The following is a 49,784-nucleotide window of genomic DNA, read 5'->3' as shown; positions in this document are numbered from 1 at the left end:
TTTTCTATTAATAGGTATTCAGCATATATATACAATAGAATACCTCCTTTATATGAAATTCTTATACTAAAAGCTTATTCAATAAATATAATATTTATGTCTATTATATATAATCATCAAGTAAAAATTTGTCATTATTTAATAATAAAAAAAACGTATCTCAGCATCGAGAAACGTTTTTTGACATTTATTTCATAAAAAATTATTTATTTTTTTTCCTTAAAAAAGGCGGAATATCTAAATCATCCAATTGGAAATCTTTAGCTGCAGCACTTTCTTCTTCAATATTAAACTCAAAAGTTTGATCTGTTCTTCTTCTCCTTTCGATATCAAATCCTGTCGCTATTACTGTTATTTTTATCTCATCTTTTAATGTTTCATCTACCCCTGCACCAAAGATAATATTAGCATCTTGATCAACAGCTTGTCTTATTAAATCAGCTGCTTCATTGACTTCAAATAGTCCTAGGTCTTCTCCTCCAGTAATATTTAACAATACAGCTTTAGCTCCATCAATGGAAGTTTCTAATAATGGACTCTTGATGGCTTGCTTTGCAGCTTCTACGGATCGGTTTTCACCAGAAGCCTTTCCAATTCCCATATGGGCTATACCACGGTTATACATTATGGTTTTTACATCAGCGAAATCCAGATTTATTAAATTGGGAACAGCAATTAAATCTGAAATGCCTTGTATTCCCTGCTTAAGTACTTCATCCGCCATTAAAAAAGCTTGTACCATAGTAGTTTTCTTTTCAGCTACTTGAAGTAATCGATCATTTGGTATAGTTACTAAAGTGTCTACTTTTGTTTTTAATTCCTCTATGCCTTTTTCAGCATGAATTAACCTTCTTCTTCCTTCAAATGTAAAAGGTTTCGTAACAACTCCCACAGTAAGTATCCCTAGTTCTTTTGCTACTTCAGCAATTATAGGTGTAGCTCCTGTACCTGTACCACCACCCATGCCTGCTGTAATGAAAATCATGTCTGCACCTTTTAAAGCTTCAGTAATTTCATTTCGATTTTCTTCAGCTGCCTTCATGCCTATCTCGGGATTAGCACCAGCACCTAATCCTCTGGTCAGTTTTTCCCCTATCTGTAATTTATGCTCTGCTCTTGATGAATAAAGGGCTTGTCTATCAGTATTGACTGCAATAAAATCAATTCCTCTAACCCCACAATCGATCATTCTATTTACAGCATTATTTCCTCCACCACCCACACCAACCACTTTTATCTTTGCAAACTCTTCAACATCTACATCAAAATCAAACATAGATTTAACCCCCTTATCAATTAGTTAAAAACCTTTCATTAATCTTGAATATTAATATGCTTCAATTCCTAGAATCTTTAATAATAAATAGCACCAGCGTAAATACTACAGTTTAGATATCATCCTTGGTTTTTAAATCTCTTTTTAATCAAAATACGTCTAATACTTGCAAAGTTTTCAAATAACCTCCCTCCAAATGTGAAGATTGCAGCATAATATAGTGGGACACCAAGTCTATCTCCAATATAAGCTAAAAAGGCTGCTAGGATTGCATTACCAAAAAAACCAGACATAAAAATACCTAAATCAAATTTCCTCTCCAAATTTGCTCTGATTCCTCCAAAAACGGAATCCAAGCAGGCTAAAATGGCCACTGAAATATATAAAGAATATTGAACATTATAAGTATATGGTAATATAAGGCCTATTGCTATTCCAATCAATATACCTATTGAAGCAAAAAACATATTAATCACCTTCTTTTGATGGTTTTGCATATTTAAAATTAAATCTTCCATTATATTTTGGAATTATTATATTATCTTCTATAGTAGTTTCTATATATATTTGATCTATAGTCTTTAAGGCATAACCGTAGGTGTTAGGAGCATTTATGGCTGCATTTAATAATTTTGGTTCACCAATAGCTTTTATATAAAATGGTGTTCCTACACTTCTTCCATTTATCCTTATTATAGGGCCGCCACATTTTATTTCAGATATAGATAATACTCTCTGATTATTAATACTTATTGCTTCAGCTCCAGCACTTCTTAAATCGTTTATTATCCTTAGAACATCTGCATCATGAATTAAATCTAAGTCATATTCCTGACCAAAAGCTTCTTCTGACATATTATCTTGCATTTTGATTGCTATTCCTGGACCTTGAACATCTTCAAAGCCTGCAGCTAATTTATTTTTATTCAATTCAGAGTGCAAAATATCTATAATATTTTCATCACCGCTAGCTATGCTTTCAAGCATATTAATTTGATTGTTTTTACTATCTATCATTATTTTAAGTTCCTCAATTTCTTTATTCACTGCATTTATCTCATTTTTAGTAGCTTGTATTGAATTCAACGTAACTGGTGCAAAAATGGGTATATTCTGCTTGAACTGGATTGCTATAAAAATACCCAATAATAGAGAAAAAGCAAAAACTACTAAATTAGGTTTATTTATTCTTTTCATATAAATCCCCCAAATTTTAATTGGACTCTCCTTCTACAGGTTGTGAATAGACAAATTCTATTAGTTTTCTATATTTTGGTATTTTTATATTCTTTTCTTTAGCTAAAAGTACATTATAATCATAGTATTTCAATGTCCAAACAATTCCTCTCTTAATTGATAAGGCTGATTCTAAAGTTTCTGGATTTCCAATGGCCTTAATTACGATTGGCGAATTAATTGAAACTCCATTTATCTCTATATGATCTCCTGCTCTTTCTATCTCAGTAAAGGCAGTATATCTTTGATCATTAATCGAAATGGCCTCCGCTTCAGCCGCATTTAAAACACTAATAGTCTGAAGTATCAAATCTAAATCATCTACAATGCTATATTCTATTCCAAATTGCACGTCAGCAGGTGGCTCTTGGATTTCTAAAACTATTCCAGGACCTTCTAAGTCAACATAGCCTGCCAATATTCTATACTTCTCCAAATCTTTATATAGATTTTCAGCATAGACGTTATTATCCACTTCACCTTTTTCATATTGTTTTATCTTGTTTTCAGCTTCATTCAAAGCATTTAAAGCTGTGTCTCTTTCTTCTTGGGCTTTCTTTAAATCTATAGCCAATTGTTGAGCTCTCTGGGTTGGTAAAACCCCTTCCCCAACAGTATTACTAACGGTTTTAAATTGTATAGCTAAAATAATGCCTAAAAATAAGGAAACTAATGTAATAGCTATTTGACCATTTTTCTTTTTCATACAATTCCCCCTACCTATCATCTGTGACTACTATTGGATTATTACCTTTGTTTAGTAATATTTGTTTAACCCTTATATCTTTTTTTCCTATATCATCTAGTATATTATTTAGGAAGCTCAATTTATATTTTACATTATCTAAAGGTCCAAAAGCAACCTTAATACCATCTTTTAATTCAATCATTGTATTATTATTATCGGTAAAATTTACATATTTCATTAATAATAAAAGATTTGATTTTTCACAATAAGTGATAAACTCTTTAATACTATCCCTTTCTAATAAATTAAATATATTATTCCCTACCTCCAAATCAGTAAATTCCAAACCAAATATTTGAGGTAAATTAACTTCTTCAATCTTATCTGCTATGGTCAATATATATCCTTCATCATCTATAAAAACGTAAGAGCCTATATAAGATATTATTGCAATTTCTTGTCTTTCATCTATCTCAATAATTATATCCTTTGGAAACCTTCTTTTTATCTTAGCTTCTTTAATATAAGGTAATCTTTCCAAGCTTTCTTTGCCTCTTTTTCTGCTTATTTTAAAAATATTTTCTCCCTTATTACACATAGAAGCCTGTACAACTTGCTCATAACTCATCTTATTGATTCCAACAACCTTTATGCTTCTTATATTAAAAAAATCAGTTTTAAAAACAAATAAGTAAAGCAGTATTATTATTAAAACAAATAAAAGTAATTTTAGTATTCTCTTTCTCTTCTCGATTCTTCTTTTAGAATTTTTCTTATTTTTCATTTGTTAACCCACCTATTCGCTTGTCCTAAACATAGGTAGCAGCTAAAGCTGCTGTTAATCAATCTTTCTAATATCAGCGCCTAATTGTTTCAATTCCATGTGGAAATTTTCATACCCTCTTTCAATATGATACATATTTTCCACCTCAGTAACCCCTCTTGCTGCTAAACCTGCTAAAACAAGGCATGCTCCTCCCCTTAAATCCTTTGCAGTAGTCTTTGCTCCTGTCAATTCTTTTACGCCCTTAATTATTGCTACTTTACCAAATATTTTAATATTTGAACCCATTCTAATTAACTCTTCAGCATGTTTAAATCTATTTTCAAATACTGTCTCTGATATGATACTTGTACCATTTGCAATACTTAATAAGGCCATCATTTGTGCCTGCATATCAGTAGGAAATCCAGGGTAAGGTAATGTTTGAATCATTTCAATTGAATTAATTTTTTTTGGTCCTATTACTTTTAAAGAATTATTATCGCTATATATTAAACTACCTGCTTCTTTTAATTTTGCAATAATGGCTTGTAAATGATCGATAATAATATTTTTTACAACTACTTCACCTTCAGTTATTGCAGAAGCTATCATAAAAGTTCCCGCTACTATTCTATCTGGTATAGTATTATGGGTTACATTAGTAAATTTTTCTACTCCATCAATAATAATTACACTTGTACCAGCACCATTTATCTTTGCTCCAGCCTTGTTTAAAAAGTTTTGCAAATCAATTATCTCAGGTTCCCTTGCAGCATTACGAATTATAGTAGTTCCTTTAGCTTTCACAGCTGCTAACATAATGTTTTCCGTGGCACCAACACTTGGATAATCAAGCTGTATCTCGTTTCCTTTTAGTCCTTTAGTCCTACAATGTATAAACCCATGAGATTCTTCTATCTCTGCACCTAATTCTTTTAATGCTTTAAGATGCATATCAATTGGTCTAGGCCCAATTTCACAGCCGCCTGGATAAGAAATCACAACTTCCCCAGTTCTAGATAACATAGCTCCCATAAATATTATTGATGATCGCATTTCTCTTACTAATTCCTCAGGAATTTTAATATTATTTAAGGGTTTTGAATCCACCCAAATCATTTTATCCATTTTTTTTACACTACAACCAAGGGATAATAGTATTTTCTTCATAATTTCCACATCTCTAAGATCAGGAACATTGAAAATTGTACTTTCATTAGCTCCTATAACAGTAGCGGCTAAAATAGGTAAGATTGCATTCTTTGCCCCAGAAATGCTAATTTCTCCAGTTAATCTATTGCCCCCAGTTACAATTATTTTCCCCATTATCGCACCTCCAAATATGACTAAATAGACGTATATGAACATATTATGCATATTAATTGGAAGTGTGACAAAGTAATTATCTAGTTAATTCGTCTATAATATTGACAATTTTTTCTGTTGCATCTATCCTACCTAAAGATTGGCTTTTTTTACTCATTTCCCTAAGTTTAGCCCTGTCCATAACAATATTATGAATAGCTTCATTTAGACCTTCTCCAGTCAAATCCTTTTCTAAAATTAAATGAGCAGCACCATTTTCACTAAAAGCTTTTGCATTATATTCTTGATGATTTTCAGCAGTATAACCTTTTGGTATCAATATGCTTGGTACACCAATAGCAGAAATTTCTGCTAAAGTAATAGCTCCAGCACTAGTAATAACTAAATCTGCTACATTATATCCCTTAAGAATGTCATAAAAATATGGTAAAACTCTTATATTCTGTTTGATGTCTAATTTTTCCATTTTTAACCTATTTGTAAATTCTTCATAAAACCTTTTTCCTGTTACATGGATAATTTGCAAATTATCATTAAATATATTTTTTTTAATCACATAAAACATGGCTTCGTTTAATTTTTTCTGACCACCACTACCACCAAAAGAAAGTATAAAAGGTACATTAGGATGGATATTTAAATCCTTATAAGCTTGTTTTTTATCAATATCCATTATGCTTTTTCGTATTGGATTACCTGTAATAATTGTTTTATCTGGATATTTGAAATACTTCTTTGATTCCTTGAAAGTTATAAGAACCTTGTCTACATATCTAGCAAGAATTTTATTGGTAATACCCGGAAAAGCATTTTGCTCATGGATTACTGTAGGAATTTTTTTTCTACTAGCCATGTACACCACAGGCCCACATACATAGCCTCCAGTTCCTATTACTACATCTGGATTAAACTCTTTAATAATCTTATTCGCATCCATTAGACCCAGAAACAATTCTTTGACAGCTTTAAATGAATTTAGATTGATTTTTCTAGGCATCCACATAACTCTAATGGTTTTAAAATTAAAACCCTCTTTTGGAATTAATTCACTTTCAAGTCCTTTTTCAGTTCCAACATATAAAATTTCTGCTTCCTTATGTCTATTTTTTATCTCCCAAGCTATTGCCAAAGCTGGATAAATATGTCCTCCGGTTCCTCCTCCAGTTATAAGATATTTCATGATTTCAACTCCTATCCAATTTTACATATCTTGATATATTTAATAGAATACCTACCGATGACATATATAGAATCAATGATGTTCCTCCATAACTAACAAAAGGTAGTGGAATTCCAGTTGTTGGTATGGACGATGTTACAACTGCAATATGGATTAAAGATTGAATTGTAATTAATGCAACTATACCTGTAGCTAATAAACATCCAAATAAATCATTTACATTTAAAGCTATCCTAATCCCTCTCCAAATGAGTACCATAAATAATAAGATTACAGTTAATGCACCTAAAAATCCTAATTCCTCCCCAATAATTGCAAATATAAAATCATTATGTGGTTCTGGAATATAGAAAAACTTCTGTCTACTTTTACCCAAGCCTAATCCAAATAATCCACCAGACCCTAAGGCATATAGAGACTGAACTGCTTGCCATCCAGTATCTATTTTGTCTGCAAAAGGGTCTAAAAAAGCTGTTAATCTTTTCATTCTATATTCATTTTCATCACTGAAAATTGCCATCACTAATCCAGCAGAAGCTCCTATTATCATTAATAACAAATGACTAATTTTCATTCCAGCTACAAAGAAAATACTCATTAAAGTCATGGCTAAAGTTACTGTTGTACCTAAATCCTTTTGTAAATATATCATCCCACAGGATAAACCAATAATTAGTACAGTAGGGATAGTAGATTTTTTAAAATCCTTTATTATATCCTTCCTTTTAGATAAAAAAGCTGCTAAAAAGATAATAGCTCCCAACTTTATTACATCTGAAGGCATAAAGGTTGTAAAACCTAAATTAACCCATCTTCTTGCTCCTTTTTTAACAATTCCTAAGGGAGTAAATATTAAAAGACCACTTAGCAATGAAACAATATATATTAGCCAAGACATCCTTTTAATGATTCTATAATCAAAATTCATAAAGAAAAGCATTGCAATTAATCCTAAAATAGATGCAAATATTTGTTTCTTTAAAAAATGGTATCCATCATTAAAAGATTTTATGCCTTCTGGCCAAGATGAACTAAAAACCATTATTATTCCTATAAATACTAGGAGTAATGTTGCTAAAAGTAGAGTGAAGTCACAAGCTCTTTTTTTAACCTTTTTAGCCATTTTAGTCCTCCCTTAAGTTATATACACAATTTTTAAAATCATTTCCTCTCACTTCAAAACTACTATACATATCCCAAGATGCACAAGCAGGTGATAATAATATGTTATCTCCACTTTCTGCTAATTCATAGCTTTTTATAACTGCATCTTTCATACTATTTACTATATATATATTATTGAATCCATATTTTATTGCAGTATTCATTATTTTTTCTTTAGTTTCTCCTAATAATACAATGGATTTTACTTTATCCTTAAAGGATAGAATAAAATCATCATATTCACTTCCCTTATCATGACCTCCCGCTATTAATATAATGGGAGATTCAACAGCCTCTACTGCTTTTATACTTGCTTCAGGATTAGTCCCTTTAGAATCATTATAAAATTTAATCCCATTAATAGTATCTACATACTCAATTCTATGTTCAACACCAGGAAAAGTTTTAAGTATTTCATTCATTAATCTAATATCTAGTCCCATAATCCAACCTATAACAACGCTAGCGAGAACATTTTCCAAATTATGCTTTCCTAACATCTTTATTTCATTAACTCTTATGACCTTTTCTATTTCATTACCATCATCTATTACTACATACCCATCCTCTATATATATTCCCTTTGAAAGTTTACTCTCAACACTAAACCATATAATATTGGATTTGATTTCTTTTTCCATACTCTTTAGCAATTTATCATCATAATTTAGAACAGTATATTCATTTTTTGATTGATTAGCAAATATTTTTTTCTTTGCTTCAATGTAATTATCTAGAGTACCATGCCAATTCAAATGATCTGGTGTAATATTTAAAATTAAACTTATTTTAGGGTTGAACTTTATCGTATTTGCCAATTGGAAACTACTTGCTTCAATAACAAATATATCTTCTTTAGAAGAATTAACAATATCCCATAGAATTCCAACACCAATATTTCCTGATACATGTGTAGAAAATCCAGCTTTTTTGAAATATTCTCCAACCAAAGTAGTTGTAGTAGTTTTCCCATTTGTTCCAGTAATAGTAATAAAATTGCTATCGGGACTAATCCTATATGCTAATTCCAAATCCGTAATCACTTCTATATCTTTTTTATCAGCTTCTTTAATAATATCCAAATTTGCTGGTATTCCTGGGCTTTTAACTATCAAATCTATGCCCTTTAAAGGAACATCATTAGTTCCTAAAAATAAATCTATATCTAAATGCTCTATTTGTGAAAGATTATCTATTAAATCCTTTTCATCTTTTAGATCACTAATAGATACTTTTGCTCCCAATTTATTCAAAGCTTTAACAGTTGATACTCCACTAATACCTAGACCTAATATTAGTACATTTTTATTCTTTAAGTTCATGATTACACCTTGCTTTCTATTAGTTTAAACTTGCCACACCTATTAAACATAGCATGACAGTAATACTCCAAAATACAATTACTACTTTAGTTTCTTTCCACCCTTTTTGTTCAAAATGATGATGAAGAGGGCTCATCAAAAATACTCTTTTCCTTGTAAGCTTAAAAGAGACAACTTGAATAATTACAGATAAAGCTTCAGCAAAATATATACCCCCCACTATTGGAATCATCAAAGGTAAATTTAATAATATTGCAATAGCAGAAACAGCTCCACCTAAAGCCATTGAACCAGTATCTCCCATGAATATCTTTGCTGGATAAGCATTATATATTAAAAATCCAAGACATGCTCCAGTTAGAGCAGCTGAAAAAATTGAGATGCTATCCATCCCCCAATTTAAAGCAACTAATCCAAAGAAAGATAAAACTATTAAAGTAACTCCTGAAGCTAATCCATCTAATCCATCTGTTAAATTCACACTATTTACTGTACCAACAACTACAAAAGCAATGAAAGGTACATATAACATCCCTAAATCTAAATATCTATTACTAAAAAAGGGAATAATAACCTTGGTTCCTAACATAGATGTATTCGATTGATAAAGAGCTAATAAAGTAGCAAAGAATATTTGCCCAATTAATTTTTGATAAGCCTTCAATCCTAAAGACCTTCTATTTCTAATTTTCATATAATCATCAATAAATCCAATAAGACCAAAACCGATGGTGGATATTAGTAAAACATACATATCACTATTTAGTAGTCCTGAACTTATTGTAGTAATAAGTAATGCAATTATTATTATTATGCCCCCCATAGTTGGAGTACCAGATTTAGATAGATGGGTTTTAGGTCCATCATCTCTTACATTTTGACCAATATTGAGTTTTTTTAATATTGGAATTATTATAGGTCCTAAAAAAGCAGTTATTATAAATGATATAATAACAACTCTAATAATATCTAAGTATTCAACCATTTGTTTTCTCCTCTCTCGTATCTATTGCTATTATTTTTTCGAATTATTAAGTATATCTAATACTATTTGTTTTTCATCAAAAGGGATGATTTTATCCTTAATTATAGTATAGGTTTCATGTCCCTTTCCAGCCAATAATATTATATCTTTTGGTTTTGCATTTAATAAGGCGAATTCTATTGCTTCTCTTCTATCAGTAATAGTTACATATTTCCCATTTGCCTTTTCAACTCCTACTATTATATCTTTAATAATTTCATCTGGATTTTCAAACCTTGGATTATCTGAAGTTACTATACATAGATCTGCATGTTTTGCCACGGTCTCTCCCATAGTAGGCCTTTTGGTTTTATCCCTATTTCCTCCTGCTCCAAAAATAACAATTTTTCTACCCTCAGCAAATTGGTCTATAGTAGTCAAAACCTTCTCTAACCCATCAGGTGTATGAGCATAATCAATTATTACGCTGTAATCCCTATCTATTGGTACTACTTCAAACCGTCCTTTAATACCACTAATGGATTCTATTCCTGTTTTAATGGAATCCAAATCCATATTATATATAACACCACAAGAGGCTGCTGCCAATGCATTGTATACATTAAATCCACCTAATAATTTCAAATTAATGGGAATAGAACCTATTGGAGTATTTAAAATAAAATCTACTCCCTTAGTATTACAAATTACATCTGTAGCATATATATCCCATTTCTTATCAATACCATATGTAATAGTTGGTGTAGAATTATTAATATCATTTAACATTCTCCTTCCAAAAGGGTCATCCCCGTTAATTATATTATATTTTTTTGTTCTATTAAATAGTTTAAGTTTACTACTATAATAATTTTCCATAGTTAAATGATAATCCAAGTGATCTTCAGTAAGATTGGTAAATATACCCACTTGAAAATCCATATATTCTACTCTTTTTAAATCTAAAGAATGGGAAGATACTTCCATAACACAATATTCTGTATTAGCCTCTACCATTTTTCTTAAATGTTCTTGTATAGTCAAAGATTCAGGAGTAGTATTTTTAATATCTACAACTTTATTATCTATTATTGAACCTAGAGTACCAATTAACCCTGTTTTTTTATGCTTTGCATCAAAAATACTCTTTATAAAATATGTAGTTGAAGTTTTCCCGTTAGTACCAGTAACCCCTATTAAATTCAATTCCTTTGATGGTTCCATAAAATATCTAGATGAAATTTTAGCTAAAGCTTCAATTGTATCATCAACTTTAATTAATGTAATATTGTATTTGTTTATTTGAACATCCTTTTCAACTATAATACACGTGGCCCCTTTTTCAACAGCTTCATTTACATAATTATGACCATCTACAGTAAATCCTTCTATAGCAATAAACATATCATTACTGGTAATTTTCCTAGAATCATGTTCAATACCTCGAATATTAATATCCATGGTACCACTAATAACCTCATACTTACAACCTTTCACTAAAGATAATAGTTTCAACTCTCCCCCTGCTTTCATTCATTTTAATATAATGAATTAAAAGGCAACTATAAAAGTCGCCCCTTAATAATATACTCTTTAGTAAATGATAATTCAACTTTTATATAATATTTAATTTTCCCCTTTATCATCTTCATCTAAATATAAATCTATTATAGAACCTTTGGTCACTTCAGTACCTGGCAATGGGAATTGGTCAATTATCATGGAGTTTTCTATGATATTCAAGGATTCAGTTGTATATTTAAACCCCAATTCAGATAATTTTTTGCCAGCTTCTTCTATTGTCATATTTCGCACATCAGGCACTTCTATGGTGTATTCAAATAGTTCTTTTTCTTCTTCAGTAAATTCTGGTTTAATTTCAAGATAAGATAGAGTTTCCTCAATTATCTTACCTGCTACAGGAGCAGCAACACTACCACCATAATAGATACCTTCAGGTTCATCTACAATAACCAATACAGCTATCTTTGGATTTGTAGCTGGTGCCACTGCTACAAATGAACCAATATACTTTCCAGGTGCATATCTTCCATCTATTATCTTTTGAGCGGTCCCAGTTTTCCCAGCCACCTTATATCCTGGTACATAAGCATTGGAACCAGTCCCTTTTGAAACAACACCTTCCATTAAATCCAACATGGTATCTGAAGTTGCCTTGGATATAACCTGTCGTCTAACTTCTGGTTTGTTTTCTATAATAACATTGCCTTCATTATCAATTAACTGTGATACAAGCCTTGGCTTCATTAGATTACCACCATTAGCAATTGCTGATACTGCATTAATTAGTTGTATCGGGGTTACAGCTACTCCATGACCATAAGACATAGTAGCCACATTAATTTCTCTTATTACATCCGTATTAATTGGTATTATTCCTCCTTGCTCACCAGTTAACTCAATACCAGTTTTTTCCCCAAATCCAAAGGCTTTAATATATTTATAAAGTTTTTCTTTTCCTAATCTTCTCCCTAAATCAACAAAAACCACATTACATGAATTTTCAATACCTTCCCTTAAAGTTTGAGCTCCATGAGGATTATACCATCTAGCGCATTTTAAAACTTCACCAGGTATATCTCTTACAAACCCATTACAGTAAAAATTACTATTGACATTTACTATGTTTTCTTCAAGAGCAGCAGCAGCTACTATTGTTTTAAAGGTAGAACCAGGTTCATAAGCATCATTAATTGCAAAATTACGCCACATATCATACCACTCTTTTTTCAATTCCTCATCAGATAAATTTTCCCATACTTTCTTTTCTTCTTCATCTAAAGGTTCCCTAGGATTATTTGGATTATATTGTGGTAAAGTTGTCATTGCAAGTATATCTCCATTATTTGGTTCCATAACTAATATTGAAACGTTTTTGGCTTTATTTGTTATTAAAGATTCCATGGCAGCCTTCTCAACAAAATGCTGTATAGTTTCATCAATAGTTAATACTACATTTAATCCATCTTCCGCATCATAAATCCTTTCCCCATCATAGGGCATCTGTCTACCCTTTGCATCTTCTGTTTTAACCCATCTTCCAGGGGTTCCAGATAGATATTTATCATAGGTCTTTTCAATTCCATATAACCCATAATTGTCTATATCAGTAAAACCAATAATATAACTTGCAAAATCTTCATAAGGATAATATCTTTTATTATCATCAACAACTTCAATTCCTGACAATCCTAAGTTCCTTAATGTTTTAGCTTCTTCTTTGGTTATCCATTGCTTTATCTTTTCCACATTTGATTTTTTTATAATTTTTTCATAAACTACCTTTTCCTCCATGCCTAGTACTTCTGCCACCTGCTTTGCTGTCTCTTCTGGATTTGTTATATCAGCAGGGCTAGCCCATACAGTATAGGAACTAACAGAAATAGCTAATTTTTTCCCATTTCTATCGTATATAATACCCCTTTTAGATTTTATTTCTATGCCCTTTGTCCATTGTTCTAAGGCTCCTTTTTTCAATTCTTCCCCTGTTGCAATTTGAATATACCCTAGTCTTACAATAAGTGAAAAAATCACTACTATAACTACAATAAATATAAATATCAATCTTTTTTTTGAAGAATTACTAGGTACTGCCAAAGCTAACCCCCCTAAAATAAACTCAGTACCAAATTCATAATACTTTTAAATTTTCTCGCTATGGAAAATTCCTCTGTTATATTTAGTTTGTCTGCATAAGATAGTTCATCTATATCTAGATAAACTACCTGTTCTTCTGATGGATAATCCATACCTAGCTTTACCATTGCGTCTTCTTGAATTTTAGAAGAGCTTTTTATAGTTTCTAATTCTGCAACTAGAATTTCCTTCTCTTTTTCTAATTCAATTTTTTGCTTCTCCAATTCTGTAATCTCCAATCTAAGCTTTGTAATATTGGCATATCTATATAGTATAAGCAAAGATAATAATAATCCAATCATTGCAATTCCCATAATAGCCAATCTATACAAAGCTTTATTCTTTTTCTTTCTTGTTACAACTCTTCTTCTAGTTTTTTTCTTTTCTATGTCAATTTCTTCAGGATAATAATAATCAAATTCTTTCTTAGCTACTAACAATTTATTCCTACCCCCTTTGTTTTAGAACTTAAACCCGTTCAGCTATTCTTAACTTTGAGCTTCTAGCTCTGGGATTCTTCCCCACTTCTTCTAAACTTGGTGTTATTGGTTTCCTTGTAATTATATTAATCTCTTTTTCCTTATCACAGACACATATTGGAAACTCAGGTGGACATATGCAATCTCTGTTTAATTCTTTAAATTTCTCTTTTACAATTCTGTCTTCTAGGGAGTGAAAAGTAATTATACATAACCTTCCTCCTTTGTTAAGCAATCTACACATTGTAGGTATGCTCCTTTCCAATACATCTAACTCTCTGTTTACCTCTATCCTAATAGCTTGAAAGGTTCTCTTAGCAGGGTGGTGACCTTCCATTCTAACCTTTTTAGGTATAGCTTTTTTGATAACATCCACTAAATCCAAAGTGGTATCAATTGATTTCAATTTTCTCTCATTTACTATAAACTCTGCAATGCGTTTTGCCCATCTTTCCTCCCCATAATCCCAAATAACCTTTTCTAATTCTATCTGAGAGTATTTGTTTACTACATTCCATGCTGTAAATTCTTTACTCTTATCCATTCTCATATCTAAAGGAGCATCTTTATGATAGGAGAAACCTCTTTCTTCCTGGTCTAATTGATGAGAAGACACCCCTATATCCAATAAAATTCCATCAACTTTTTCAACTTTCAAATCAGATAATATTTTCTGTATATTAACATAGTTATCATGAACTAATATTGTCTTATCCAAATAATTCTTTAACACTTCTTTTGCTTTTTTTATTGCATTTAAGTCCTGATCAATACCTATTAATTTGCCTGTTGTCAACTTTTTAACTATTTCTAAAGAATGACCAGCACCACCTAAGGTTCCATCTACATAAATTCCATCTTTTTTTATATTTAATCCATCTATTGCTTCTTTTAGCAATACAGGTGTGTGTTCAAATACCAAACCATTCACTCCTCAATATTAAATTCCTAATTCCGCCATTTTTTCAGCGATACTATCATAACTTAAACTATCATCATCATTGTAAGCAATCCATTCTTCTTTGCTCCATATCTCAATTCGGGCAGCCACACCAATAATTACAGCATCTTTCTCTAGTTTTGCATGTTCCCTTAAGTTGCTAGGTATAAGTACCCTTCCTTGTTTATCCAATATACATTCGGTAGCCCCCGCAAAGAAAAATCTTACAAAAGCTCTAGCATCCCTATTTGTAAGTGGTAAAGATCTTAATCTTTTTTCAAGTACCTGCCACTCTTCATTGGGATAAACAAATAGACAGTTATCAAGGCCTTTGGTCATTATAAAATTTGACCCTAGGTCATCTCTAAATTTTGAAGGCATTATTACCCTTCCTTTATTATCAATAATATGTTGGTATTCACCTATAAACATACCGCTCATCCTTTACTGTCCCTTTTGTTATCTTTTACCCCACTTCCTACCACTTTACCCCACATATTATTAATTCTATACCATTTCATTAATTCCTTCTTTAATTTTAAAATATTTTCTTTTTTTTAGTAGTCCTATAGTCCTATTTTTACATTTTACTTCTTTTTGTATTATTATTTGACAATTTTTCGATAACTAAGCAAAAAAAAGAAAAAAAATAGAGGTTTCCCTCTATTTTTATATGAAATGGTTTTTCCTCCTTTTTATGAAAAAATAAATTGTTAAAAATACCGATGCAATACTAATTAACTGGGCTATCCTTATAGGTCCTAGCATTAAACTATCCGTTCTAAGCCCTTCAACAAAATACCTTATAATAGAATATAACATCAGATAAAGTAAAAATACCTCTCCTGAAACTTTAGCCTTATTTCGCCTATACCACAAGAGAAATATAAAAATTAAAAAATTTCCTATGGATTCGTATAAAAATGTAGGATGTACTTTTATTCCATCTACAATTATTCCCCAAGGCAAATCTGTAGGTGTACCATAAGCTTCTTGATTTATATAATTACCCCATCTTCCTATTGCCTGCCCAAGAATTAAACTGGGAGCACATGCGTCAGCTATCTTCCAAAAATCCACTTTCCTTTTTCTAGTAAATATTACTGCAACAATAATAGCTGATATTATTGCTCCATGGATAGCTAAACCTCCACCTCTAAAATGGAATATTTCTACCATATTATTCCTATAATAATCCCAGCTAAAAATCACATAATGCACTCTAGCTCCTATTAATGCTATTGGTATAGCATATAATAAAAGGTCTATCATTGTATCTTCTTCAATCCCTAATCTTTTGGCTTCTTTTAATGCTAAAATAGTGCCTATGACCACTCCAATGGATATCAAAATACCATACCACATAACCTCTATACCAAATACTTTAAATGCTACAGGATTCATCTTTAGTCACCTTCCCTATACTTCTTAATATAGTTAGTATAGCATAAAATTTCTTATTTACCTATAGCAGCCAAATATTAATATACTGAAAAATATAATATTTAATGAGGGACTATTGTATAAATAAAACCCGTTTAGATAACGGGTTATTGTTTATTCTTTTTTTAATTTTTCTATGACCCTATTTATTTCTTTTACATGTTCATCGTAGGAATTGCCATCTATTAAAGATAATATAATATTTTCTATTTGATCAAATATTTTTTTATTGTCTGTTATTAGTACTTGTCTTATCATAGTATCATTTTCCAATACTGTATCAATAATCATTTCCTTGACATCATCAGTCAATTTAGAACCTTCTGCCATTACTAATCCTATAGCCACTACATCATTAAATATAATAGATGTAGCATTATCTATTCCATATAAATTTACCACTAAGTCAGAAATATTTTCAGAGCGTACTAAAATATCGTGATTCTTGCCACCCACATCTAATGCTATTTCCTCTTCTTCATTTTCTTCCCTTGATATATCATCTTTGGTACAGCCATTTATAATGCCACCTATTATTAATACAATAATTAATAATAGTATAACTTTCCTTTTCATATATTTTACCCTCCTCCTATTATATAGTTTTTCAATAATATAAAAATTTATTACAAAATAGAATAATTGATTAATATTTAATCGGTTATCCTATTAATATTATCTCCTTAGTGTTGAATTGAGCATTTATATAATATATAATAATTCTTGTGCAAAGTTTTAGGATTATGAAAGGAAGATATTAATGAAATTAGGAATAGTTGGACTACCAAATGTAGGGAAAAGCACTTTATTTAATGCGTTAACTGCCGCTAAAGCAGAAGCACAAAATTATCCATTTTGTACTATAGAACCTAACGTGGGAATAGTATCTGTTCCAGATAAAAGGCTTGATATGTTAGCTGATTTAGTAAACCCAGAAAAAATAGTACCTGCTACTATAGAATTCTTTGATATAGCTGGACTAGTAAAAGGTGCCAGTAAAGGTGAAGGGTTAGGAAATAAATTTTTATCCCATATTAGAGAAGTAGAAGCAATAGTTCATGTAGTTAGATGTTTCGAAGATGAAAATGTAACCCATGTAGAAGGGAAAATTAGTCCCATTGATGATATTGAAATCATTAACTTAGAACTAATGCTCTCCGATTTAGAAATTGTCAGCAATAGATTTCACAAAGTTGAAAAAATAGTTAAAGGTGACAAATCTTATTTTAAAGAGTTTGAGTTATTAAAAACTATAAAAGATTCTATTGAGAGAGAAAAACCTTTAAGGAGTATTGATTTTACTGAAGAAGAGATAAATTTATTGAAAAGCTTTGGATTGTTATCTTTAAAACCTGTATTATATGTTTGCAATATATCTGAAGAAGACTTGGTTAAAGGTGAAGATAATAAATATGTAAAATCCGTTAAAGAATATGCCTCAAAAGAAAACTCTGAAGTAATTGTAGTTTCAGCAAAAATTGAATCAGAAATATCCCAATTAAACATAGAAGAAAAAAAGGAGTTTTTAGCTGAATTAGGATTAGAAGAATCTGGACTAGATAAGCTAATAAATGCAAGTTATGACCTTTTAGGTCTTATGAGTTTTTTAACCTCTGGTCCTAAGGAAGTAAGAGCTTGGACCATTAAAAAGAACACCAAAGCTCCTCAAGCAGCGGGAAAGATACACACAGATATAGAACGTGGTTTTATTCGAGCAGAAGTTATTAACTATAAAGACCTTTTAGAATGTGGTGGAGCTACCCAAGCAAAAGAAAAGGGACTTGTAAGATCAGAAGGAAAAGATTATATAATACAAGATGGAGATGTAGTACTGTTTAGATTTAATGTATAAACCAAGGAGAGATAATATCCTCCTTGGTTTATCTATTTACAGACCTAGCCATCCTCCTATAAGTATGCCTTTTACCCTTAATTGCAATGGAATATATCATAATATTTTCAGGGGTAGCCATCCCTGGCGACATGCCTGCATCACCTATATGATGAATATCAGTACCTGTCATCTTACTATTTAGGGCAATATTTCTAATAGTCCACTGATCTGCTCCTTCCTGAGAGGTACCTATTGATGTTATAGTCAATTTACCTAAGGAGTGGACATAATCTACTAATTCTTTGACATAATCAACTGTCATTCCCGGTACAGTCCCAGGTGCAGGTATTAGAATTATATCGCTACCTGCTTGGATGAATTCCTTTATCAACTCTTTGCTAATAATATTGGCACCTGATTCCTTTATACTTCCTGAACCATGCATTTTCCCTGATGCAATTATTATTTGGTCTCCGAGAGTATATTTTATCTTACCTATGGCTTTAATAATTTGATTGTTAGAAACTCCTGTCTTAGGATTTCCAGTCAATAATATCATGTCTGCCCCTTGACTTACTAGCTTTTTTACATTTTCAACTGTTGCCAATCTACCCTTTGGCAAAAAAATTCTATCTTGGACTTCTTCATCTAAATCTACTGGTTCTAAATTGACTCCTACCATTCGACCTGTCAATCTTTTTACATTTTCGATAAGCTTAGATGAATCTTTATATGGTATTCCTTCTATTTTGGGATTGTCTATATCATACATATTTAATAAAAGTATATCAGCTCCAAAAGCTGAAGCCAACTCTATATTGCTTACATCCCAGAGAAGTGGCGGAGCTACAGATATAATTTCACTAACAACAGTTCTTCCCTCACCAGCCTTTATACTCAGCAATTTTTCTTTTTTGTTCATGTTTTTGATATCTGATGTATCTAAATCCAATATTCTTTTTACCATCTCTTTCCTCCCTTTGTTCATACTAATGGAATATGGTGACTAAAGACTAGCCACCATATTCTGTTATATCCTTATTATTTTTTGTTTAAAATGTTTAAATTGTTCTTTATCTCATCAGCAATTATTTCAGCTCTTGTGCCAACTATTACTTGAACATTATTAGCGGTAGGTTTTAGTAATCCTGATACACCTAGTTTTTTCAATTCTTCTTCATTAATTAGAGAACTATCATTTACAACTAATCTAAGTCTAGTAATACATGCACTAACTTCTCTAATATTGTCTACTCCACCTAGGGCGTCTATATATGCTACTGCTACACCACTCATTCCTCTTTCCTCTATTAACTCATCTAGGCCTTCCCCTTCTTCATCTACCCTACCTGGAGTGGGTAAATCTAATTTCTTTATTGCAAATACAAATATTAAATAATATATTATTCCAAAAGCCAATCCTACTGGAATTAGTAACCACCCATTAGTCGCTAATTTCATATATAAGAAATAGTCTATGGCACCTGCAGAAAAACTGAATCCGTGTTTTATATTTAGCATGTATGAAACTGCTAAAGCTACTCCTGATAGCAGAGCATGAATAATATATAAGGATGGTGCTAAAAACATGAATAAGAATTCTATAGGTTCAGTAATCCCTGTAAGAAAAGATGTAAATCCTACAGAAAACAAGGCTCCACTTATCTGTTTTCTATTCTCAGGTTTGGCTGTCTTATACATAGCCAAGGCAGCTCCAACTAACCCAAACATCATTATTGGATAAAAACCTGCCATGAATACTCCTGCATTAGGGTCTCCTGCTAAAAATCTACCATAATCTCCTGTTGCACCTCCATATTCGCCAAATATAAACCAGACAAGATTGTTAATAACATGATGTAATCCCACTGGAATTAAAAGCCTATTTAAAAACCCAAAAGCAAATACTCCAATGGCTCCTGCTCCTATCATCCAATTTGCAGCTGCATCAATTCCACTTTGAATAGGTGGCCAAATATATCCAAACATAAGGGCTAAAATTATAGATACAAAACCCGTTACAATAGGAACAAATCTTCTGCCTCCAAAGAAACCTAACCAATCCGGTAGTTTAATATCATAATACTTATTGTATAAGTTCCCTGCTACTACACCTGCAATAATACCTCCAAGTACTCCCATATTTATGGTATCATTAATAACTGCTGCTCCAGCAGTAAGAACAAAATAACCTACTACCCCCGCTAGTCCTGAAGCTCCCGAATTATCAAAAGATAAACCAACTGCCACACCTATGGCAAAGATAATAGGAAGGTTCCCCAGTATAGCTCCTCCCGCTTCTGCGATAAAAGGAACGTTGAAAACATCATCTGCTCCTAACCTTAAAAGTAAACCTGCGATAGGTAATACAGCTACTGGTAGCATCAAGGCTCTTCCAAGCTTTTGTAATTTTCCAAAGAAACCTCTCATTAAAAATACCTCCTTTTGTTTAAACTAATAATTATAATAAATACTCTACTCTCCTTTCTATTAATAATAAAGGCATAAACCTTATATGTAGTTGACAATATACATTATAGGTTTATGCCTAAATTCCAATACAATCATTACTTTCTAAATATCTTTCTACATTTATATTTCTATTGTTTACACATATAGAATATTACTAAATATTAGGTATTTACTATAGTTTATAATTAATTATGATAGTTGGATCTAATACTCTAAACGTAAAGGATTCTGTGATGAAAAATCTTACTTTCTTATTATCATTATATTGATAACCAATAGATAAATCTTCTCCTATAGTTAACTCTAAATCTTCATGGTCGTAAGGGACTAATAGTGCTCCATCTACAACATGGCTGTAGATAATTTTGTGTCCAAGAAGATTTTCTATCCTTCTTTCTAATGGGTAACCAGTCTCCTTAGAGATAATTCTCCTATAAGCTTCTTCTCCTACTATTAGAGTGAAAGGTCCTTCTTGATAAACTTCCTTAAGTCTTATCAATCCTTTTGTAATTGAATCCATAATGGAATTAGGGTCATTACCAAAATTTAAAGCATCTCCCTCAGCTGACTTAACCAACCCCTTTATATGTGCATTCTCCAGCCCGTTATATACTGCATTTTCTTCAAAGAGTGCAATTTTTTTAGCAGCTTCTTCTAAAGGCTCATAGTCTATATCCTTTGCTCCTCGGGAGATATTATCTAATTCCCATCTATCCATTTCAAATTCAATCCTTGCCTCTGTTAATGGCAACACATTGTAAAGGCCATAACAAAGTTCATCATCTTCTTTTATTTCTCCTAACCTTCCATCGGTTATTACATTAAAGTCACGACCTTTAGGTCCTTCAACTTTAACTACCTTTCTTGCAGAAAGATAGTTTTTGAAAACTTCCATGAGCCTTTCTTCTATTTCTTCCCAAGCTTCTTTAGTAATAGGTGCAAGTTCTCTATATAACATTTCCATTTCACTCCTTTATTTTAAGTCTCCAACACTTAATCCAGATTTTCCTTCAGGAATTTCTTCAGTATCCCTTCCCATTGCAGTTTCTTCAATACCAGCAATAGGTCCTTCAGTAAATAAGTAAGTTCTTAATTCTTGATCCCACACAGGCATATTTCTTCTTAACCATTCTAATGTCATACATACATGTTCGATTTCTTCATCCCTATTGTGGGCCATAATAGCTTTTAATTCTTCATCATTAGAAGCTACTACCCTTTGATTATACCAATCTACAGCTTCTACTTCCTCTTTTAAACTGTTTAAAGCTCTAACGATATCTTTAGACTTTTCATCTAATAATTCTATAGGTTCATGATATTGGCTCATTAATTATCTCCTCCTATACTTTTTTAACTATGTTAATTTTACCCATTTGCACCAAAACTAATCAGTTATTTAAATGTAAAAGCTAGATAGTCCAATATTACTATCTAGCTTTTACAGAATAGTTTTATTTTGTTCCTTTGACTATTTTAACAGAAGCACTCGCTCCAATTCTTGAAGCCCCTGCTTCAATCATAGCCATTGCCGATGCATAATCTCTAATTCCTCCTGAGGCTTTAATTTTCAATTTACTTCCTACAACTTTTTTCATAAGCTTAACATCTTCTACAGTAGCACCTCCAGTGCTAAATCCAGTAGAAGTTTTTACAAAATCAGCACCAGCTTCCATAGCTAATTCACAGGCTTTAACCTTTTCTTTATGGGTTAACAAACAGGTCTCTATTATGACTTTTACAATTGCCTTATTATTAGCTGCATTTATAACAGCCTTAATATCCTCTTTTACAACATCATAATCTTTATTCTTTAAAGCTCCAATGTTTATCACCATATCAACTTCCTCAGCCCCACCTTCAATAGCCTTAGCGGTTTCATAGGCTTTAACCTCCTTAGTATTAGCACCTAATGGAAAACCTATTACCGTTGCAACTTTAACCTCTGAACCCATTAAAATTTCCTTAGCCAACTTTACATAGAAAGGATTAACACATACTGCAGCAAAACCATATTCTTTTGCTTCATTACATAAGTCTTGAATCATTTCTTTACTAGCTTCAGGTTTTAGCAACGTATGATCAATCATAGAAGCTATGGTTTTCATTAAATCACCTCTCATTCTTTAATTAATTCCACCAAATCTCCATTTTTTACTCCCGCTGCATTTCCTTCTTCTATATCAACATGCATTTCTAATGCAAAATTATCTTTTACTCTAGCTAAAACATTTTCAAATATTACAGATCTCATACCATGAGTCTTTATCCTAACTACATCCCCATCTTTAACTCCAAATTTCTCACCATCTGCTGTATGCATATGTACATGTCTTGCTGCAACTATTGTTCCATCTTCTAAATCGATTTCGCCTTTTGGGCCTACAACCTTCACTCCTGGTGTTCCTTCTATATCTCCTGAATTTCTGACCACCGGTTTAACGCCAAGTTTAAAAGCATCAGAAATAGAAATTTCTATCTGGGTTTTACTTCTTTCTGGTCCTAAAACTCTAACACCTTTAATGGTTCCTTTTTGACCAACTATATCTACTCTTTCTTCACAAGCATATTGTCCTGGCTGAGATAAGTCCTTTGTTTTAGTTAATTGATAATCTTGTCCAAATAAAATATCTAAATCTTTTTCACTTAAATGGATATGTCTATTAGATAATGCAATCGGTAACTTATAATTCATCCTATATACCTCCTCATATTATTATGTTATCTTCTTCACTAATTATATTAGTTTACATATAAAAAATCAAACATCTATGATAATAGTTTAAAAAGGGAATTGTAAAAATCTGGATAGGAAATATTTACACATTCGTATCCCTTTATATTAGATTTTCCTTCCCCCCTTAAGGCTGCAATGGATAATGCCATAGCAATCCTATGATCATTATGAGAAACAAGGTCAGCAGACTCCAAAAAACTTCCACCTTCAATAACCATTCCATCAGGTAGTTCCTTAATATTTACTCCCATTTTCCTTAATTCAGTTGATATTGCTTTTATTCTATTGCTTTCTTTATATTTTAACTCCTCTGCATCTCTAATAACAGTAATTCCTTCAGATAGAGAAGCTGCAACTGCAATAATAGGAATCTCATCTATTAAAGTCCCAATCATATCTCCATCTATAATAATCCCCTTTAGTTTAGAATGTTTCACTTGAATATCAGCAACAGGTTCATTATTAATATATCTTTTATTGAAAATCTTTATATTAGCTCCCATTCTCTTTAATACCCTAATGATGCCAGTTCTTGTAGGGTTAATTCCTACATTCTTAATAATAATATTAGAACCTTCTATTAAAGAAGCTGCAACCATAAAATATGCAGCAGAAGATAAATCTCCAGGAATGTAGATATCCTTCCCAGATAAAATGCAATTAGAATTTATTTGTATTTGCCCTTTTTCATTATATACAGTGCAACCAAAATAATTCAACATCCTTTCAGTATGATCCCGAGTCATTTTATTCTCAATAATTCTAGTCTGTCCTTCTGCAAATAAAGTTGCTAATAGTATAGCAGATTTAACTTGAGCACTGGCTATTGGTAGCTTATAATTAATTCCTTCTAAGGTTTTAAAGCTAGGTTTAATTTCTACTGGAGGATATCTATCTTCTCTTCCTTTGATATTAGCTCCCATTCTCATTAATGGAATAATAATCCTATCCATTGGCCTATTCATTAAGGATTGATCTCCTATTAAAGTAGTAGAAAACTTTTGACCTACCAAAATTCCACTTAAAAGTCTCATAGTAGTGCCAGAATTACCACAATCAATAATAGACTTAGGCTTTTTTAATCCCTTTCTACCTACCCCTTCAATGAAAACTATATTTTCGCCTTCATCTATATCTACCCCCATGCTTTTAAAAGCTGCTATGGTTCTTCTAACATCTTCAGACATTAAAATACCAGATATTAAAGTATTACCTTCAGCTAAAGAACCAATTATAATGCTTCTATGGGAAATAGACTTGTCACCAGAAACTACTATCTCTCCTAATAATCTATATGTATTACCATTAATAATCAAATCCATTCACCCTTTAGACTTTTTTTAATTATTTTTTCATCAATATCATTAAAAACCTCTACTTTCCCTTCACCTATAGGCAGAACAAATACAATGTTTCCATCAAAATTTTTCTTATCATTTCTCATTATTTTTATTAACCTTTCAATTTCTTCAATATTAAACTTTATTGGCATTACAAGTTTTTTAAGAACATCATTAATCTCTTCGAAATAAATATCATCTATTAGCCCTTTTTCTTTTGCTATATATGATTCATATATCATACCTAAAATTACAGTTTCTCCATGATTGAATTTAGTAAAATTATAATAAGCTTCTATACCATGCCCAATAGTATGTCCAAAGTTTAATATCCTCCTTAAACCTTTATCATACTTGTCCATATTTACTATATTTTTTTTGATTGAAACAGATTGATTAATTATTTCAAGAAGAATGTTTATATCTTTTCTATATATATTTGAAAGATTGGAACTGACAAATTTAAATAGATTATAATCAACTATTAGACCATATTTTAAAATTTCACCTAAACCAGAAATTATATCTCTTTTAGATAGGGTTTTTAAAAAAATTACATCTATTATAATTAGATTTGGAAAATAAAAAGATCCTATAATGTTTTTAAGTCCTCCATAGTCTATTCCTACTTTTCCACCAATGCTGCTATCTACTTGGGCTAAAAGGGTTGTAGGTATTTGAATATAATTTATACCTCTTTTAAAGGTAGAAGCAACAAAACCTGTTATATCACCTACTACTCCTCCACCAAAACTAAGTATTAAAGTATTTCTATCTATGTTATTTTCTATTAGATTATCATATATGGAAAAAGTAGTATCTATGGATTTGCTTCTTTCTCCTGGTGCTAAAACATAAGTGGTAAAATCAAATTCCTTAACATTTTCATATAAATAATCTTCATAAAGATTGTTTACATTTTCGTCAGTTATTATGTATAAGTTTTTAACTCCTATATCTTTCAAATAGCTGTTCAATTCATTTAATATATTCTTGCCTATTTTAATTTTCATATTATCACCTGTTTTTTAATCTCTCCATATAATTATAAAAATTAGTTTTAATTTCCTCAAGACTATCTCCACCAAATTTCAACATCATCTCATTAGCTAGTATGCAGGCAAGCATATTCTCAGCTACTATACTAGCTGACGGTACAGCGCAAACATCAGACCGCTCAAACTGGGCTAATGTTTTTTCCTTAGTCTTAATATCTATAGTTTCTAATGGCTTTTTTAAGGTGGGTATGGGTTTCATAATTGCTCTAAATATTATATATTCTCCATTAGAAACCCCTCCTTCTATCCCCCCTGCATTATTTGTTTTTCTATAATACTTATTCCCATCAAAATATATCTCATCATGAACTTGGGAACCTAGCCTATTAGCTATTTCAAAACCCAATCCAAATTCAATTCCTTTAATCCCTGGAATACTCATAATGGATTGAGCAATTTTACCATCAAGCTTTCTATCCCAATTAGTATAACTACCTAATCCTACAGGTATATTCATTCCAATTACCTCAAATATTCCCCCTAAAGTATCCCCTTCTTCTTTGGTATTCTCAATTTTCGATATTATCTTCTTTTCTATATCTCTGTCTAATACCCTAACAACAGATTCATCTGCTGCTAGTATCTTATCCATACTGAAATTAGTGTAAATTTCTTCTGGAATTTTTATACCACCTATCTGGATTACATGGCTAAGAATATGAATATTAAATTCCATTAAAAGCAATTTACATATACTCCCCACAGCAACTCTCATGGCAGTTTCTCTAGCACTTGCTCTCTCCAACACATTTCTGGCACCTTCTAGGTTATATTTTAAAGCACCTGACAAGTCTCCATGACCTGGTCTAGGTCTTGTAACTTCTGCTAAATCTATATTAGTACCTTTATTTTCTACCATAATGGATATTGGATTCCCCGTAGTATAGCCTTTGTTTACTCCAGATATTACTTGAATTTCATCTTTCTCTATAGACATTCTGCTACTTCTCCCATAACCTTTCTGCCTTCTACTTAACTCATTATTTATAAACTCAATATCAAAATATATATTTGATGGAAAACCTTCTATTATGCCAATTAATCCTTTACCATGAGATTCTCCAGCAGTTAAATATCTTATCATATAATCATCCCCTTATAAGAAAACTTCTATCCAATAAAAGGAAGAAGTTGTCAGTATAACTATATTATAACCTATTCTACATAGTTCTTCTCCAAAAATTTTATTAGATTATATACTCCTATGATTATTCCAAAGGCAATAGATAAAAAAGCCATTATTTTATAATATAGGGGGTAGGAAACAAAAGAAGAAATTAGATAAAGAATTATCCCTAGCAAAATAGATTTGTATATTTTGTCTTTCCTATAAAAACTTAACCTTTCTTTAATATTCCCTTTCCTATCTTTATATTTAGAAATTATTATTTCTTCTATATCTTCTTTTGTTGGATAAGTTCCAGTTTCTTTAAGCATCTTTTTAATTTCATCATAATCTATTAAAAGATACTCTGTTTCTTTCTTAACTTCGTCATCAAAAGAAGAACTAGTAACTATCATCCCTTCTTCAATACTCTTATTCTTCATCTCTTCATTGAAATGTTCTATATCTTTCAAAATAACTTTATTGTCAAATGAATTCTTAAAACATTTGACCCCATATATATCTCCATTAACTTCCCCAATAAAGTTAATATGACTATTATATTGAAAAAACAATGCCTTGTAATATTGTTCCAGCAGTTCTTTTATAAATATTAAAAAATCACGATTGCCATACTTTGCGATTTCATTAATAATTTGTTTATTAGCTATATCTTCGTTTATTTCATTAATCTTTTTATATCTAGTCCTTCCTTTCCAAACTACTATAATTATTAGATAAATCCCAACTAGCAATATAGTCAATATTATTGATAAAATAATATTTTTAGTTGTATTAAATATGGTTATTAAAAAAAATACAGCTAAGATTAAAGATATAAAAATCCAATCTATTAAAGAAGCATGGATACTCTTCCCGTCTTTTATCCTGGTGGTATAATAACTATTTAATAAAACTTGCCTTCTAATTCGGTTGAAATAGTCTTTAAAATTTAATAATCCCTCCATTGTATTCCTTTCCTTTCTTTATCAATATATAACCAACTATTTGTATTATTGCCAATATTAATAGGAATAATAATATAATTCGGATAAATATACTGATAAAGAATTCTTCTGGTAGCATTTGTATCAATAAATCTGTTTTAGGATTTAATAACCATAGATCATTGTCGAAAAACACTAGATGAAAGTAAGTAAAATATCTATTAAAATCTACCATGGATAATATAAATAGTAACAAGAATAATCCCCACCATATAAAGGTTCCATAAAATAGCACACTACCAAGGCTTTTCCAGTCCTTTTGGGTAAAAAGAATTATTAAAATCAATAGAGTTGAAAAAAATAAAATCTTTTTTAGGATAAATCCATATTTAAAAAGTTCCTTAACATCTTCCATGTGCATAATTTCTCTTTCATTAAAATAGGGCTTTAAAGCTTGTCCGCCTAAATCTTGTTTCAAGTAATCAAAAATAATCTCAGTAATTCCTTCTAATTCTTCATTAGATTTTCCTGTTACAGTTGAAATATTGTGAATTTCATAGGAGTTCAAATATATACTCTTATTAAATGTATTTATCTCAACACTCTTTAATAAAACATAACAAGGCAAAACTAATATTAAAATAATCATAATTATTCTTTTCAAATCAAATCTCCTCTCCCTTATTATGTATTTTATTGATAAAAAATCTATAAAAAAGGTTGAAAGATTAATTAATTTCTTTCAACCTATAAATTTATCCCATAGCTTTTTCTAATCTGTCTAAATATTTAATGGGAAACATTCTTAAGAGTTCTTTGTATTGTTCAACTGTAAGACCTTGTACAGTAGTGTATATCTCTATCTTCCCATCTACATCCGCTTTTCTAAATCTTTCTTTTATTGATTCAAAGGTTTGGTTGACTACCATATATTCACTCCTTATATTCCTTTTATAGATAATCCCTATAAAATTATTATGTTAAAAGTAGTGTTTTTTATACAGAAGTAACCTTGATTTTTATTAAAATTCTAAATCATCAGGAATTTCCCAGTTATGATAAATTTCCTGTACATCATCATTATCTTCTAATATTTCTATTAGTTTAACCATATTTTTAATATCTTCTTCACTATTTAACTCCGTTGTGTTTTGCGGTAAGAAGGCTAATTCTGCCACTGCAAATTCATATCCACTTTCATTTAATGAATCACGAATTTCATTAAAATCCTCAGGGCTTGTTATTATTTCATAGCCATCTTCATCGCTATTAAAATCTTCTGCACCAAGATCTATTACTTGAAGCATTAACTCTTCTTCATCTATTTCCCCATTCTTTTCTATTGCTAATAGCCCTTTTCTATCAAACATAAAAGAAACACAACCTGATTGACCTAAATTTCCGCCGTATTTATCAAATGCATGTCTTATTTCAGAAGCTGTCCTGTTTCTGTTATCTGTTAAACAAGATACAAATACTGCAATTCCTCCAGGTCCATATCCTTCATAAACAATATCTTCGAAATTGTCAGCTCCTAATTCTCCACTACCCTTTTTAATAGCTCTTTCAATATTATCATTAGGCATATTGGCAACTTTTGCCTTTTCGATGGCTGCTTTTAAAGCTGGATTGTATTCTGGGTCTGCTCCACCCTCTTTTGCTGCTACCATAATATATCTACCTAATTTCGTAAATTCTTTTGCTCTTCTGGCATCTTCTTTGCCTTTTCTATTTTTGATGTTATTCCATTTAGAATGACCTGCCATTTAACTTCACCATCCTTAAATTATTGCTAATACATTTTAACACAATATTGATTATTAAACATTATTTTTGTTGTTTTTTTGGTATAAAAATAGGTGGAAAATTCCTCTTGTGTTCACTTATTATATTCATTTTTTCAATCTTTTCAACTACATTTTTAGGCCCCTTGTTATTTTCAATATAGTCATCTAAAATATTGTACCCAAAGCCCATTTCATCTTCATCAGTTTGATTTTCCCATAAACCTGCTGTAGGTGGCTTTTCAATTATCAATTTAGGAATATTTAAATATCTAGCCATTTCTCTCACATCAGCCTTTACAAAAGATGCTAGAGGTAATAAGTCTACACCACTATCACCGTGTTTAGTAAAGTAACCAACAGTAAATTCACTCTTATTACTTGAACCAACAACTAAATAGTTATAGTTTTGAGCGAAATAGTATAATGTAGTCATCCTAAGCCTTGGTTTTACATTAGCCATAGCCAATTTGTTAGTAGGTTTTATATTTACCGAATCAATAAACTGATCATATACTCTAGAAAGGTCTACGATTTCAATTTTTAAATCTAAACTATCTGCAACCAATCTTCCGTGTTCTTCATCTATTGGATTGCTATGACAAGGCATAATAATACCTAAGGAATTCATTGGGAAGGCTCTTTTTGATAGACCAGCTACTACTGCAGAATCAATGCCACCACTTAATCCAAATACCAATCCACTACCACCGGCTTCTGATACTTTATTTTTCAACCATTCTACAAGTTCATTACAAGTTCTTTCAACGTTTTCCATCTTGCTACCTCCATCTTTATACTTTAAGTATAAGTTATACAATTATGGTAAGATTAATAGTTAGTAACAATAGGTATTAACCTAATTAATTATAACATAAAGGAGATAATTATGCATTCAAAACCTATTAAATTCATTGGAATAGGCCTTATAACAGGATTAGTCAATGGATTGTTTGGCTCTGGTGGAGGAACCTTGGTAGTTCCAGCTCTAGTATTTCTACTGGGAATAGAGGATTACAAGGCTCATGCAACTGCAATCTCTATAATATTGCCCTTGTCTATAATCAGTTCCTTCATCTATTTAAAGAATAATATTATCAGATTAGATATTTCATTAATTATAGTATTAGGTGGTATTATTGGCAGTATCATAGGTGCTAAGTTTTTAAATAAAGTTCCCATACCAATTCTTAGAAAAATATTTGGTAGTATAATTATCTATACTGCTATAAGGATGATAATCATATGAAATTGTTCATAATTGGATTTTTATCTGGTATTATTAGTGGCATGGGTATTGGGGGAGGCGCAATTCTAATTCCTTCCCTAGTCTTTTTTGGTTCTTTAAAACAACAAGAAGCTCAAGGAATAAATTTAATAGTATTCATACCTGTAGCTATTGTGGCTTTAGTAATACATATAAAAGAAAAGAATATAGATTTTAAATATGCTAAATGGATTATACTAGGGGGCATTGGTGGTGCTGTTATTGGCTCTATGCTTGCTATCAAAACAAATCCAAACTCCCTAAGAAAATATTTTGGACTTTTTCTTCTCCTAATTGGAATATATGAATTTTTCAAAAAGAAATAGGCCTTAACAGACCTATTTCTCTTCAAGTTCAATTAATGTAGCTAAAACGCAATCATCATACAAAATCTTAAAACCCAAGTCTTTAGCTTTTTCTATGACTCCATCATTATAAGTGCCAGGTTGAAACCATATATAATCAATACCTAATTCTTTTGCTTCTTCTAAAACATTTAGGCTAATTTTAGGTGGAACAACTAAATCGATAACTTCAACTTTCTTTGGTACTTCTTTCAAGTTTGAATATACTTTTTTATTATCGATAAAATCATAATTTGGATTAATCCCGTAGGTTTCATAACCATGGTCTAATAGTTTTTTCCATATTTTGTATCCATATTTCTCCTTATTAGGTGTTGCTCCTACAACAGCCCAAACTTTCTTATTTAACATCTCTTCTTTTACCATAGAATCACCTCAATGGATTTATACCCCTTAGGCGTATATTTATTTAGGCTATTTTATTCTTTTCCCATCTTTCATAGAAATATATTCCTCATCTTCATATTCAATAATTGCATTGCCACTAGTCAAATCAGTAATAGTTTTTATAAAAAAGTCAACTTCTGAAAATTTTATAAGTACATAAATATTTACTGCATCATCGTATACTATACCATCTACCAAATAGCCTTTAGTCATAAGATAATTTTCAATAACTCCATATATAGTGTAATCTATTCTAACCTTCAATTTAGTATGGAGTACCTTATGAATTATTATTCCCGATTCTAATCCAATTTTTGCCCCTTTGGTATAAGCTCTTATAAGTCCTCCAGTGCCTAATTTAATACCACCGAAATATCTAGTAATTACCACTACCACATTTCGAAGGTCTTCTTTTTTAATTACTTCTAATGCAGGTATACCTGCAGTGCCTGATGGTTCTCCATCATCACTAAACCGCTGAATATTGTTATCTTCACCTAAAACATATGCATATACATTATGAGTTGCATCCCTATGTTTTGTCTTTATATTTTCAATTAAATCTAAGGCTTCTTCTTCTGATTCTATTGGCATTGCATATCCGATAAATCTTGATTTATTGATTATTATTTCATCTTCTCCGTACTTATGTATAGTTCTATATATATTATCCATCCTAGTTCTCCTTTCGTTTATAATTAAGGTAATAGAATATATTCACCCTTTTGAGAATATACTCTCCTCTACTAGGAAATACCTCTAACTAACACAGATTCATTATATCACATATCAATATTTGAATTTGTAATTCTCAAATAAACAATACTTTTTAGTAAATAATTTCTAATTTTTGCACAATAAAAGACAGACTTAATATGAATTAAATCTGTCTTTATAAAACTATAATTTAAGCATAAATCTGATTGATTTCATAATCTTTATATTCAAGATACTTTTTATAGGATAGACTAACTAACGATTTGTCTTGACTGTAAGTAATCATATCAATTGCTCTCTCTATTGGATAGAATCCACCATCTTTAAAACCTTCTTCATTATTTATTTTATAATGGTTACCTATTGATTCCATTACATACCAAATGATAATGTTACACACAGCTTGTTTTCTGGATAAAGAAAAAAATTCGTAACTAGTCTCACCAGCAGTAGAAACGATGTTAGCGTCCACATCAGTTTCATACTTAACACGGCTAATGGCCGTTTCTGTTGGAAGAGAATCATTACGAATTTTTCCCTTAGGTAATACCCATTCATTTTTTTCATTTTTTAAAATTAATACTTTATCCCCGTTGAAAACTACACCACCTGCACAATTTCTTACAATCATAGAAATCAGCCTCCTTTTTAATCTTATTATTATCATACCCAAAATTCATTAATTATTCAATTAAATTTTAACAAATAATCATTACTAAATAATGTATTCCAAATACTTTTCATAATCTATTAAGTTTATATTCAATTTTATTTCAGTTCCATCTTCTTTGTATTCTATATAATCCACATTGTAATTTTCTAACAAATAGTTAACTAAAGATTGGTTATCATAAGGTATCATCAAAATTACGTCTTTATATTTAATAGGTAGATTATCCTGTATTAACTGTAGCAATTTACTCAGGTTAGTCCCATTTTTGCTGGAGATAAAAACTTTTTTATTAACATATTTACTATCATATAATAAATTGCTTACACCTACTTTATCCATCTTATTGAATACTGTAATTATTGGTATATCAAGTACTTCCAAATCTTTTAAAATATCCATGGTTGTTTGTATTTGTATGTCTAAATCCTCATTAGAAGCATCTACAACATGGAGAATTAAATCTGCAAATCTAACTTCCTCTAAAGTTCCTTTAAACGCCTCAATCAAATGAGTGGGAAGTTTGCTTACAAAACCTACAGTATCAGTTATCAAAAAAGCTTGACCATTTGGTAATTTTCCTCTTCTTAAGGAAGTATCCAGTGTAGCAAAAAGCATATCATATACGAATACCTTTTTAGATTCATCATATTCTTCATTCATCTTGATTATATTGTTTAACAATGTAGACTTTCCAGCATTAGTATATCCTACTAATGCTACTATAGGAAGATTTGAATCTTTCCTTTTCTTTCTTTTTATATCCCTGGTCTTTTCTGCCTCTTTTAAAGCTTTTTCAATATTGTTTATCTCTCTTAATATATGACGTCTATCCGTTTCAAGTTTCTGTTCTCCAGGTCCTCTCGTTCCAATACCCCCACCTTCTCTAGATAAATAATCTCTAAAGCCTACTAGTCTAGGCAGCCTATATTTAAGTTGAGCTAATTTTACCTGTAATTTACCTTCCTTTGAAGTGGCCCTATTGGCAAAAATGTCTAATATTAAATTTGTTCTATCAACTATCTTCTTATCAATAATCTTCTCTAAATTTCTAAGTTGAGCTCCAGATAATTCATCATTAAAAACTACTGTGCTAACATCTAGTTCTTGACAATAATTCTTAATTTCTAATGCTTTTCCCCTTCCTATAAAGTATGCAGGGTCTATTGATTCTTTTCTCTGTATAACTCTAGCAAGGACTATTCCACCTGCTGCACTTACTAGTTCTTCCAATTCATCCATAGAATTTTCTATATCTATGATATCCGTTGCCAACTCTACTCCAACAATCAAAGTCTTTTCTTTTTTTACAGTACTTCCAACCAATCTATCACCCTTTCAAGTTCAAATAATTAAACTTCTTTAGTAATATTATACCATTATCTTACTATGTTTAATATACCCTCTTTAGGTACATTAATATATTGGTTTGGAACTTCTCCCACTATTATGGTTTCAGCAATAGGTATATTGGTTGTAATACGTATATTTTCAGATACTAGAGGAACTATAATTCTAATATCAGTAACTACAATTATATATATTCTATGCCTAGTTTGGTTTATACCAGATGCTTCAAATTCAGTGGCAAAATCTACTGCTACTGAACCTTGAGGTACTATTTGCACTCTTATACTTGGCAGAGTCAGAATCCTAGTATCGAAAGCATTACTCAATGGTACTTTTACATTAGATTTAGCTATCTTTCTCAATTGATCTTGTACCTCTAATGCTACTTCAGAAGCTATACTGTTCATTAATATTGTATTAGCCTGCATAAGTGTTACTTTTCCTTCATTATCATACTTTACAAATATTAAATCATTATAGTTGATATCCCTCTTTATTTTATTTTTTATTGTGTCATTTATAGCTTCAGTAGTTACAGACCTAGCCCTTATTTCTGCAATAGCCATAACAGTAGGTGTAATGTTTTTATCAATATATTTGTATATGTATAACCCTATTAATAATAAGACTATAATCCATAATATCAATCTTTTTCTTTTTATTATATATAGATAATGTTTCACAAAAATCCCTCCTAGTATATAATATATGTATAATATATTAGTTAAGGATTATAATTAAGGAAACTAATCAATATATTTTCATAATTCATTTTGTTAACATTCCTATTACTGTATGATATAATTGATTTGTTTACTACCTTTTTAAAATTAAGGAGGTATTTTTATGTCAGAAGAAAACAAGAAAAAATCAAAGCCTAAATGGAGAAAAAGACTTAAAATTTTCTTTTTAGTATTATTTTTATTAGCTATAATAGCAGTAGGGGCAATTAGTGGAGTAGTAATTGCAATTGCCAAAGATGCTCCTAAAATTAATCCACAAAACATTAGCTCATTGTTAAATCAAACTTCATTTATTCTTGATCAAAATGGTAATGTTTTGGAAAAAATTCAAACTGAAGAATACAGAACAATTGTAGGTATTGACCAGATGCCTCAACATTTAAAGGATGCTTTCATATCTATAGAAGATGAACGTTTTAACGAACATATAGGTGTAGACCCAAAAGGGATAATTAAATCAGCTATTGATAATGTTAAAGCAGGCCATATTGTAAGAGGGGCAAGTACTATCACCCAACAGTTAGCAAAAAACCTTTATCTTACTGAAGATAAAAAATTCGATAGAAAGATTAAAGAAGCATATTTAGCATTGCAAATTGAAAAAGCATTGACAAAAGATCAAATTTTAGAAGGATATCTAAACAGAATATATTTAGGACAAGGAGCTTATGGAGTTCAGGAAGCTGCTCAGACCTACTTTTCTAAAGATGTGGAGAATTTAACCATTGCAGAATCTGCGGTTTTAGCAGGAATAATTAAAAGTCCTACTAAATATGCTTTATATCAAACCATTAAACCAGAAGATTTCGATGGTGGCAAACATATTGAAGTAGGGCAGGTAGATATATTAGGAGAAAAATATATTGCAGTCTATAATGAAGAAGCTATTAATCGTCAAAAAATTGTACTAGCTAAAATGTTAGAATTAGAAAAAATTACGGAAGAAGAATATAATACTGCCCTAAATGAAAATATTTTAGCTAAAGTAAAACCAGGAGAAAAGAAAATTCAAGGCATTTCTTCCTATTTCAACGATTACATTAAAGTGCAGGTAATTGAAGCGTTAATGAATGAACTAGGCTATTCTAGAGAAGAAGCAGAAGAAGAACTATATACTGGCGGATTGAAAATATACTCTACCATGGATTTAGAACTACAAAAAATATTAGAGGATATCTATAATAATTTTACAGAAGTATTATTAGGTAATCCGGAGAATATTAAAGGACCTGCCCTAATTAGTTGGAGATTGAATAAAGCACAGAATATTATCGATGAAAGAAATAGAATATTATTTTACAAACAGGGGGATATTTTGGATGAGAACTTCAATCTAATAATAGAAAAAGATACTTATGAAATAACAGATGGTAATTTAGTAATAAAGAATTCAAAATTAAATGCTAATAAAAGCAATATAGATATAGCTGATTATTATTCAATAGATGAAAGAAAAAACTTAGTTACTCATAGAATGGGTACACTGTCGATACCAGAAAATGAATTTTCTATAGGAGAAGATAAATCTATAACTATTTCAAGTAAGTATATGAAAGATAATACTGACTTTTATAGTGTAGATGCTGAAGGCAATTTATTAATCAATGAAAAATATCTCTATAGACAGAAAGATGGTATAGTTCAACCTCAATCAGGTACTGTTATAATGGATTATAGAACTGGTGAAATAAAAGCTTTAGTTGGAGGACGAGATGTAGAAGGTAATAGAATTCTTAACCGTGCTACTTCTTCTGCTCGACAGCCCGGATCAACTATAAAACCATTAGCTGTTTATTTACCAGCATTAGATAATGGATATACTGCAGCTTCGCCAATTGACGATATACCTTATTATAGTAATGGGCAGCTTTGGCCAAATAACTGGTATACAGGCTATAGAGGTATTTACACCTTAAGGCGTTCCGTTGAACAGTCTGTAAATGTTAACTCAGTTAAGACTGTAGAAGCTATTGGAGTTAGCACGTCTATGGAATATCTAAGTAGAATGGGAATAATAAATAAAGAGAACCCATCTAAAGATAATTTCATTACTTCTGCTGAAAACAATGTAAGTAATGATGAAAATCTATCCGCCTTAGGATTAGGGGGCATGACTAAAGGGTTAAGTCCATTGGATATGACAGCAGCTTATGGTTCTATTGCTAATAGTGGTACCTATATTAAGCCAATTTCATTCACTAAGATTTTGGATAAGGATGATAATGTATTATTAGAAAATAAGCCAAAAGAAACTACCGTTGTTTCTCCTCAGGTGGCATATATAATGTCTGATATATTAAGAACCACTGTATCAAATGGTATTGCAGGAAGGGCTCAGATACCTAACATGCCTACTGCTGGTAAGACTGGTACAACTCAAGATAAAGCTGATGCTTGGTTTGTAGGATATACTCCCTACTATGTAACAGGATTATGGATTGGGAATGATTCTCCTCAGATAAAATTGAATCAAGGTAGTGCAATGGCTGCTCAACTATGGAAGATTATAATGACTAGGGTACATGAAGGATTAGAAGCAAAGAATTTTGAGCAACCAGATAATATAGTTTCAGTTAATATTTGTACTCAATCTGGTAAATTGCCAACAGAATTATGTAATCATGATCCTAGGGGGAGTACCATAAGAAAAGAAATTTTTGTTCAAGGAACTCAACCTACAGAATTCTGTGATACCCATGTAGAATTGGATATTGACACAACTACTAATAAAATCGCTAATGAATATTGTCCTGAGGATAGTGTAGAAAAAAGGGTCTTCATTAAAAGAGAACCACCTTACAACCCAGAAGACCATGGAGGAATAACTCCACCTGATTACCAATATACCGTACCAACGGAAATATGTGATGAACATAATCAGGAAAACTGGTTAAGTGATTGGTTAAATGATTTAATAAATAATGGTAATGATGAAGATGATGACATAGAAGACAATGATAATGGCAATGGAAATAACGGTAATAATAACAATAATGGCAATGGTGATAATGGTGAGGATTAAATATTCCCTAGAGGAGCATATTATAATATGCTCCTCTTTAACTTTTTGTTTTTGGATTTGAAACAATAGCCATTATATAACCAAAAAGTATAGCAGCTGCTACGCCTCCAGCTGTTGCTTCCAATCCTCCTAAAAATACGCCAATTATTCCTTTGGATTTAGCTCCATCAATAGCTCCCTTACTCAATGCATAGCCAAATCCAGATATAGGTACCGTTGCTCCAGCTTCTCCAAATTTTACTAAAGGCTCATATAAACCTATAGCACCTAGTATTACACCTGCAACTAAAAACATTACTAGAATATGAGCTGGAGTCAGCTTGGTAGTATCTAAAAGAATCTGCCCAATTACACATATTAACCCACCTACTATAAAAACCTTCAAATATTCCATCTATAACACCCTCTCTATTCAACAAGATTATCTATAGTTACTGCATGTGCTATTCCAGGAATGGATTCACCTTGCAAAGAAGCAATTGGCGAGTGCAATGCCCCAGTAGCAATCAATAATACTCTATTTAAATTGCCCTTTGTCATCTCTTTGTAAATATAACCGTTAAAAACTACAGCAGCACAAGCACATCCACTCCCTCCTGCGTGAGTATCCTGTTCAACTCCGTCAAATATCTCTATTCCACAATCAGAATAATTCTCAGAGAGATCATATCCTTCCCTTTTCATCAAATCTAATAATATTTTTTTACCAACTGATGCTAAATCCCCGGTAATTACCATGTCATAATCATCAGGGCTATATCCAGTGTCCTTAAAATGTTGAGATATGGTATCTATTGCAGCTGGTGCCATAGCACCTCCCATATTGTTTACATCTGTTATTCCTAAATCCTTTATTTTCCCAGTAGTAATATAGGTTATATAAGGGCCACTACCAGTAGAAGACAATACAGTAGCACCTGCTCCTGTAACTGTCCATTGAGAAGAAAATGGTCTTTGGGAACCATACTCTAAAGGAAATCTATATTGTCTTTCTGCAGAGCTAAAGTGACTAGAAGTAGCACAAACAACCTTATCTGCAAACCCTCCATCAATTATCATAGCACCTAGACTTAAAGATTCGGTCATAGTTGAACAAGCTCCGTATAGGCCAAAATATGGCATCTCCAATTGTCTTGCACTGTATGAAGATGATATTATCTGATTTAGTAAATCACCAGAGAAAAGGTATTCAATATCATTGGGAGATATATTTGCGTTTGTAATAGCTAATTTAATTGCTTCTTCTTGAATTCTAGCTTCTGCCTTCTCAAAAGATTCCTGCCCCCACATATCATCTTCTAAAATAATGTCATAATAATCTTTTAGTGGACCATCCCCTTCCTTTGGACCTACAATTGATGCAGTGCCTATTATAGATGGAGGATTAGAAAGTTTTACAGTCTGCTTTCCAATACGTTTTATCGACATAATATCACCTTCCTTTTGAAAGTAATAAATATAAGATTCCCACAATGATTGAGCTACTAACTCCATATACCAATACAGGCCCTGCTATACTAAACATCCTAGCAGCAACTCCAAATATAAATCCTTCTCTTTTAAATTCCATAGCTGGAGAAACAATGGAATTAGCAAAACCAGTTATGGGTATAGCAGCTCCTGCTCCGCCTATTTTCCCAATCCTATCATAGTATCCTAATCCAGTTAAAAAAGAACCTAAAAAAACTAAAATAATTGAAGTACCTGTAGCCACAGTTTCTTCATCTAATCCATATTTAAATAATATCTTTCTGATAATTTGACCGATAACACATATAAATCCCCCTACTATAAAAGCATATAAAATGTTTTTAAAATAGGTGGGTTTTGGTATCTTTTTTTTAGCATATTTTTGGTATTCCTTATTTGTCATCTGATTCATATTTATTTCACTCCTAGTTTTTCTTAAATATTAACCAATAGTATAGAGCACCTAATACCTTTCCAAAAATTAGTGCTCCAATAATATATTGTAATTCATGTTTTGCTTTAAATTTTTTTGCAAACACAGGTATTACATTTAAAATTTCAGCTAATGCTGAAGCGAATAGACCATAAAAAACACCTATAATTATCCCAACTGGGACACAAAAATACTTGCTAAAACTAAGTTTTACATCTGAAAAATATATTAAACTAGCAATGATACCACCAATAATAATCACGTATTCATATAGCTTAATATACTCTTTTGTTTCTGTTACCTGAGTTACCCTTGGTACAATTTTTAATAAGGTCAAAAAGGCAGCAGCTGCGCTACCTACTGTAATCCCAGTAGAAACTCCTATTAAAAAAATTAGAATTACTTTCCCACTTCTTTCACCACCTAAAAACATCTTTAGTTTTTCTGTTTTTTTAAGTCATTGAGTATATTATCTTCTATGTCTTTATCATAAAGATATAGTTCCAGCTCCATTGGCCCTGGTTCTTGCCTTCTTCTTTTGCTGAAGCTAAATATTCTACTGAAAAATGCAAACATACCTAATCCAGTTCCTATAGATAAAGGAATAGTTATTATTAACGGATTTTCTTTTTTCATTCCTGTTATTGTGAAATATATTTTTTCCATAGATTTACTCATATTCACATCTTCATAGAAGTTAATAATTGCTGCAGCAGCTCCTAAAAATAAAACTATCATGACAAAGGAAATTTTTAAAAAATTCAATAATCTATTTGATTCTTCTTTTCCTTTTACTTCTAATAAAATATCTGGTCCTCCTATTATAGTAACATCTATATTTTCCACAGCATTTAATACTTTGGTGGTAATCTCATTTCCAGAAATATAATCATACATCTCTTTGTCTTTTCCATTATAAATTCTAACCTTTTCCACTTTTTTCTTAATGCTATCATTCTTGCAATATACTTCACCAACATCTTCTACATATATATGAGAATTTAATTCCACTGAATATTTGGTTTCAAGATTAATATATACTTGTTCTTTATCGATAACTATCACCCTTTATTAAAAAATTACTAACTAGTTTTGCTCTTTTTGGAACCTCTCTATTTGTTCCTAGTTCTCCATACCATATAAAACAACCAAGCAAAATTAATATTATTAACAGAATAGCCATTATATTTATTTTATTCTTCTGTATTCTCCCTTTTCTTTGCATATAATCACTCCATTCTACAATTATTATTCTCTTATATTTTTTTTTAATTCAAAAAAATAAGGCATAGTTTTATGCCTTAACTAACATCCTTTTCATTTCTTCAATTATCTTCTTTTCAATCCTGGAAACTTGCACCTGGGATATGCCTAGTAAATTGGCTACTTGAACTTGTGTTTTATCTTTAAAATATCTTAAAATAATTACTTGTCTATCTCTTTCTTTTAATTGGGATAACATTTCTTTTAAAATTATTCTCTCTATCATATCCTTTTCACTATCTTCTTCTGTACTTATCTTATCAATTAAATAAAGAGGATTTCCTTCATTCTGATGAATTACATCATATAGATAGTCTGGATGATAAGAAGACTCTAAAGCCATTACAATTTCTTCCTTATCGATATCTAATTCATGAGAAATTTCCTGTATAGTAGGCTCTCTACCTAATGTCTTTGAAAGTTTATCCTGGGTATATTTTATTCTATTAGCAGTTTGTTTCAAAGATCTACTAACCTTAATTAACCCATCATCCCGTAAAAACCTTTTTATCTCTCCTGCAATCATAGGAACTGCATAGGTTGAAAACTTTACATCATAGGAAATATCAAATTTGTCTATGGCTTTCAAAAGACCAATACTACCTATCTGGAATAAATCATCCATCTCATAGCCTCTATTATTAAATCCTCTTAAAACACTTCTAATAAGCCCCATATTATGCTTTACTAGTTTATCTTTTGCTGCCTTATCTCCATTTTGAGATTTTTTAATTAATTCTATAGTTTCTTCATGAGTTAATAAAATACTATCTCTGTTCCCTTTTATCATAATATCTACTCCCTATCTGAGAGGCTATTAAATCTCTTTATCATTTTTACTTTTGTACCTTCATTAACATGGCTTTCCACAACTAACTCATCCATAAAGGTTTCCATAACTGTAAACCCCATACCAGACCTTTCCAAATCTGGCTTAGAGGTATAAAAAGGCTCCATAGCTTTGTTTATATCATCAATTCCCTTTCCATTATCTTCAATAACAATTTCAATCTTATTATGTTCTATTATTGCTTCGACTATTACTAAACCATCACCATATTCATAACCATGAATAATCGCATTAGTAACAGCTTCAGAAACTGCAGTTTTGATATCTGATAATTCCTCTATAGTAGGGTCTAGTTGAGAAGCAAAAGCTGCCACAACAACTCTAGCAAAAGATTCATTGCTGGATTTACTTAAAAATTCTAATTTCATATAATTTCTTTCCATCATTTTTATCATCCTCCCTAATCCTTTATAGCATCATCAATGGACGAATATATGTTGATGATTTTCAGTAATCCTGACATTTTTAATATCCTGTCTATATACGAATTTGAACTAACTATTAAAACCTTTCCTTTTCTCTCTTTACAATTTTTATATCTACCCATAATCAACCCAATACCTGAGCTATCCATAAAACTTAAATCTCTCAAATCCAATATTATATTTAGTAAATTGTTATTGTAATATTGCTGATCTATTTTTTTTCTTACATCTTCAGATGTATGGTGATCTAGTTCACCTTTTAAGCTAACAATCAAATAATTTTTTATAATATCCATTGAAAATTCCAATTTATCCCCTCCTAAAGATATTCTTTATATATTTCTATTTATATACCTAATTATCCTTCATAGAAAAACCACTTTTTTTGTTGTAAAAAGAAAAAAAGAGTCTTAAATATCCATCAAGACTCTTTTAATAGTACCATTATACATTTTTGCAAGCTAAAACAACCTGACTCAATAATATGGAAGTTGTTACACTGCCTACTCCTCCAGGTACTGGAGTTATTTTATTTACTATTGGTGAAAGTTTATCATAATCTGCATCTCCACTTAATTTCCCATTTTCATCCAAACTGACGCCTACATCGATTACAATAGATTTTTCATTGAAATATTTTTCACCAAAATATTTAGCCTTTCCTAAAGCTACAACTACTACATCTGCTCTATTTGTAATTTCATCTAAGTTTTTCGTTCTAGAGTGGCAAATAGTAACTGTGGCATTCTCGTTTAATAACATCATTGCTAGAGGCTTTCCTACTACCATACTCCTATTTACAACTACAACATTTTTTCCTTCTAAGGGGATATTATAGTACTTTAGAATTTCCATAGCTGCTTTAGGGGTACATGGTGCAAAACCATCCATATCTCCTTCAAATATTCTTTCTAAATTTAGAGGATGCATACAATCTACATCTTTTGAAGGACTAATAGTATTTCTAATAATCTCTTCTTCTATATGGTTTGGCAATGGTCTAAATACTAATATACCGGAAATATTATCATCTTTATTTAATTCTTCAATTAACTCTATCAATTCTTCTGTTTTAATATTTACATCTCTTTCGAAAACTTTTGAATTGATACCAATGTTATCACAATTCTTGATAATACTTCTTTCATAGGAAATATCTCCCGGATTATCTCCCAATCTAACAATTGCTAAGGTAGGTATCTTATTATGTTTTGCTAGCTTCTCTATATCCTTTTTCATCCTTTCCTTGATTTGAGTTGCTACATCCTTACCTTTTAATATTTCTGCCATACTTTTGCCTCCTTCAAATATTATATTATTAAAAAGACTGCTACCAATTTATCATTTAGCTTTCAAATTTTGCCAGTCCTTTGACGATTTTATTATATCATAAAAGGCTAAATATACAAGGAGCTGTTAGAAAATCTAACAGCTCCTTTTGCTTTAATTTGAAGCAGTCCCCTTTTTCAAATCTTCCTGTTTTACAGATTTTCCAACATACCTGATAATTCCAATTGTTAAGGCTGCTCCTATTAATAGTATGATTAATGGATGTGGAGATAAAAATCCTGCAATAATATAAGATATGCCAGCCACAAGAGCTACAGTTAAAGCATAGGGCATTTGAGTCTTCACATGATCTAAATGATCTGATCCTGATGCCATGGATGACATAATAGTAGTATCAGATATTGGTGAGACGTGATCTCCCAAAATTGCTCCTGATAGTACCGTACCTAATGAAACGTACATCAAATTCGGGTCTCCTCCACTTTGTACAAAAGCATAGGCTATTGGTAGGGCTAACGGAATGACTATAGCCATAGTCCCCCAAGAAGTTCCAGTAGCAAAAGCAATTAATCCAGATATAAAAAATATTATTAATGGTAATATGGCAAATGGAAAATTTTCTGGAACTATTCCTATTAAGAATTCAGCAGTTCCCACATCTCCTGTTACACTTCCCAAAGACCAAGCTAATACTAAAATCATACAGGCGAACAGCATAGATTTTGCACCATCAACCCATGCATCAAAAGCTTCATCAACAGTAAATATCTTTTGGAATACTCCCATTACTATTGCAATAATACTAGAGATTAATGAAGCCCAAAGTAATACTATACTTGAATCTGCTTCACCAAAAGAAGCTCTCATACCTTCAATTGTGAATGGATTAACCGCCTCTTCTAAAACTGTATAACCATTATACCATAGGCCAAAAAATGCTACGACTATTAAACTTAAAATTGGAACGATAGCGTTAGATGGTTTTAATTTAATATCCTTTCTAATCTCCATTTCCGTTATTTCATCTGTAGTCATTGGTTTAGCTCCATCAGCAATTAATTTCCCTGTAATTCTTGCTCTCTTTTCAGCTTCATACATGGAACCAAAATCTCTTTCCATTACTAATATTCCAAGTACAAAAATTAGCGAAAAAATACAATAATAGCTGTATGGCAAAGTTTTAATAAATACACCGTAATAGTTTGCGTCAATACCTAAACTCTGATAAACATTTCTAATAACCCCTACTTCATATCCAACCCAAGTTGAAATCAGTGTAAGACCTACTACCGGTGCAGCAGTAGAGTCTATTATATATGATAACTTTTCTTTTGATATTCTATTCTTGTCAGTTAAAGGCCTCATAGTTGGACCAACTATTAATGCATTTGCATAATCGTCAAAGAATATAAGTATACCTAATAAATAAGTATATATCTGAGCCGATTTAGGATTTTTTATCCGCCTACCTAAAGCTTCTGCTACTGCCATTGTTCCTCCCATTTTGTTTACTACTCCAATCATTCCACCTATAGCTAATAAGAAAATGATAATTGCAGCATTCCAAGAATCCGATAAGGAACCTACTAGATATGTATCCATGGCCCTTAATAATCCATAGAATGGGTTCCAACCATTTAACATAATAGCCCCTATAAATACTCCTAAAAACAAAGATATCAATACTTGCTTGGTTACAAATGCTAAAACGATTGCCAATAAGGGTGGTAAAATTGATAACCATCCAAAATTTGGAGCATTCTCTTCTTCTGCAAAAACAGGGATAGCTAAAATAAAAATTAGCAATAAAACTAAAATAATGGTTCTAAATTTGTACATAAACTTACCTCCTTGTTAATATTTTATTAATCGATGTTGATAAAATATTCCCCCTTTCTTTGAATAATAATTGTCAAAAAACACATGTGTATAAATAAAACAGTAGTCTAGTAAAATATAATTACTGGTACTACTGTTATTATTAGAATTAACAGTCTATGGTATCATCTTTCAATCAATTATTCTCTTTGCAGTTGAATATCCTTCAAGAATACAAATAAACAGTTTTCATTTATCTAGATATCTTCACCTAAATTTATATCCATGAGAGTTTCCCTTTTGCTAATATTAGCAATATTCTCAATTTTTTGATTACTTTTTAATATTATAGTACATATCTGTTAGAATATCAATGTAAAGTTTCAATATTATAACATTATTTCAAAGTTTTTTATTTTCCACGTTATGGTAGTCAATTTTGCATAAAAAACCTTAAAATATAACAAAAAGCTACACGGATATCCGTATAGCCTTTTATCATGCTATTCCACAGTAATAGCATCAACTGGACAGGACTCTTCAGCTTCTTTCGCTAAATCTATCAAGCTATCATCAATTTCTTGATCTATAGCCACAGCCAATCCGTCATCATCCATACTAAATACCTCAGGACAAATATTAGCACACAAACCACAACCAATACAAAGACTTTTATCAACCACTGCCTTCATAATAATTCCTCCATTTACTAATTTTTCATATATAAATAGATACCCATATTATTAAATTTTATTCCTCATTTTCCTGATTAGGTTCTACATGAACCATACAATGCTTTACATCCTCAATGGTATTTTCAATTAAATCGTGTACCTTTTCTGCAATTTCATGACCTTCTATTACTGAAAGATTCCCTTTTACAAATATATCAATATCAACATATATTCTATTTCCAAAAATCCTAGTCTTTAATTCTTTAATATCCTCAACTCCTTCTACAGAAAAAGTTAATTCTTTTATCTTTGATATAATCTCATCATCAGCTGCCTCATCTACTAATCCCTTTATAGATTGTAGATATAAATCTACTCCTACCTTTATTATAAAAATGCTAACTACTATTGCAGCAATTGGATCTAAAATTCTAAGACCCATTCTTGCCCCTAAAATCCCAACAAAGGTCCCTATTGAAGACAATGCATCTGACCTATGGTGCCATGCATCAGCTTCCATAGAAAAACTTTTTATCTTTTTAGCTGCTTTTATAGTGTACCAGAACATAGCTTCTTTCGTAATAATTGAAATCAAAGCAGCAATAAGAGCTATTCTGCCTGGAGTTTTTATTTCGCCAGTTATTAATATTTTTATTCCCTCATATCCAATTAATAACCCAGTAATAATCAAAAGTATACTCAATATTTTCGCAAAAATGGGTTCATATTTTTCATGACCATAAGGGTGATTATCATCTGCTTCTTTTGACGATACCTTTAACCCAACAAGAACAACTAAAGTCGTTAATACATCAGATAAAGTATGGACTCCATCAGCTAACATGGCACTACTTTGACCTATTACTCCAGCAATAACTTTAGCTATAGATAATATTACATTTATTATTATCGTGATTATTGAAACCTTTGTTCCTAATTTATAATTTTCCATATTATTCCCTCCACTATAATATAGTATGTTTAATATATGTTCATTATTATACAATTTATTATTAATTGATAATTTATATAACTATTATTATATACCCTTAATTATAGTAAATCCAGCATTTTTACAAATTAGAAATAATTTTCAATTGATAATTATTATAGTTGATAATCATTATAGTTATTTCTTATCAACATCCCTATAAAAAATATAGCTACTGAACAATTTGCCCAGTAGCTCCTATTGAAATATGAACTTTATCTCCTATAATGAATTCTTCTAAACCATCATTATTTTTTTGTATTCTATAGATATTTGATTTTGTTTTAACTTTATAAACAATAATTGACCCTAAGAAAATCTTTTCTTCAATAATTCCTTCCATATCTCCCTTATTCTTATTAATAATAATCCTTTCAGGTCTTATAAATTCTATACCATAATTATTATTGGCAACTATATTGGAAGAGCCGATAAAATTTAACACAAATTCTGTTTTAGGTTTATCATAAACTTCTTTAGGTGTTCCTATTTGTTCTAGTTTGCCTTTATTCATTATTAATATCCTATCAGCAATTGATAAGGCTTCTTCCTGATCGTGGGTTACAAAAATCATAGTAATATTGAATTTCTTTTGAATCTCTTTAATCTCATCTCTCATCCTAATCCTTAGTTTAGCATCTAAATTTGATAGGGGTTCGTCTAATAATAAAACCTTTGGATTGATTATAAGAGACCTAGCTAAAGCTACTCTCTGCTGTTGACCCCCACTAAGGTAAGTTACTTTCTTATCCTTTTCACTTCTTAAACCCACCATATCTAGATACTCTTCTCCTTTGATTAAAGCTTCTTTTTTAGAATAACCTTTGAACTTTAACCCATAAACTACATTTTGTATAACAGTCATATGAGGGAAAAGTGCATAGGATTGAAAAACAGTGGATACAGGCCTTTTTTCTGGAGGAAGGCTCGTTATATCTTCTCCATCAATATATATTTTACCAGCCTCTGGTTTTAAGAAACCTCCCATAATTTTTAAAACTGTGGTCTTCCCACAACCACTTGGTCCTAATAGGCATATAAGTTCACTTTTATTCACTTCAAAACTTAGATTATCAACTGCAGTTAAGTCACCAAATTTTTTGGTTAAATTTTCCACTTTAATAAACATTTTTTTCCTCCAATAAAAATTTTGAAAAGATAATATTCATCGTTAAAGTAATAAGAATTATCAAACAAGCTATTACCGAACCAATCCTGTATTTACCACTTTGTATAGCATCAAACATAACAAGGGTAGCTAATTTCTTTCCAGGATAAACTAAAAATATTATAGAACCTATGGTAGTCATAGTAGCAGTAAAATTATTGACAAAAGATATTAAAAATGCTGATTTTGACATAGGCGTTACCACATCTTTTAACATAAATAATTCATGAGCCCCTAAATCCTTACAAGCTTCAGTTATCTGTGGGTTAATCTGAGAAATTACTGCACTGCTGACTTTTGTAGGTAATGGTAATTGTTTAAATATACAATTTAGTATTACTATTAGACCAGTCCCAGTAAGTTCCAATGGATATCTATTGAAAGCCAGAATATATCCTAATCCAAAAAAAGTTCCTGGTATTATATAGGGTATTGTAGAAATAAAATCTATAGCTTTCATTCCTCTAATCTTTCTAATTTCTAAATAATAGGATATTAAGAAACCTAAAATACTACCTATAACACCTGTAGTAAATGAATATAATATACTTCTAATGATACTCCCTGAGATATAATTCTTCGATTCCCTTATATTGTCTAAAGTAAAATACATAGTACCAAACCTCTGCTTGGTTATAGCAGATAAAAATATTGACATATATTGTAAAATCATCATAGTAAGAAATATAAAAGTTATTATCTGTAATAACCTTGGAAAAAATCCTTCTAGTCTTATCATTGTTTCATTAGATTCATCTCGAAAATTGGTTCTTGTAATGATATTGGAATCCTTTATTAATACTCTATATAAAATAAAAGCTATAATAGCAGGTATGAATAATAATATACTAATAGCGGCAGCCATTGGTAAATCAGAATAGGCTACTACATTTAAATATGCATGAGTAGCTAATACGTTAAAGGAACCCCCTATAATAATGGGAGTGCTAAAATCTGCTAAGGATCTAACAAAAGTAAGCAACCCAACTACAATAATCCCAGGTCTCATCAATGGTATAAGAATCTTTGTAATAGTATAGGATGAATTCCCTCCTAAATCCAACGAACTATTAAATAGACTTTTATCTATGCCGTTAATAACTCCAATTAACATTAAAGCATTTAGTGAAGTAAATCCAAGGGATTGCATAGCTACTATTCCT

55 protein-coding genes are annotated in these 49,784 nt (G+C 30.9%); 4 read left to right on the top strand and 51 right to left on the bottom strand.

The window, feature by feature from the left end; translation table 11 throughout:
* Positions 1-202: 202 nt before the first annotated feature.
* From ftsZ to C3E90_RS11600, 17 genes are all read right to left on the bottom strand, one after another.
* Complete coding sequence (gene ftsZ / locus C3E90_RS11680; protein WP_236915849.1) at positions 203-1,276, bottom strand: cell division protein FtsZ; 1,074 nt, start codon at positions 1,274-1,276, stop codon at positions 203-205.
* 119 nt (positions 1,277-1,395) lie between these two features.
* Entirely contained in the window at positions 1,396-1,743 is a 348-nt protein-coding gene (locus C3E90_RS11675) for a small basic family protein (RefSeq protein WP_236915848.1), read from the bottom strand.
* 1 nt (position 1,744) lies between these two features.
* A complete protein-coding gene (locus C3E90_RS11670; RefSeq protein ID WP_236915847.1) occupies positions 1,745-2,473 on the bottom strand; it encodes a DUF881 domain-containing protein in 729 nt (242 codons plus the stop codon).
* A 16-nt stretch (positions 2,474-2,489) separates the two neighbouring features.
* A complete protein-coding gene (locus C3E90_RS11665; protein ID WP_236915846.1) occupies positions 2,490-3,218 on the bottom strand; it encodes a DUF881 domain-containing protein in 729 nt (242 codons plus the stop codon).
* Positions 3,219-3,228: 10 nt separating this feature from the next.
* Entirely contained in the window at positions 3,229-3,984 is a 756-nt protein-coding gene (locus tag C3E90_RS11660) for a cell division protein FtsQ/DivIB (RefSeq protein WP_236915845.1), read from the bottom strand.
* A gap of 54 nt (positions 3,985-4,038) precedes the next feature.
* Positions 4,039-5,292, bottom strand: a complete 1,254-nt coding sequence (murA, locus tag C3E90_RS11655) for a UDP-N-acetylglucosamine 1-carboxyvinyltransferase (RefSeq protein WP_236915844.1) — start codon at positions 5,290-5,292, stop codon at positions 4,039-4,041.
* A gap of 76 nt (positions 5,293-5,368) precedes the next feature.
* The gene (gene murG / locus C3E90_RS11650) at positions 5,369-6,472 is read right to left on the bottom strand and encodes an undecaprenyldiphospho-muramoylpentapeptide beta-N-acetylglucosaminyltransferase (protein ID WP_236915843.1); all 1,104 of its coding nucleotides are present in this window, start codon (positions 6,470-6,472) and stop codon (positions 5,369-5,371) included.
* A 4-nt stretch (positions 6,473-6,476) separates the two neighbouring features.
* Positions 6,477-7,595, bottom strand: a complete 1,119-nt coding sequence (ftsW, locus tag C3E90_RS11645) for a putative lipid II flippase FtsW (RefSeq protein ID WP_236915842.1) — start codon at positions 7,593-7,595, stop codon at positions 6,477-6,479.
* A 1-nt stretch (position 7,596) separates the two neighbouring features.
* A complete protein-coding gene (murD, locus tag C3E90_RS11640; protein WP_236915841.1) occupies positions 7,597-8,958 on the bottom strand; it encodes a UDP-N-acetylmuramoyl-L-alanine--D-glutamate ligase in 1,362 nt (453 codons plus the stop codon).
* Positions 8,959-8,977: 19 nt separating this feature from the next.
* Positions 8,978-9,943 carry a phospho-N-acetylmuramoyl-pentapeptide-transferase gene (gene mraY / locus C3E90_RS11635; RefSeq protein ID WP_236915840.1) on the bottom strand — a complete coding sequence of 322 codons (966 nt, stop codon included), beginning with the start codon at positions 9,941-9,943 and terminating at the stop codon, positions 8,978-8,980.
* Between the two features lie 30 nt (positions 9,944-9,973).
* Positions 9,974-11,437 carry a UDP-N-acetylmuramoyl-L-alanyl-D-glutamate--2,6-diaminopimelate ligase gene (locus C3E90_RS11630; RefSeq protein ID WP_236915839.1) on the bottom strand — a complete coding sequence of 488 codons (1,464 nt, stop codon included), beginning with the start codon at positions 11,435-11,437 and terminating at the stop codon, positions 9,974-9,976.
* A 111-nt stretch (positions 11,438-11,548) separates the two neighbouring features.
* A complete protein-coding gene (locus C3E90_RS11625; RefSeq protein WP_236915838.1) occupies positions 11,549-13,540 on the bottom strand; it encodes a penicillin-binding transpeptidase domain-containing protein in 1,992 nt (663 codons plus the stop codon).
* Positions 13,541-13,551: 11 nt separating this feature from the next.
* Positions 13,552-14,019 (bottom strand): hypothetical protein, encoded by a 468-nt coding sequence (locus C3E90_RS11620; RefSeq protein WP_236915837.1) that lies wholly within the window; start codon positions 14,017-14,019, stop codon positions 13,552-13,554.
* Positions 14,020-14,047: 28 nt separating this feature from the next.
* On the bottom strand, positions 14,048-14,980 hold the full coding sequence (rsmH, locus tag C3E90_RS11615) for a 16S rRNA (cytosine(1402)-N(4))-methyltransferase RsmH (RefSeq protein ID WP_236915836.1): 933 nt from the start codon (positions 14,978-14,980) through the stop codon (positions 14,048-14,050).
* A gap of 18 nt (positions 14,981-14,998) precedes the next feature.
* Positions 14,999-15,430 carry a division/cell wall cluster transcriptional repressor MraZ gene (gene mraZ, locus C3E90_RS11610; protein WP_236915835.1) on the bottom strand — a complete coding sequence of 144 codons (432 nt, stop codon included), beginning with the start codon at positions 15,428-15,430 and terminating at the stop codon, positions 14,999-15,001.
* A gap of 237 nt (positions 15,431-15,667) precedes the next feature.
* Complete coding sequence (lgt, locus tag C3E90_RS11605; protein WP_236915834.1) at positions 15,668-16,402, bottom strand: prolipoprotein diacylglyceryl transferase; 735 nt, start codon at positions 16,400-16,402, stop codon at positions 15,668-15,670.
* Between the two features lie 153 nt (positions 16,403-16,555).
* Positions 16,556-17,017: a YhcN/YlaJ family sporulation lipoprotein gene (locus C3E90_RS11600; protein WP_236915833.1), complete on the bottom strand. Its 462-nt coding sequence runs from the start codon at positions 17,015-17,017 to the stop codon at positions 16,556-16,558.
* 184 nt (positions 17,018-17,201) lie between these two features.
* Between C3E90_RS11600 and ychF the strand changes: the two genes are divergently transcribed.
* Complete coding sequence (ychF, locus tag C3E90_RS11595; RefSeq protein WP_236915832.1) at positions 17,202-18,293, top strand: redox-regulated ATPase YchF; 1,092 nt, start codon at positions 17,202-17,204, stop codon at positions 18,291-18,293.
* A gap of 28 nt (positions 18,294-18,321) precedes the next feature.
* On the opposite strand, the gene C3E90_RS11590 is transcribed toward ychF, so the two are convergent.
* The 14 genes from C3E90_RS11590 to nadE all read right to left on the bottom strand — a co-directional run bounded on the left by C3E90_RS11590 (position 18,322) and on the right by nadE (position 30,496).
* Positions 18,322-19,242, bottom strand: coding sequence for a DUF7916 family protein (locus tag C3E90_RS11590; protein WP_236915831.1), 921 nt, complete (start codon positions 19,240-19,242; stop codon positions 18,322-18,324).
* Between the two features lie 74 nt (positions 19,243-19,316).
* Positions 19,317-20,705: an N-acetylglucosamine-specific PTS transporter subunit IIBC gene (gene nagE, locus C3E90_RS11585; RefSeq protein ID WP_236915830.1), complete on the bottom strand. Its 1,389-nt coding sequence runs from the start codon at positions 20,703-20,705 to the stop codon at positions 19,317-19,319.
* 214 nt (positions 20,706-20,919) lie between these two features.
* The gene (locus C3E90_RS11580; RefSeq protein WP_236915829.1) at positions 20,920-21,705 is read right to left on the bottom strand and encodes a family 1 encapsulin nanocompartment shell protein; all 786 of its coding nucleotides are present in this window, start codon (positions 21,703-21,705) and stop codon (positions 20,920-20,922) included.
* Between the two features lie 15 nt (positions 21,706-21,720).
* Positions 21,721-22,077 carry a ferritin-like domain-containing protein gene (locus C3E90_RS11575; protein WP_236915828.1) on the bottom strand — a complete coding sequence of 119 codons (357 nt, stop codon included), beginning with the start codon at positions 22,075-22,077 and terminating at the stop codon, positions 21,721-21,723.
* 124 nt (positions 22,078-22,201) lie between these two features.
* Positions 22,202-22,870, bottom strand: a complete 669-nt coding sequence (gene deoC, locus C3E90_RS11570) for a deoxyribose-phosphate aldolase (protein WP_442870581.1) — start codon at positions 22,868-22,870, stop codon at positions 22,202-22,204.
* Positions 22,867-23,442 carry a phosphate propanoyltransferase gene (pduL, locus tag C3E90_RS11565; protein ID WP_236915827.1) on the bottom strand — a complete coding sequence of 192 codons (576 nt, stop codon included), beginning with the start codon at positions 23,440-23,442 and terminating at the stop codon, positions 22,867-22,869. The genes deoC and pduL overlap by 4 nt, the downstream gene beginning before the upstream one ends.
* Positions 23,443-23,516: 74 nt before the next feature.
* The gene (aroA, locus tag C3E90_RS11560; RefSeq protein ID WP_442870580.1) at positions 23,517-24,800 is read right to left on the bottom strand and encodes a 3-phosphoshikimate 1-carboxyvinyltransferase; all 1,284 of its coding nucleotides are present in this window, start codon (positions 24,798-24,800) and stop codon (positions 23,517-23,519) included.
* Entirely contained in the window at positions 24,797-25,837 is a 1,041-nt protein-coding gene (aroB, locus tag C3E90_RS11555) for a 3-dehydroquinate synthase (protein ID WP_236915825.1), read from the bottom strand. Before aroB ends, aroA begins: the two co-directional genes overlap by 4 nt.
* Before the next feature lie 4 nt (positions 25,838-25,841).
* Entirely contained in the window at positions 25,842-26,966 is a 1,125-nt protein-coding gene (gene aroC / locus C3E90_RS11550) for a chorismate synthase (RefSeq protein WP_272879139.1), read from the bottom strand.
* Between the two features lie 71 nt (positions 26,967-27,037).
* The gene (locus C3E90_RS11545; RefSeq protein ID WP_236915824.1) at positions 27,038-27,955 is read right to left on the bottom strand and encodes a hypothetical protein; all 918 of its coding nucleotides are present in this window, start codon (positions 27,953-27,955) and stop codon (positions 27,038-27,040) included.
* Complete coding sequence (locus tag C3E90_RS11540; protein WP_236915823.1) at positions 27,933-28,598, bottom strand: TIGR01906 family membrane protein; 666 nt, start codon at positions 28,596-28,598, stop codon at positions 27,933-27,935. The genes C3E90_RS11545 and C3E90_RS11540 overlap by 23 nt, the downstream gene beginning before the upstream one ends.
* 91 nt (positions 28,599-28,689) lie before the next feature.
* Positions 28,690-28,863: a hypothetical protein gene (locus C3E90_RS11535; RefSeq protein ID WP_005582038.1), complete on the bottom strand. Its 174-nt coding sequence runs from the start codon at positions 28,861-28,863 to the stop codon at positions 28,690-28,692.
* A gap of 93 nt (positions 28,864-28,956) precedes the next feature.
* The gene (locus C3E90_RS11530; RefSeq protein WP_236915822.1) at positions 28,957-29,700 is read right to left on the bottom strand and encodes a YebC/PmpR family DNA-binding transcriptional regulator; all 744 of its coding nucleotides are present in this window, start codon (positions 29,698-29,700) and stop codon (positions 28,957-28,959) included.
* A gap of 61 nt (positions 29,701-29,761) precedes the next feature.
* On the bottom strand, positions 29,762-30,496 hold the full coding sequence (nadE, locus tag C3E90_RS11525; RefSeq protein WP_236915821.1) for an NAD(+) synthase: 735 nt from the start codon (positions 30,494-30,496) through the stop codon (positions 29,762-29,764).
* A 111-nt stretch (positions 30,497-30,607) separates the two neighbouring features.
* Here nadE and C3E90_RS11520 point away from each other — a divergent pair, with 111 nt between their 5' ends.
* On the top strand, positions 30,608-30,967 hold the full coding sequence (locus C3E90_RS11520; RefSeq protein ID WP_236915820.1) for a sulfite exporter TauE/SafE family protein: 360 nt from the start codon (positions 30,608-30,610) through the stop codon (positions 30,965-30,967).
* Entirely contained in the window at positions 30,964-31,311 is a 348-nt protein-coding gene (locus C3E90_RS11515; RefSeq protein ID WP_236915819.1) for a sulfite exporter TauE/SafE family protein, read from the top strand. Before C3E90_RS11520 ends, C3E90_RS11515 begins: the two co-directional genes overlap by 4 nt.
* Before the next feature lie 12 nt (positions 31,312-31,323).
* On the opposite strand, the gene C3E90_RS11510 is transcribed toward C3E90_RS11515, so the two are convergent.
* The 5 genes from C3E90_RS11510 to yunB form a co-directional block, all read right to left on the bottom strand.
* Positions 31,324-31,716 (bottom strand): CoA-binding protein, encoded by a 393-nt coding sequence (locus C3E90_RS11510; protein ID WP_236915818.1) that lies wholly within the window; start codon positions 31,714-31,716, stop codon positions 31,324-31,326.
* A 48-nt stretch (positions 31,717-31,764) separates the two neighbouring features.
* The gene (locus tag C3E90_RS11505; protein WP_236915817.1) at positions 31,765-32,412 is read right to left on the bottom strand and encodes a YigZ family protein; all 648 of its coding nucleotides are present in this window, start codon (positions 32,410-32,412) and stop codon (positions 31,765-31,767) included.
* Between the two features lie 232 nt (positions 32,413-32,644).
* Positions 32,645-33,085 carry an NUDIX domain-containing protein gene (locus tag C3E90_RS11500; protein ID WP_236915816.1) on the bottom strand — a complete coding sequence of 147 codons (441 nt, stop codon included), beginning with the start codon at positions 33,083-33,085 and terminating at the stop codon, positions 32,645-32,647.
* Between the two features lie 84 nt (positions 33,086-33,169).
* Positions 33,170-34,450, bottom strand: coding sequence for a GTPase HflX (gene hflX / locus C3E90_RS11495; protein ID WP_236915815.1), 1,281 nt, complete (start codon positions 34,448-34,450; stop codon positions 33,170-33,172).
* 53 nt (positions 34,451-34,503) lie between these two features.
* Entirely contained in the window at positions 34,504-35,157 is a 654-nt protein-coding gene (yunB, locus tag C3E90_RS11490) for a sporulation protein YunB (RefSeq protein ID WP_236915814.1), read from the bottom strand.
* Positions 35,158-35,320: 163 nt separating this feature from the next.
* Between yunB and C3E90_RS11485 the strand changes: the two genes are divergently transcribed.
* Positions 35,321-38,239: a penicillin-binding protein 1A gene (locus C3E90_RS11485; RefSeq protein ID WP_236915813.1), complete on the top strand. Its 2,919-nt coding sequence runs from the start codon at positions 35,321-35,323 to the stop codon at positions 38,237-38,239.
* Positions 38,240-38,276: 37 nt separating this feature from the next.
* Here the strand turns inward: C3E90_RS11485 and spoVAE are convergent, their stop codons facing one another.
* The 15 genes from spoVAE to C3E90_RS11410 all read right to left on the bottom strand — a co-directional run.
* Entirely contained in the window at positions 38,277-38,633 is a 357-nt protein-coding gene (gene spoVAE, locus C3E90_RS11480) for a stage V sporulation protein AE (protein WP_236915812.1), read from the bottom strand.
* A 14-nt stretch (positions 38,634-38,647) separates the two neighbouring features.
* Positions 38,648-39,667 (bottom strand): stage V sporulation protein AD, encoded by a 1,020-nt coding sequence (gene spoVAD, locus C3E90_RS11475; RefSeq protein WP_236915811.1) that lies wholly within the window; start codon positions 39,665-39,667, stop codon positions 38,648-38,650.
* 4 nt (positions 39,668-39,671) lie between these two features.
* Positions 39,672-40,121: a stage V sporulation protein AC gene (spoVAC, locus tag C3E90_RS11470; protein WP_236915810.1), complete on the bottom strand. Its 450-nt coding sequence runs from the start codon at positions 40,119-40,121 to the stop codon at positions 39,672-39,674.
* 13 nt (positions 40,122-40,134) lie between these two features.
* On the bottom strand, positions 40,135-40,575 hold the full coding sequence (locus tag C3E90_RS11465; protein WP_236915809.1) for a stage V sporulation protein AB: 441 nt from the start codon (positions 40,573-40,575) through the stop codon (positions 40,135-40,137).
* A gap of 2 nt (positions 40,576-40,577) precedes the next feature.
* Positions 40,578-41,207, bottom strand: a complete 630-nt coding sequence (locus tag C3E90_RS11460) for a stage V sporulation protein AA (protein ID WP_236915808.1) — start codon at positions 41,205-41,207, stop codon at positions 40,578-40,580.
* Positions 41,191-41,367 carry a hypothetical protein gene (locus C3E90_RS11455; RefSeq protein WP_236915807.1) on the bottom strand — a complete coding sequence of 59 codons (177 nt, stop codon included), beginning with the start codon at positions 41,365-41,367 and terminating at the stop codon, positions 41,191-41,193. Before C3E90_RS11455 ends, C3E90_RS11460 begins: the two co-directional genes overlap by 17 nt.
* 69 nt (positions 41,368-41,436) lie before the next feature.
* On the bottom strand, positions 41,437-42,195 hold the full coding sequence (gene sigF, locus C3E90_RS11450) for an RNA polymerase sporulation sigma factor SigF (protein WP_236915806.1): 759 nt from the start codon (positions 42,193-42,195) through the stop codon (positions 41,437-41,439).
* Positions 42,196-42,200: 5 nt separating this feature from the next.
* Positions 42,201-42,638: an anti-sigma F factor gene (spoIIAB, locus tag C3E90_RS11445; protein ID WP_236915850.1), complete on the bottom strand. Its 438-nt coding sequence runs from the start codon at positions 42,636-42,638 to the stop codon at positions 42,201-42,203.
* A gap of 17 nt (positions 42,639-42,655) precedes the next feature.
* Positions 42,656-42,988 (bottom strand): anti-sigma F factor antagonist, encoded by a 333-nt coding sequence (spoIIAA, locus tag C3E90_RS11440; RefSeq protein WP_236915805.1) that lies wholly within the window; start codon positions 42,986-42,988, stop codon positions 42,656-42,658.
* A gap of 136 nt (positions 42,989-43,124) precedes the next feature.
* Positions 43,125-43,970: a bifunctional 5,10-methylenetetrahydrofolate dehydrogenase/5,10-methenyltetrahydrofolate cyclohydrolase gene (locus C3E90_RS11435; protein ID WP_236915804.1), complete on the bottom strand. Its 846-nt coding sequence runs from the start codon at positions 43,968-43,970 to the stop codon at positions 43,125-43,127.
* Between the two features lie 153 nt (positions 43,971-44,123).
* The gene (locus C3E90_RS11430; RefSeq protein ID WP_236915803.1) at positions 44,124-45,809 is read right to left on the bottom strand and encodes a Na+/H+ antiporter NhaC family protein; all 1,686 of its coding nucleotides are present in this window, start codon (positions 45,807-45,809) and stop codon (positions 44,124-44,126) included.
* Between the two features lie 482 nt (positions 45,810-46,291).
* Positions 46,292-46,480 carry a ferredoxin gene (locus tag C3E90_RS11425; RefSeq protein ID WP_236915802.1) on the bottom strand — a complete coding sequence of 63 codons (189 nt, stop codon included), beginning with the start codon at positions 46,478-46,480 and terminating at the stop codon, positions 46,292-46,294.
* A 58-nt stretch (positions 46,481-46,538) separates the two neighbouring features.
* Complete coding sequence (locus C3E90_RS11420; protein WP_236915801.1) at positions 46,539-47,414, bottom strand: cation diffusion facilitator family transporter; 876 nt, start codon at positions 47,412-47,414, stop codon at positions 46,539-46,541.
* A 211-nt stretch (positions 47,415-47,625) separates the two neighbouring features.
* Positions 47,626-48,582: an ABC transporter ATP-binding protein gene (locus C3E90_RS11415; RefSeq protein WP_236915800.1), complete on the bottom strand. Its 957-nt coding sequence runs from the start codon at positions 48,580-48,582 to the stop codon at positions 47,626-47,628.
* On the bottom strand, positions 48,572-49,784 hold a 1,213-nt coding region (locus C3E90_RS11410), incomplete at its 5' end, for an ABC transporter permease (protein WP_236915799.1). The genes C3E90_RS11415 and C3E90_RS11410, both read right to left, overlap by 11 nt.

It is taken from the genome of Clostridium sp. Cult2, assembly GCF_021655075.1.
GTDB lineage: Bacteria > Bacillota > Clostridia > Tissierellales > Tepidimicrobiaceae > Schnuerera.
Note: the sequence above shows the minus strand (reverse complement) of the source record. Positions and strands in the feature narration are given on the sequence as shown.

Excerpts from the sequence above, each read along its gene's own strand:
- ftsZ (WP_236915849.1), bottom strand. The coding sequence starts at position 1,276 with ATGTTTGATTTTGATGTAGATGTTGAAGAGTTTGCAAAGATAAAAGTG.
- C3E90_RS11675 (WP_236915848.1), bottom strand. The coding sequence starts at position 1,743 with ATGTTTTTTGCTTCAATAGGTATATTGATTGGAATAGCAATAGGCCTT.
- C3E90_RS11670 (WP_236915847.1), bottom strand. The coding sequence starts at position 2,473 with ATGAAAAGAATAAATAAACCTAATTTAGTAGTTTTTGCTTTTTCTCTA.
- C3E90_RS11665 (WP_236915846.1), bottom strand. The coding sequence starts at position 3,218 with ATGAAAAAGAAAAATGGTCAAATAGCTATTACATTAGTTTCCTTATTT.
- C3E90_RS11660 (WP_236915845.1), bottom strand. The coding sequence starts at position 3,984 with ATGAAAAATAAGAAAAATTCTAAAAGAAGAATCGAGAAGAGAAAGAGA.
- murA (WP_236915844.1), bottom strand. The coding sequence starts at position 5,292 with ATGGGGAAAATAATTGTAACTGGGGGCAATAGATTAACTGGAGAAATT.
- murG (WP_236915843.1), bottom strand. The coding sequence starts at position 6,472 with ATGAAATATCTTATAACTGGAGGAGGAACCGGAGGACATATTTATCCA.
- ftsW (WP_236915842.1), bottom strand. The coding sequence starts at position 7,595 with ATGGCTAAAAAGGTTAAAAAAAGAGCTTGTGACTTCACTCTACTTTTA.
- murD (WP_236915841.1), bottom strand. The coding sequence starts at position 8,958 with ATGAACTTAAAGAATAAAAATGTACTAATATTAGGTCTAGGTATTAGT.
- mraY (WP_236915840.1), bottom strand. The coding sequence starts at position 9,943 with ATGGTTGAATACTTAGATATTATTAGAGTTGTTATTATATCATTTATA.
- mraZ (WP_236915835.1), bottom strand. The coding sequence starts at position 15,430 with ATGTTTATAGGTGAATACCAACATATTATTGATAATAAAGGAAGGGTA.
- lgt (WP_236915834.1), bottom strand. The coding sequence starts at position 16,402 with ATGAATCCTGTAGCATTTAAAGTATTTGGTATAGAGGTTATGTGGTAT.
- C3E90_RS11600 (WP_236915833.1), bottom strand. The coding sequence starts at position 17,017 with ATGAAAAGGAAAGTTATACTATTATTAATTATTGTATTAATAATAGGT.
- ychF (WP_236915832.1), top strand. The coding sequence starts at position 17,202 with ATGAAATTAGGAATAGTTGGACTACCAAATGTAGGGAAAAGCACTTTA.
- C3E90_RS11590 (WP_236915831.1), bottom strand. The coding sequence starts at position 19,242 with ATGGTAAAAAGAATATTGGATTTAGATACATCAGATATCAAAAACATG.
- nagE (WP_236915830.1), bottom strand. The coding sequence starts at position 20,705 with ATGAGAGGTTTCTTTGGAAAATTACAAAAGCTTGGAAGAGCCTTGATG.
- C3E90_RS11580 (WP_236915829.1), bottom strand. The coding sequence starts at position 21,705 with ATGTTATATAGAGAACTTGCACCTATTACTAAAGAAGCTTGGGAAGAA.
- C3E90_RS11575 (WP_236915828.1), bottom strand. The coding sequence starts at position 22,077 with ATGAGCCAATATCATGAACCTATAGAATTATTAGATGAAAAGTCTAAA.
- deoC (WP_442870581.1), bottom strand. The coding sequence starts at position 22,870 with ATGAGAGGTGATTTAATGAAAACCATAGCTTCTATGATTGATCATACG.
- pduL (WP_236915827.1), bottom strand. The coding sequence starts at position 23,442 with ATGAATTATAAGTTACCGATTGCATTATCTAATAGACATATCCATTTA.
- aroB (WP_236915825.1), bottom strand. The coding sequence starts at position 25,837 with ATGAAAATTAAAATAGGCAAGAATATATTAAATGAATTGAACAGCTAT.
- aroC (WP_272879139.1), bottom strand. The coding sequence starts at position 26,966 with ATGATAAGATATTTAACTGCTGGAGAATCTCATGGTAAAGGATTAATT.
- C3E90_RS11545 (WP_236915824.1), bottom strand. The coding sequence starts at position 27,955 with ATGGAGGGATTATTAAATTTTAAAGACTATTTCAACCGAATTAGAAGG.
- C3E90_RS11535 (WP_005582038.1), bottom strand. The coding sequence starts at position 28,863 with ATGGTAGTCAACCAAACCTTTGAATCAATAAAAGAAAGATTTAGAAAA.
- C3E90_RS11530 (WP_236915822.1), bottom strand. The coding sequence starts at position 29,700 with ATGGCAGGTCATTCTAAATGGAATAACATCAAAAATAGAAAAGGCAAA.
- nadE (WP_236915821.1), bottom strand. The coding sequence starts at position 30,496 with ATGGAAAACGTTGAAAGAACTTGTAATGAACTTGTAGAATGGTTGAAA.
- C3E90_RS11520 (WP_236915820.1), top strand. The coding sequence starts at position 30,608 with ATGCATTCAAAACCTATTAAATTCATTGGAATAGGCCTTATAACAGGA.
- C3E90_RS11515 (WP_236915819.1), top strand. The coding sequence starts at position 30,964 with ATGAAATTGTTCATAATTGGATTTTTATCTGGTATTATTAGTGGCATG.
- C3E90_RS11510 (WP_236915818.1), bottom strand. The coding sequence starts at position 31,716 with ATGGTAAAAGAAGAGATGTTAAATAAGAAAGTTTGGGCTGTTGTAGGA.
- C3E90_RS11505 (WP_236915817.1), bottom strand. The coding sequence starts at position 32,412 with ATGGATAATATATATAGAACTATACATAAGTACGGAGAAGATGAAATA.
- C3E90_RS11500 (WP_236915816.1), bottom strand. The coding sequence starts at position 33,085 with ATGATTGTAAGAAATTGTGCAGGTGGTGTAGTTTTCAACGGGGATAAA.
- C3E90_RS11485 (WP_236915813.1), top strand. The coding sequence starts at position 35,321 with ATGTCAGAAGAAAACAAGAAAAAATCAAAGCCTAAATGGAGAAAAAGA.
- spoVAE (WP_236915812.1), bottom strand. The coding sequence starts at position 38,633 with ATGGAATATTTGAAGGTTTTTATAGTAGGTGGGTTAATATGTGTAATT.
- spoVAD (WP_236915811.1), bottom strand. The coding sequence starts at position 39,667 with ATGTCGATAAAACGTATTGGAAAGCAGACTGTAAAACTTTCTAATCCT.
- spoVAC (WP_236915810.1), bottom strand. The coding sequence starts at position 40,121 with ATGAATCAGATGACAAATAAGGAATACCAAAAATATGCTAAAAAAAAG.
- C3E90_RS11465 (WP_236915809.1), bottom strand. The coding sequence starts at position 40,575 with ATGTTTTTAGGTGGTGAAAGAAGTGGGAAAGTAATTCTAATTTTTTTA.
- C3E90_RS11455 (WP_236915807.1), bottom strand. The coding sequence starts at position 41,367 with ATGCAAAGAAAAGGGAGAATACAGAAGAATAAAATAAATATAATGGCT.
- sigF (WP_236915806.1), bottom strand. The coding sequence starts at position 42,195 with ATGATAAAAGGGAACAGAGATAGTATTTTATTAACTCATGAAGAAACT.
- spoIIAB (WP_236915850.1), bottom strand. The coding sequence starts at position 42,638 with ATGGAAAGAAATTATATGAAATTAGAATTTTTAAGTAAATCCAGCAAT.
- C3E90_RS11435 (WP_236915804.1), bottom strand. The coding sequence starts at position 43,970 with ATGGCAGAAATATTAAAAGGTAAGGATGTAGCAACTCAAATCAAGGAA.
- C3E90_RS11430 (WP_236915803.1), bottom strand. The coding sequence starts at position 45,809 with ATGTACAAATTTAGAACCATTATTTTAGTTTTATTGCTAATTTTTATT.
- C3E90_RS11425 (WP_236915802.1), bottom strand. The coding sequence starts at position 46,480 with ATGAAGGCAGTGGTTGATAAAAGTCTTTGTATTGGTTGTGGTTTGTGT.
- C3E90_RS11420 (WP_236915801.1), bottom strand. The coding sequence starts at position 47,414 with ATGGAAAATTATAAATTAGGAACAAAGGTTTCAATAATCACGATAATA.
- C3E90_RS11415 (WP_236915800.1), bottom strand. The coding sequence starts at position 48,582 with ATGTTTATTAAAGTGGAAAATTTAACCAAAAAATTTGGTGACTTAACT.